Here is a 57671-nt window from a genome sequence, read left to right as displayed (position 1 = left end):
CTTATTGTCGCGGCGCGAACAACGGGCGATGCTCGCATAGTTGCCGCCGGCCGTGAACTCGATTTTATGGATATTGACGCGGCGCCGGCTGAGGATGTCACGACCGTCGATGCCAGTGCGTTTCGAGACGAAAAGCTCTACACAGTGATCGAGATTGAAAGAGACCGCACCGACCTACAGCGTGGTGTGATCGAAGGCGTTGTGCGCGTCGACAATATCACGCCAGCCAAGATTTGAGATTGAAAGTGCCGGCACCGCAGCGCTATCGCCATGCGCGGCTCTGCTGCTTCTCTTTAGACGGTGTCCAATTTGAGCCTGAGTAAGCCAGCATCGCGGTTCTGCACCATCGATGAGGAGCCGGCCTTGACGCATCGTCGACCTCATCTAGCTTGAGTCAAGCAGTCTGATCCTCTGCTTGCGCCCGCCTCAAGCCGGGCGCATTTTTTTATCCACATTGCACCACGTCGGGGAACGCCGGAGACTTTTCGCTCCATTTTTTGCAACAGCAGCGGCGGCTACCGGAAAAGTTCGATGAGTTTGTCTGTCGAAGCGTTGGCAATCTGGAGCGCCTGGATACCCAGTTGCTGCTGGGTCTGCAGTGCTTTCAATCGCGTAGACTCTTCATCCATATCGGCATCGACCAAACGGCCAATCCCCTTGCTGCTGGTGTCTATTCGGTCTTGGACGAATTCTGCAGACATTTTCAAGTTCTTCAATGTCGCGCCAACTGCGGTCATGCCATCGCGAATTTTACTAATCTTCACATCCATTTCATTCAGAACGATGTCGAAGTAGTGCGATAGGGGCTTGGAATTCAGCGCTGGCGTATTGTTGTAGTTGTAGAACCCGTTTCGCAGCACGTATTTATCCGGATGGCGTATCACGCTGTCAGTTCCGGCATCGTACACGTTGCCTAGAATTTCGTAGGTCACAAAATCTATCTTGCCGTCCAGCATACCTTGTTGCTCAGAACCGGGGTCGCCGACATAAACGTCGACTTTGCGGTTGTAGTTGATCAACACTGTGTCCCTAAAATCAACTGTTGTCGTCAAAATTTGCGACCCCGCGAGCCCTGTGACGAACTCGATCGATCCAGTCGGCGGATTCTTTCCATTCAACTCATTTTTCAAAAGATTGACGCCTGCAAAACTCGAAGAGTCTATCGCTAACGCGATATCGTCTAGAAGCGACCTCAAGCGACGGTCAATTTTGCCGAGGTTTGTCGCATCGTAAATCCGGTCATCATCGACATCATGCCACGTCGTACTTGTTTTGGCAGTTCCTTCATTCGCGGCCATCACCATCAGGTTTCGCGCTTCAACCATGTAGTCGTAAACCGTTTGCATTCCAGCATAGGCGGTGTCGAGGATACCCTGACCAAGGCCGATGCTGTCCGCGACGGCGGAAATCGCTCTCGTGTCTGCCCTCATCGTGGTTGCGATCGACCAGTAAGCTGCGTTGTCGCTAGCGGTAGAAATTCGAAGCCCAGTTGAAATTCTGCTCTGAGTGCCGGCCAATGAACTGTTGATCGATCTGAGTGTGTCGAGCGTTGAAATTGCGCCGCGGTTCGTCAAGATTGAAGACATACAATGGCCCGCAAGTTATTGTTTTTCGACCACAATGGGCCTTAAAAATCCTAGCTGAACCTATGAATGCATGGTTAATGACCGGTTAACCATCGGCCCGAAAAGTTGCATCCATCTTGAGCATGCGCTTCACTTACTCCGATGTTGCTCGCGCAGTCCGGAACGGCTCCAGTTCGCGTCCGCCATCTGATAATACAGATGATTTACAGTTCAATCGACAGGCGGCGAGCCTGACAAAGCCTGACCTCGTTTTGTGATCCGCACGGCCCCGCGGGCACTTCAGAAAACTTCAGGTTCTCGTATGCCGCACCTTATAAACCTGATGTCGCGCCTGCGATTTTCGAGCTTGTGGACAGAGCGGCCAGGACCAAGGTCGATATGTGCCGCCGGGGCATATTTAGCCGCCGGCAGGCCTACCAGGCTGGGCCAGCCCGACGGAATTCGTCGCCTTGGTTTTCCCCGACCTCTAGGCGGCAAGCATGTTGGTAAATGTTGGTATCAGGCAGGCGCAATGCCGGCGTGAAAGCTAGCCCGCGATGTTGTTAAATGTTGTGGTTCCCAGCCCCTGTTGAAGAATGTTGAAACTCGCAGGGCAGTTCGCGCCACCGTGGGGCAAACCTCATCCCTGAGGCCTTCTTTGCCGTGCGCCACGGTGGCGCACGTAGGGCGCAGCCTGACATGCCGTACGGCAGAGATGGAAAAGGCCAGCCACACGGGCCGGCCTTCATTACGCGGGCGCCAGTACATCCGTGGTCGCCGACGTGGGGTAGGCGCAACGTATTGCCATATCAGCAGGCGTTCAACAATTATCTGACGGTCGACGCGGGGTAACAAGCAAGATTGTCGCCGTTATTTAAATTACTAACGCCCAATCCCCTTCATATCATGAAAAATAATACCGATTTTCAGTGATTTATGACGTGTCCTTGCCATTAAATTCCCTTAAGAACGCAGGATTCGATTATTTTTTTCGCAATAATCTAAATATTATCTAGTCAATTAAATATAACAAAACTGTTTGAAATTTTTTCCTTGCCATATAGTCTTTGAAAAATAGCATTAGAAAAAAGTAAATTTCCGGGAGGGAGTATTATGGCATCCATTCAGGGCATCTATCTGGCGCTATTCGGGAGGCCAGCGGATCCAGCAGGTTTGGCATTCTTCAACGGTGTTACCAACAACGGATCTGACTTGTCTGCGATATCGGGTCTTGCCGGCACGGCGGAATATCTCAATCGCTTTACTAATTTCGCCAACGATCAGATCGTCAACGCCCTGTTCAAGTCCATGTTCGGGCGGGATGCCGATGAAGCTGGATTGAAGTATTTCGTCGGTGAGTTGGAAGCGGGACGTCTATCGATCGAAAACATCGCTATCAACGTTCTTGACGGTGCGCTCAACGACGACAAGGCGACCGTCGAGAATAAGCTGACGGTCGCCAATCTGTTCACAACCAATCTCGATACTGATGAGGAGCAGGTGATCTATGGCGGCGACGCCGCTGCCGACTACGGTCGCCAGTTTCTCGCACCGATCACCAAGGACATCGCCACCATCCCCGACTTGGCGAATGTCAACGCATACATCGCCGCCATGCCGCAGCAACCCTCTGGCGCGCTGACGGTTCAACAGGTCCTGGATGGCGCCGCAAACGGCGGACATTACATCCTTGCGGATCGGCTCGACAAAATCGTGGCAAATCCTGACGTCATGAAGAATGCCGACAGCTATCAGCTGACGAATGCCACCGGTGGCGTCGGCGCCGTCACGGTGGAAGGCGCAAAGGTTCTGCTCGGGGCCAAGAATGCCACGAATTTCGATTTCAGCCTGGCGGATACGAGCACAGCCATAAAGTCTGCCTCGGCCACCATCATCACCGAAGCCGATACCATTGCCGTCATTGGCGCCAACACGGGGGAAACATTTGATTTCTCGGCCTTCACGAGAGGGGTCATCCTCAATGGCGGTGATGGCGTCGATGTGTTCAGAGGCACAGCATTCAACGATGTGTTCTACGGCAAAGGTGGAACGAACACTTATTATTCAAACGGCGGATCGGATACCTTTCGCCTTAGCGATAGTGGTACCGATACAATTTTCCTGACCGGCTCGGCCACGGGAGGGCTAGGCAAATCGGGACCTATTCATATCTACGGATGGGGCAATAACGACCAATTCGTGATCAGCAACTCCGATTTCTCAACGAATCTCGAAGGAAGTTGGACGGATGATGATCATCTTTTCCGTGGAACGACTTCATACACAAAAAACTCAGCCGGCAAGTTAGAATTCCAGGAAGCCATGCACACTTTTGGACTTGTGGAGTTTATCTCGTATGTGAGTACGGACATCACAAATGGCGCCGACTTCTTGCAGTCATTTCAAGAAGCATGTGGTGGAAATGCTCCAGCGAATACGGGGTTTGAAATGGGTGTGAAGTGGAAGGGCCTGTTTGCATTGAGCGACCCTGAAAACCTCATAGAAACGCGATACCTGTATTATGCGGATACGGGGTCGGATACAGCACTTGAAAACTCAGAAATAAAGCTTGTAGCGGTTATCCATGATACCGGAGAATTTCGCGCTCATAATGATTTCTTGGTTTAAGGCGGGGAGCTTGTATTTTCCCATCTTCATGTTGGCCTTTGCAAGGCTCGGCAGCGTGGATGTGCGCCAATGACGCTCACGGACTGGGGCCACGTTTTTCACGTTGGCCCCTTTCCCTATAGGCCTCCGCCCATATTTAAATCCTCACGCGTAATTTTTCGCGATTTAAGGAGCACTGCATGGCGACGGCGCACTGGTAAGCATTTTGATCACCTTCCTGGTTATCATCCTGGTGCTTTACCTCATTGGAATGTTGCCCGTCGGTATGCGGCGTCCACGCCCCATGGATTTTTCGGTTGCAGCGATCTGACGGCAATATCGGCCGTCAAATGAGCTCACCGAATAGTGCCTGACGAGTTCATTGTTAGGCCTTGACGCGGGCGGCGTAGGCCCATGGCATCAGAGCATCGATGTTTTTGGCGAGGTGGCCGTTCGCGAGGCGGGTGAAGAGGTCGCACAGGTAGGCGTAGGGCTCAACGCCGTTCATTTTACAAGTGCCGATCAGGCTGGCAAACCGGGCCCAATTGCGGCCCCCTTCATCGTGCCCGGCAAAGAGCGCATTGCGGCGGTTCATGGCCGGTCGGCGGATCGCGTTTTCCACGAGGTTGGAGTCGATATCGCCGTGGCCATCGTCCAGGAACAGCCGGAAGCCGTCCTGCCGCGTCAGCATATAGGCCAGGGCTTTTCCAAGGTCAGATTTGCGTGAGATGCGCTTGGCTTGCGCTGACAGCCAGGTGAAGAACGCGTCCACCAGCGGAAGGGACAGGTCCTGTCGAACTGCCCGGCGATGTTCGGGATCTGAGCCTCGGATACTGTCTTCGATGCAATACCGCCCGCCGCGGGGACCGGTGCAGTATGTGCCAGACCTGCAGCTGCAATCATTGCCGGCCGTAGGCTGCATGTCAGATGATCCAGAGCCGAGTCAACCCATGCCGCCCATGGTCGCTTGGCAGTCCTTCTTGCTTTTACTCACCGAGCCGTCACAGCAGATAAAAGTCTTCCCCTGGCAATGATCGATGCCACCCTTCTTTCCGCTGCAGGGCGTGTTTGCGCCGTTGGCAACTGAAACCCAAGCGAGAAAAATCGCGCTTGTAGCTGAAATCCAAATTCTCAAACTCGCCCCCTCCATGTCGCGAAGCCTATCGGAATAGGCGTTTCAAAATCGTATCCGCAACTTCAGAGAGCTTTCGGGACAACAATATGCGCATGGCCTGCGATGGCGACCAGCCGATGCAAATCAACCGTCTTCAAGCTGCGCTTTTTTGGGGTCGCTCCAAAGGGGCGCTTTTTCAGCGCCTATGTGCTATGCTCGCCATCGTATCAACCAGGGCGAATGCAGGATTTCCAAATGGCGAGACCGTCGACGTTTGCCGAGGAAATGACCGGCCTGATCTGCGAACCGCTGGCAGACGGTGAGAGCTTGCGGTCGATCTGTAGCCAGGAAGGCATGCCGTCGAAATCGATAGTGTTTCGGTGGCTTGCTGCCAATGAAGCATTCCGGGACCAATACGCGCGCGCACGCGAGGCCCAGGCAGATAGCTTCGTCGACGAAATCCTCGACATCGCCGACGACGGCCGAAACGACTGGATCGAGAAGCGGAATGCCGCTGGCGAGGTCATTGGCTGGCAGGAGAATGGCGAAGCGATCCGCCGGTCACAGCTTCGCATCGATGCCCGCAAATGGATGGCGTCAAAGATGCAGCCGAAGAAGTATGGGGACAAGCTGGATATCGATCACGGCGGATCGGTGCGATTCGACCGGATTGAGACGGTGATCATCGATCCGAAGCACCCGCGCCCGCCGAGCGCTTCCTAAGCCTTATCAGCCCAACATCTTTCAGCAGGCAAAGGCAATTCACCAAGCCTCGCACCGCGACCGAGAAGGTGGATAAAAGGGTGGATACGTTGCAAAAGAAATCGCTAAAATGGCACCATTTTCAATTGCTTGTGAAAAGAAAATGGTGCTGCCGAGTGGGATTGAACCACCGACCTCACCCTTACCAAGGGTGTGCTCTACCACTGAGCTACGGCAGCAGGCTTGTTTCGCGGCTCGTGAGCACTTCGTTGCAAGCGAGGCGGCTATTGCCACAGCTACGGATGAAGCGCAAGGCGCAAACGTCAAATAATTTTGCGTTTTGGCGGGAAAAGATGCGGTGGCCTTTTGAAAAGCCCGGATTTCCGTTATTCAGGCGGCATGAAAGAGAACAGGAAAAATTTCTCCCCGGTATCTGCCCGGCCCGGCATCGGCGAGATGACGACCACCGCTGATGGCGATGCCGGAGAATCGGGGCCGGAAGCGAAAATGCCGCAAAAAACCGGTGCCGACCTGCGTCGCGAGCGGGCTGCGGCCAAGCTTCGCGAAAATCTGCAGCGGCGAAAGCAGCAGTCCCGGGCGCGTCGCGCGGGTGCCGCGGATGAGGCGACAGGCCTGCCTGCCGCAAAATTGGACGAATCATCGTGATTCCTCACGCCGATTGAATTGTCGCCGCCGGGGATTTCGTCTAAGGACGCCCATCTTCACAAGGCATGGTCACCAGGGAAAGGCGGGCGGGGGCCCGTTGGGTATACTATATGGATCGTATCAGAATTATCGGCGGCAACCCGCTGAACGGCGTCATTCCGATTTCCGGAGCCAAGAATGCGGCCCTGCCGCTGATGATCGCCTCGCTCCTCACCAGTGATACGCTGACGCTCGAAAACGTGCCGCACCTGGCCGACGTCGAGCAGCTGGTCCGCATCCTCGGCAATCACGGCGTCGACATCGCCGTCAACGGCCGCCGCGAGCGCCAGACCGACGGTTATTCGCGCACCATCCATTTCACCTGCCGCACGATTGCCGACACCACGGCGCCGTACGACCTCGTGTCCAAGATGCGGGCGAGCTTCTGGGTCATCGGCCCGCTGCTGGCGCGTGAAGGCAAGGCGCGGGTCTCCCTGCCCGGCGGCTGCGCCATCGGCACCCGTCCCGTCGACCTGTTCATCGAAGGCCTGCAGGCGCTCGGCGCCACCATGGAAATCGACGGCGGCTATATCAATGCGACAGCGCCCAAGGGTGGCCTGATCGGTACGCGCTACACCTTCCCCAAGGTGTCCGTCGGCGCCTCCCATGTGATGATGATGGCGGCAAGCCTTGCCCGCGGCACGACGGTGATCGGCAATGCCGCCCGCGAGCCCGAGGTCGTCGATCTCGCCAACTGCCTCAACGCCATGGGCGCCAAGATCACCGGTGCCGGAACGCAGACGATCACCATCGAGGGCGTCACCTCGCTCTCCGGCGCGCGTCACCGCGTCCTGCCGGATCGCATCGAGACCGGCACCTATGCGATGGCCGTGGCGATGGCCGGCGGCGACGTCGTGCTGGAAGGCACGCGTGCCGACCTGCTCGAAACCGCGCTCGAAACCATTCGCCGCTCCGGCGCCGAGATCACCGATACCGCCGACGGTATCCGCGTTGTGCGCAATGGCGGCGGCATCAAGCCGGTCGATATCGTCACCGATCCCTTCCCGGGCTTCCCGACCGACCTGCAGGCGCAGTTCATGGCGCTGATGACGAAATCCTCCGGCGTTTCGCACATCACCGAAACCATCTTCGAAAACCGTTTCATGCATGTGCAGGAACTGGCCCGGCTCGGCGCCAAGATCTCGCTCTCCGGCCAGACGGCGAAGATCGAGGGCGTGCAGCGCCTGCGCGGCGCGCCGGTCATGGCCACCGACCTGCGTGCGTCCGTGTCGCTGGTCATCGCCGGCCTTGCGGCGGAAGGCGAGACCATGGTGTCGCGTGTCTATCATCTCGACCGCGGCTTCGAGCGCCTTGAGGAAAAACTGACCCGCTGCGGCGCCATCGTCGAACGCGTCAGCGATTAATTTTCCGGCGGTCGTTTCTTCCGCTTTGCTTGCGTGTTGCGGTTTGGGCGCGGGCGCCTTATGTCCTTTGCAGGACAAGGCCCCGCCCCATTGCAAAGGGCGAAACCGGAAAGTGTGCGCATGACCCATCTCAAGCTCCTGGCGCTCGACGAAGAGGACCTGGCGGTGATCTCGGCTCATATGCAGGACGCCGTCTTCAAGGTGGGGGATCTTTCGTTTTCGGCAAGATCCGGCCTTTTCAGCCTGGCCGCCAACCGGTTTGTCTGGGAGGCAGTGGACGAAGCGGCAAAGACGTTCGAACGTCGCCGTAGCCTGCTTGTATTCAAGCGGGTTCGCACCGTACGCTCCACGGGCATCGACCGGCGCAAGGCCGACGACGTTCTTTCGTTGCTCGCCGTCCGCTTTTTGCCGGATGGCGAAGGGCCGGATGGGAAGGTCGAGCTGGCGCTGTCCGGCAAGGCGACGATCGAACTCGATGTCGAATGCGTCGAAGCGCAGCTTGCGGATACCGGCACGGCATGGGAAACCGGTTCATTGCCGAGTCACGAGGGGTGAACCCGGCAGTCTCAGGATGTTATTACAGGGGATGATGTAGACGTGGCACTCTGGCTGGAACAGGCGTCCAAGGATTTCGAAGCGCAATTTGCCGCCTTCCTGACCACCAAGCGCGAAGTATCCGAAGACGTCAACGTGGTGGTCCGCGCCATCATCGATGACGTCAGGGCACGCGGCGATGCCGCTCTTGCCGATTATTCCGCCCGTTTCGACGGCCTTGATTTTGCCGTGACGCCGATGCGCGTCGGCAAGGCGGAGATCGACGCAGCCTTTGGGGCCGTCGATCCGGAGGTCATCGCGGCCCTTGAGCTTGCCGCCATCCGCATCGAGAAACATCACAGCCGCCAGTTGCCCAAAGACGATATCTACGAAGACGATATCGGCGTCGGCCTCGGCTCACGCTGGACCGCCATCGAAGCCGTCGGCCTGTACGTGCCGGGCGGCACGGCCAGCTATCCGAGCTCGGTGCTGATGAACGCGCTGCCGGCCAAGGTGGCGGGCGTGCCACGCATCGTCATGGTCGTGCCGGCGCTGAAGGGCGAGATCAACCCAACGGTTCTGGCTGCCGCCCGAATTGCCGGCGTCGAGGAAATCTATCGCATCGGCGGCGCCCAGGCGGTTGCCGCACTCGCCTACGGCACCGAGACGATCGCGCCGGTGGCGAAGATCGTCGGCCCCGGCAATGCCTATGTCGCCGCCGCCAAGCGCCATGTCTTCGGCACCGTCGGCATCGACATGATCGCCGGCCCCTCCGAAGTGCTCGTCATCGCCGACAAGGACAACGACCCCGAATGGCTGGCCGCCGACCTGCTGGCCCAGGCCGAGCACGATCGCGGCGCCCAGTCCATCCTCATCACCGACGACGCCGCCCTCGGCCATGCCGTCGAAGCCGCCGTCGAACGCCAGATCCGCCGGCTCGGCCGCTCCGAAACCGCCGCCGCCAGTTGGCGCGATTTCGGCGCGGTCATCCTGGTGCCGGATCTCGCCAGCGCCGTTCCGCTGGCCGATCGCATCGCCGCCGAACATCTGGAACTGGCCGTCGACGATCCCGAGCCGCTGCTTGCCGCGATCCGCAATGCCGGGGCGATCTTCGTCGGCCGGCACACGCCCGAGGTCATCGGCGATTATGTCGGCGGCTCCAATCACGTGCTGCCGACGGCGCGCTCGGCGCGGTTTTCCTCCGGCCTGTCGGTGCTCGATTACGTCAAGCGCACCTCGATCCTGCGCCTCGGCGCGGAGCAGCTACGGGCGCTCGGCCCGGCGGCGATCACGCTTGCAAATTCCGAAGGCCTCGACGCCCATGCCCGGTCCGTCGCGATCCGCCTCAATCTCGGGGATTGATCCATGGCGGCGGGCTCGAGCAATTTCCGGCTCTGCGATGTCGTCCTCGACGACACGATCGGCCGCTCGACCCCGGATGTGGAACATGAACGCGCCGTGGCGATTTTCGACCTGATCGAGGAGAACTCCTTCGAACCCGTCGGTCATTCCGGCGGGCCTTACCGGCTCTATCTGTCGCTGGTCGATTCCAAGCTGATGCTGGCCATCAAGTCGGAGGCAGGCGAGGACGTGGCGACGCATATCCTGTCGCTGACGCCCTTCCGGCGCACGATCAAGGACTACTTCATGATCTGCGAAAGCTATTATGAAGCGATCCGCTCGGCGACGCCGAGCCGCATCGAAGCCATCGACATGGGCCGGCGGGGCATTCACAACGAAGGGTCCCAGACCCTGATGGACCGGCTGCAAAACAAGATCCGCCTGGATTTCGATACCGCCCGGCGGCTGTTCACGCTGATCTGCGTTCTCTACTGGCGTGGCTGAGGCGATGGCTGTGGCGCTGGAGGAACCTGCCAAAATACCGAAATCGATCCTCTTCATCTGCGGCATGAACGCCATCCGTTCCCCCATGGCGGAGGCCTTAGCGCGCAGCATGCTGCCGCCGGGCACCTATATCGCCTCGGCCGGCGTTCGTCCGGGCGAGCGCGATCCGTTCGTCGACGTGGTGATGGAGGAGATCGACCTGTCGCTGGGCAAGCGCCTACCGCAGACGCTGGATGAACTGGAGGACGATTTTTTCGACCTGATCATCACGCTGGCGCCGGAAGCGCATCATGCCGCGCTCGAATTGACGCGCTCCAATGCCGTCGAGGTGGTATACTGGCCAACGCTCGATCCCACCGTGGTGGCCGGAACGCGCGAACAAATCCTGTCCGCGTACCGCGAAGTGAGAAATCATCTTGCAGTGCTGATCGAACAGCGTTTATTGAGAAAGAACGGCGTCAAGGCCGAAACAGCCTGAGACAAATCGAGAAAGCGCGATCAACAAGGTTCACAAACCCTTGTCGATTGTGTAGTTTCCGCCAAATTTTTGGAAGTCGCCCCGGCCAGCCCGGCGCCCCTTCTGTAACCCACAGGAAGAAACCTTATACATGCCTAAAGAAGAAGTCCTCGAATTTCCGGGTGTCGTCACGGAATTGCTGCCGAACGCAACCTTCCGCGTCAAGCTGGAAAACGAACACGAAATCATCGCGCACACCGCCGGCCGCATGCGCAAAAACCGCATTCGCGTGCTCGCGGGCGACAAGGTGCTGGTGGAAATGACCCCCTACGACCTGACCAAGGGCCGCATTACCTACCGCTTCAAATGACCTCGCCGCCTGATGGCGGCTGCCTTGTCGGGTGCGCATGGTGTTGAAACACAGATTGATATTGGCCTCCGGCTCGCCGCGCCGCCTTGACCTGCTCAACCAGGCGGGCATCGAACCCGCGCGGCTGATGCCGATGGACCTGGACGAGACGCCGAAGAAGTCCGAGCATCCGCGCTCGCTGGCCCGGCGCCTCTGCGGCGAAAAGGCCGATGCCGCCTTCCGGCAGGTGAAGGGCGACCTCGCCTGGCAGGGCAGCTTCATCCTCGCCGCCGATACCGTCGTTGCCGTCGGCCGCCGCATCCTGCCGAAGGCGGAATATGTCGACGAGGCGTCCTCGGCCCTGCACCTGCTCTCCGGCCGCAGCCACTGGGTCTATACCGGCGTGGGCCTCATCACCCCGGACGGCCGGCTGCGCCAGAAGATCGTCGAGACCAAGGTGCGCTTCAAGCGCCTCTCCGGCCTCGACATCGAAAGTTATCTCGCCTCCGGCCAATGGCGCGGCAAGGCCGGTGCTTACGCCATCCAGGGCCTGGCCGGCTGTTTCGTGCAGAAACTCGTGGGCTCCTACACCAACGTCGTCGGCCTGCCGCTCTACGAGACCACGCTGCTCCTGGCGGGCGAGGGGTTCGACGTGCAGCGCCGCTGGGTCGAGGGCTAGTCATGACCGGCGATCCACACAAGGCCAAGGTAGAGCCGCTGCGCAAGACCATGCCCTGCCCGGAATGCAAGCGTCCCTCGGTGCGTGACCATTACCCCTTCTGCTCCGACCGCTGCCGCACGCTCGACCTTTCGCGCTGGCTGAACGGCTCTTATGCCATTCCTGTTTCCGAGGACGAAACCAAGGCAAATGGTGCCGACGAGGACTGAGGCCTCGCTTCCGGTTTTTCTAACATCTTGAAATGCCGCGGAAACATTGCTTCTGCGGCATCTGCATGGCCGTGTTTTGCAGGTTCCTGTGGGGCATTTTCGACAAAGAAAAATTTCCTGCCAAAAAAGTGTTATTTGGTGCTGGACATGAAAAAATAGGATGCTATAACCCCGCTCGCTTCCGGGGGAAACCAAGCCCCCGCCGGACGAAAATCCGAAAGGCAGTTACTGCCTCGATGCCCGGATAGCTCAGTTGGTAGAGCAGCGGATTGAAAATCCGCGTGTCGGTGGTTCAAATCCGCCTCCGGGCACCATTCTAAGCCCTTAAAATCATTGGATTTCTAAGAATTTCTTTGAACCCGCTTATGTTGGAAATACGCTAGCGCATGTCTAGCACTGTCTGCAAAATCGCTCTTTTCCTTCAACGCCGCTTGATTTGGCTTTCCCAGGCATTTCGAAGGGCAGGATCGCCGAAGCTGAAAAGTGAATATCGGCTAAGAGACTTTCCACCGGTAGTTCAAGGTATCTCGTTGACTATTTTGGCGATAAATCCGTCGAAACAATTCGCAGTGCGCGATGCCGTTCGGTTCATCGAGTGGCGCAAGGATTATCGGGTATCCGGCCCCGGACGGTCGATTGGAGCCCAAGGGTCCGCCTGATAGTTGTCATCGTCTGCGGCCCGATGGGCCGCAGACGATGACGGCTTCGCTCAGTAATAGGGCGACAGGCATTCCGCACGGTAACCCGCCCGCGGCACGTAGGTGTTGTCGGAAGAACGATAGCTGCGATAGCGGGCATAGCACCAATCGTAATGACGCGGATTGATGCCCTCGTAGGAGGTACGCCGCTCGTTCGAAATAGCCCCGCCGATGATGGCACCGGCGCCGAAGGCAGCGAGCGGATACCACCAGCCATCGCTGTGGCGACGATAGCCATGGCGGTAAGACCGGTATCCCCGATGGCCGCCATACCAGCCGTGGCGCCGGTGATGATACTGTACGGCCTCGACGTCACCCGTCAGCGCCGGCTTGATCGGCTGGATCACCGGTGCGGCAAATGCGGTTTCGTAGCCGGTCGTCATAGCCATAAGCGCGGCAAGAGCCGAAATCGCGATCTTCTTCATTGCTACCTCCATGTGTTGAACGAACGCAGGATGCTACTGGGACTATAAACCCAGCATGAACAAACGATTACAATTTGTCCATGCCGGACGCGCCGGCCCTGGCACGGTGCAGACAAGAGACGTTCCTGCCCGGCCTTTTCAATCATGGACGGCTGGAAAATCCGTTCCGGGCCGTTTGCCGGCGATAAATCGGCCCTTGCCGGTTTTTGCCCTTGCGGCGTTTTAGCCGGAAGCCTTACCATCCCTTGCCGCAACCGGGCCTTCCCGGGGCCGGCAAGGCGACGGTTTTCGAAAGTGCGAGCGATTTTGGATGCAATGGATATTTGACGGCCATAACGATGTTTTGCTGCGGCTCTGGCAGACATGGCAATCAGGCGGCGATCCCGTCGCCGAATTCATCGAAGGCACCGCGGCCGGTCACATCGATGGACAGCGTGCGAAGAAAGGTGGCCTGGCCGGCGGCCTCTGCGCCATCTACATCCCCTCCAGCGATCTTGCGCTTGAGGAGCCGGATGGCCATGGCCGATACGAGACGCCGCTGGCCACGCCGCTGGAGCGGGCGCCCTCGGTCGACATCGCCCTGCAGACGACGGCCATCGCGTTGCGATTGGATCGCGCCGATGCATGGCGGATGTGCCGCACCACGGGCGAGATCCGCGCGGCGATGGAAAAGGACCTGTTTGCCGCCGTTCTCCATATGGAAGGCTGCGAGGCGATAGCCGCCGACCTGACGGCGCTCGACGTTCTGTATGCCGCCGGCCTGCGCTCGCTGGGGCCGGTGTGGAGCCGGCACAACATCTTCGGCCATGGCGTTCCCTTCGCCTATCCGAAATCTCCCGACACCGGTCCGGGGCTGACAGCTGCCGGCTTCGATCTCGTTCGCGCCTGCGACGCGCTCGGCATCGCCATCGATCTTGCCCACATCACCGAGCAAGGCTTCTGGGACGTGGCGAAAACCTCCGGCAAGCCGCTGATCGCCAGCCATTCGAATGCCCATGCGCTGACGCCCGTCGCCCGCAACCTCACTGACCGGCAACTCGACGCGATCCGCGAGCGCAACGGGCTCGTGGGCCTGAATTACGCGGTGACGATGCTGCGACAGGACGGCCAGGAAAACGCACGCACGCCGATTTCCGACATGATCCGCCATATCGATTACCTGGTCGACCGGATGGGGATTGATTGCGTCGCGCTCGGTTCGGATTTCGATGGCGCCACCATTCCCGAAGAGATCGCCGACGCCGCCGGCAACCAGAAGCTCATCGATGCGCTGGCATCCGCCGGTTACGGCGCCGATGACCTGCGCAAGCTCGCCCGCGACAACTGGCTGAGGGTTCTCGCCGCCAGCTGGGGGGAGACAACGGCATGACGGCCGCCCTTACCCGGCAAGGCGCGCTCCATCTGCCGCCGCGCGGCCATCCTCCATTGCGATCCCTTGCAGCACCGCTGCCAGGGGCTGGGGTCGCGAGAAGAAATAGCCCTGCCCCAGATCGACGCCGGAGGCCTGCAGTGCCGTGCGGATCTCCGCCGTCTCGATGCCTTCCGCCACCGACTGGATGCCGAGATTGTGGCAGAGATTGGCGACCGAGCGGATGATGTTCATGCTGCGCTCGTCACGATCGCATTTCAGCACGAAACTCTTGTCGATCTTGATCTTGTCGAACTCCAGCCGGTGAACGTGGCTGAGGCTGGAAAAACCGGTGCCGAAATCGTCGAGCGAGATGGAAGCGCCGGCCGAACGCAGCATGCGCACCACCTCCGCCGCGGTGTCGAAATCGCTCAGGAGCGCCGTCTCGGTGATTTCCAGGTCGAGGCGCGACACGTCGATACCGGATTGCCGGATCTGGACGAGAAGCGCCAGGGCCGTCTCGCGATCGCAGATGTCGCGGGCCGACAGATTGAAGGCCAGCCTGAGATGATCCGGCATGAGCTTCATGGCATCGAGCGCCTGGGACAGCAGGATTGCCGTCATGCGGCTGACGATGCCCGTCCGCTCGGCGGCGGGAATGAAATCATTCGGGCTGACCGGACCGAGCCGCGAACTGTTCCAGCGCGCCAGCGCCTCGAAACCCACAAGCCTGCCGCCATCCAGCGTTATCACCGGCTGGAATTCCAGCGACAGTTCACGGCTGAAATCACCGGCCTGCAGCGCAAAGTCGATTGCGTGACGCCGCTTGAGCAGTTGCTGGTGATCGCTGGAGAAAAACTCCACGGCCCCGCCACGCTTGCTCTTCATCTGGTAGAGGGCAAAATCGGCTCGCTCGTAAATCTCCTCCGACGTTCCCGCTCCGTCCTCGGGATAGGCAATGCCACAGGATCCCGAAAGCCTGATCGAACCGCCGGGAATCTCGAAGGGTTCGCGCAGCGTCGTGCAGAAGGCCTGGCCGAGGGCTGCGGCATCCTCCCGGCTCGTGCAGCCGGGCAGGATGAAGCCGAATTCATCACCGCCCAGCCGGGCAACGCTGCCTTCGCCCTGGCTAAGCGCATGGAAGCGTGCAGCGGCTTCCTTCAGCACGAAATCGCCGGCGGCATGGCCGAAGATGTCGTTGACCGGCTTGAAGCCGTCCAGATCGACGAGGCCGACGACGGGCGGACGGTGCGGATCGGAGCCGATCAGGCCGTCGAGCTGCTGGAAGAAGCTGCGGCGGTTGGCAAGACCGGTGAGCTGGTCATGCAGCGCATTGCGGCTGTTGACCTCGTTCAGTTGCTCGGTTTCCTCCTGCTTGCGCTCCAGGGCCGCCGTCAACTCCACCAGACCGGAGAAATTGTCGAAATAGCTCAGGATGACGCTGACGAAGGCAACGGAAAGGAAGGCGACGCTGAGGGCGGTGGCGATGAAGACAGCGTTGCCCGAAAACAGGAAGGTGACGACCATGAACGAAAAGGTGATCGCAGTGGTGATCAGCGCCGCCGACGGCAGATGCATGAGGCAGAAGATGCAAGAAATGCCGGTGACGACGAGGAAATAGGCGATCTGCCCCTGCTGGTAGGCGTCGCCGTACTGATAGAGGCCGACGGCCCAGGAAGCAAAGCCGAGCGTCAGGATGCCGGCAAGCCTCTCCGTCCGCCGCAGGTAACGATAGGCCGCTTCTGGCGTCACCGGAACCCGCCGCCGGGTTTGCCACCACAAAAGTCGGACAATGCACAGGATGGACATCAGGACCGGCAGGTAGGCGGCCAACCAGAGCGGCGCCGTGCCTATGTGGGTCATCGAGACGGCGACGGCATTGATGACCAGCAGCATATACAGGATAGGAACGCGTGTGCTCAGAGCCTCGAACTGCGCCAAAAGAAGCTTCGAATCGTCTCGCCGCGGCATGAATATTGATCGGATGCGCCCCACCCTTCCCTTCTCCCATTTATAATATATTTAAACGCGTAAAAATTTATATTTCCTTATTGAGTTTTTTTACTTTACATAAACTATGTCTCCCTCTGAAAAATCAACGATATTAATACAATCGAATATACGAAGCGCCGATTTCCTTATGCCGCAATCCCTCTCGACGCAAAGCTTCGCTCAAGCTTGACGGCATACACAGGGCTGCCATGAGCGGGGAAATCCGCTTTGAATGCCGTTGTTCCGGCATTGCTCACGGCACGAAACCCGACGCGCGGTGAAGAGAAACGAAAAACAGTCCCATGACGAAACTTTCCATCTGCATACCCGTTGAACCTGGCAATCCCGCACCCGTCCGCCTTGCCACGGAACTGCTTCATAACGCGGCCTCGGACATCGAAATCATCGTGGCGCCCTACGGCGACACCTGCGCCGATGCCGATGAGCTCTATGCCCTGGCGGAGAAGGATGCGCGACTGCGCATCCTGCCGGCTGCGCCGTTGGGCATCTCCGCCGCCAATCTCTGGCTCGGCACGGTGGCGGCCATGGCGGGAGAGTGGGTCACAGTGGTAAGGCCGAACGATATCCTCGACCCGGACGTGGCACTGTTCATCGCCTATGCAGAAGAAGCCGTTCCGGGCCTTGACGCCTATGGCTGGAACTCGTTCCAGATCGATGCCGCGGCACCGCGCCATATCAGCGCGTGCGTGGCGATACCGATCCAGCACCATACGCTGGAAATCAGCAAGGACGACATGCTGGAAACATTCTTCCAGTGGAAGGATTCCAGCAACGTGCCGAAGATGCCCTTCGGCATCTATCACGCGGCGATCAAGCGCTCCCTGCTCGAGACCGTGCTAGCCAATTCCGGCGAGCGAAGCTGGCTCACCGCCTATCCGCAATATGAATGGTCGGCCCGCGTGCTGCTGTATGCGGCAAAACTCGGCTTCTCCTCCCGGCCGCTCTCCGCAAGCGATGTCAGGCCATATCAGCCTGTGGAAGCGCCGTCCGCCGTCGAGGGGTTCCCGTTCAACAGCAGCATCGGCGTCACCGCGGCCATTGCCGAAACCCAGGCGCGCGTCCTCCACGATCTCAATATCGAATGGTCGGGCTTCAACGATAATTTCATTCGCGCCTGCATGCTCGACTGCATGTTCGTGCACGACGAGACGGCGTTCGAGGAGAAGGCCCAGGCCTATTACGCCGCAATCTGCGATCTCGAAGGCGGGCGGCTGGCTCCGTCCTTCCGTCCACCCTACCTGCCTGAGCCCCAAGCCGACCCGCGGCGCGGCCTTCATGGCCGCGTGCTGCTGGTCAACCGCTTCATCGGCAATGCCGTCACCGCAGAAGAATTCTTCAAGTTGGTCCGGACCATGCTCACGCCGGTCCATCTTGTCAAAGACGTGCTGGATGAGTTGCCGGTATCGACCGTGGCGGCAAATATCGCGTTGAGCGGGTCGCACGCGGCATGAAGGTATTGCTGACCGGCGCGGGCGGGTTCATCGGCCGCCACGTTCTCGACGCGCTGGACAAACAAGGCATCGAAACGATCGCCGTCGGTCGCCGCAAGCCCGACGGCTGCCCCGACAGTGCTTTCGAGCGCGCCGATCTGCTTGAAATCGACGATTTCGACGCCTTTGCGACCAAACTCGGCGCCACGCATCTCCTGCACCTCGCCTGGTATGCGGAACACGGCAAATATTGGAATTCGCCACTCAACCTCCGCTGGTGCGAAGCAACGACACGACTGGTCGAAGCCTTCTGCAAGGCAGGTGGGCGGCATGTCGTCATGGCCGGGACCTGCGCGGAATATGACTGGTCGTATGGATATTGCCGCGAAGCCGAAACCCCGATCAACCCCGCTACCCTCTACGGCAGCGCCAAGGACGCGACCAGGCGCCTGGCGATGGCGGTCTGCCGCGAGTATGACGTACCGTGCGCCTGGGGCAGGATTTTTCTAGCTTATGGCGCCGGAGAAGCACCACAAAGGCTTGTGCCGTCGCTGATCGAGATTTTCCAGGACAAGCGCTCAGCCTTTGCTGTCGACCAGGATTGTTTTCGCGATTTTCTCCATGTGGCCGACGTGGCCTCGGCCTTCACGACGCTGCTCCTAAAAGGTGCCAATGGCATCTATAACGTCGGCTCTGGAGAACCCGTCCAGCTGGCAGATGTGGTCCGCTGGATTGCCGATATTCTCGACGGCGATGCGCAACGCGTGCTGAGCTTGAGGCGTGACAAGACGGGGCAGCCACTCCTTCTGCTCGGCGAGAACCTGAAACTGAAAGAGCTTGGTTGGCAACCCGTTATTCCTGTCAAACAAGGACTAAGCAAAATCATCGCAGGGAATATCCATGAGTTGGCAGATATGCCCCGTATGTTCCGTTGATCGGCTGACGCCGGTGTTGTGGCAAACTCATTTCAAGACATTTCGGATTTTTGTCGTGGCCGATCAGCAAGGCCCAGGTCGATTGACCGGCCAGGATATCAAACTCGCCCTCATCCATTGGAGTGAATCATGAAGCTTACCCTCGACACTGATGCAAGAACCGTCACGCTTGAAGAAGCGGGAAACATCAAGACGTTGGACATGTACACGCGGGAAGCCTTCGAGGCGATTTCGCGACAATGGATTCGCATCGGCTGGAACCAGAAGTATCCCTACACCTTCAGCTGGATGGGTCGGCCCGTGATCCAACTGCCGGAAGATATGATCCGAATGCAGGAGGTGATTTTCACGGTCAAACCTGATGTGATCATCGAAACGGGCGTCGCCCATGGTGGTTCGCTGATTTACTACTCCAGCCTGTGCAAGGCCATGGAGAAGGGTCGCATCATCGGCATTGATATAGAGATTCGACCGCACAACCGAGCCGCGATCGAATCTCACAGCCTGTACGACCGCATCCAATTAATCGAAGGCAGTTCAACTGCACCTGAAATTGTGTCACAGGTCAAAGCGCTGGTAAAGCCGGGAGAAACCGTTCTTGTCATCCTCGACTCCAATCACACCTATGCTCATGTCTACGACGAACTTGAGGCCTATGCTGACCTCGTCACGCCCGGTTCCTATATCGTCGCCACGGACGGTGTCATGAAGGATGTGGCCGACGTCCCACGCGGCACGGCGGACTGGACTACCAACAATCCAACATTCGCCGCGCGGGATTTCGCCGAAAAGCATACCGAATTCGTCATCGAACAACCCGCCTGGCCATTCAACGAAAGCGAACTTGCCGAAAATATCACGCATTGGCCGGGTGCTTGGCTCAAGAGGGTGTAAAGGCGCGCCACGGCGAGCCAGATCGACCGCATCGGTTGGACACCAAATGTCAAGAGGCCGCCCACAGCGGCCTTTTTCCGGAGTGGAACAAAAAAACGCCGCGGATGCGACGTCTCGAATCCAATCCGGACCAGAATTGTGGCCCTGAAACGGGCCATGTCCAGCTTATTCGGCGGCCAGATCGTTGACGATGGCAAGATCGTCGTTCGATCGGGATAACCGCTCCACGCTTTCCGGTATCAGCGAAACTAGTCGACCGTCAGCGTCGGAATCGCCGTCACGAATGTCCCACCCCAATCTCTGATATACGAAAGCTGTTCCTTGATTTCTTTCTGCAGGTTCCATGGAAGAATAACGACCCTTTCCGGCTTTTGCGCTTTCAATACGTCTTCGGATACGATGGGAATCCGGCTGCCGGGCAGGAAGGTGCCCTGCTTAGCGGGATTCTTGTCGACGACGAACGACAGGAGATCCGGCTTGACGCCGGCGAAATTCAGCAGCGTGTTGCCCTTCGCCGCCGCGCCGTAGGCTGCGACCTTCAGACCCTGGCGCTGGCAATCGATCAGGAAGGCGAGGAAATCGTTGCGCACGCGCTGCGCCTCGGCCTGGAAGGCGGCATAATAGGAAAGATCCTTCATGCCAGCCGCCGCTTCGCGGTCGAGCAGCGCCTGCACCGCCGGTTGGCGCGGATGGGCGCGCGTATCGGCGCGGCAGGCAAAGACACGGAGGCTCCCGCCATGCCACGGCGTCGTCCCGACATCGAAGACGAAGAGACCGTTCGCCGTAAAGATCCGATCGACGGCGGTCAGCGACAGGTAGGAATAATGCTCGTGATAGGCCGTGTCGAATTGCGCCTCTTCCACCATGTTGAAGAGATGCGGGAATTCGAAGGTCGAAACGCCATCGGGTTTCAGCAGGATCGAAAAGCCACGAACGAAATCGTTGATATCGGGGACATGCGCCAGGACGTTGTTGGCAGCGGTCAAATCGGCTGACCAACCCTTCGCTACAAGGTTTTGCGCGAGCTCGGCGCCAAAGAACGCCTCGACGACCTCGATATCCTTTTCACGAGCGGCTGCAGCCGTGCTCGCGGTCGGTTCCACGCCGAGGCAGGCAATGCCCTTCTCTTTGACATATTGCAGCAAATAACCGTCATTGGAGGCGACCTCCACCACCTTGGAGGCAGGCCCCAGAGCGAAACGCTCAGTCATGGCATCGACATAGGATTTTGCATGCCGCAGCCATGACGAGGAAAACGAACTGAAATAGGCATAATTTTCCGAGAAGAAGGTTTCGCGGGAGGCAAAATCCTCCGTCTGCACCAGAAAACATTCCGTACAAGTGCGGATTACGAGCGGATACCAAAGCTCCGGCTTGCCCAAATCGGCAGCAGCCACATAAGAATTGGAGGGTGGGGCCGTGCCGAGATCGAGGAACGGAGCCATCGTCTCGTTTGCACAGTGACGGCATTTCATGCGGCAACTCCTTGATACTCGGGCGACAGCAAAGGATGGGATCGGTCGCGTACCGACAGGTTGGAGACCGGCAAAGGCCAGTCGATGGCAAGCGCAGGGTCCTGGGCGTGCAGGCCGGCTTCGGCCTCCGCCCTGAACGGTGCCGAATGCGCATAAATCATCCGTACATTGTCCGTCAGCGTCTGGAAGCCATGGGCGAAACCTTGAGGGATGAGAAGCGAACGGGTGTTTTTGGCGGACAGCTCCACCGCAAAATGCTGTAGGAATGTCGGCGATCCCTTACGGAGATCGATGGCGACGTCGAGCACAGAACCGGCGACGCAGGTAACCAGCTTGATTTCGGCAAAGGGCGGCAACTGGAAATGCATGCCACGCACCGTGCCGGCCTGCCTGGTGCCGGTTTCGTTGATTTGGGCGATCGGACCATTCCAGCCGGTAGCGGTCAATTCCTCGGAGCAGAACAGCCGCGTCAGGAAACCGCGATCGTCGCCGAGGCGAACGCGCTCAAGGAGCGCCAGGCCTTCGATAGGCGTCTCATGCCGCAGGAAACGCGTCATGCCGTCACCACTTCACCATGTCTTCCAGGGGGGATTGCCGCCTTCCCAGAGCGTTTCCAGATGGGTCTTGTCGCGCAGCGTATCCATCGGCTGCCAGAAGCCCTCGTGGAAATAGGCTCGCAACTGGCCGTCACCGGCCAGGCTGGCCAGCGGTGCGCTCTCCCAGCTCGTCGCGTCATCGGGGATGCGGTCGATGACCTTCGGCGACAACACGAAGAAGCCGCCGTTGATGAAACCGCCCTCGCCTTCCGGCTTCTCGACGAAACCCTGCACCTCGTCGCCATTCAGCTTCAGCGCGCCAAAACGCGCCGGCGGCCGGACAGCCGTTACGGTCGCCAGCTTGCCATGGTTCTTGTGGAAACGGATGGTGTCGGCGATGTCGACGCTGCAGACACCGTCGCCGTAGGTGAAGCAGAAGGCTTCCTCGTCACGCAGATAGGAGGCGACACGCTTCAGGCGGCCGCCCGTCATCGAATGTTCGCCGGTATCGACCAGCGTCACCCGCCAGTTCTCGGCGTTCTTGCGATGGAACTGCAGCCGGTTTTCAGCCAGGTCGAAGGTGATGTCCGACATGTGCAGGCCGTAATTGGCGAAATATTCCTTGATCACATAACCACGGAAGCCGCAGCAGACGATGAAATCCCTGATGCCGTAACTGTGGTAGATCTTCATGATGTGCCAGAGGATCGGCCGGCCGCCGACCTCGACCATCGGCTTCGGCTTGAGCTGGGTCTCTTCGGACAGGCGCGTACCCAGGCCGCCGGCAAGAATGACGGCCTTCATGAGCGCACCCACGACGATGGCAAAGACAATTCAGCAGGAGAGAGAAAACCCATCCCGCGTTCGAAAAGCATCATGATTCGTAAACCCGGTGAATAAATCCATTCCGGGTTCGAACCTAGCGGCCGAAGCTGTTGTCAAACTGGAGCGCGGCGCAGCCGCACCGAGCCCTTTCGCCCGGTGCAAGGCAAGACAGACCGCCTCAGAAGCGGGCGGAGGCCAGCATCTGGTGCATGCTTTCGATGTCGTAGCTGTTCTTGCGCGCCAGGTGCTCCTCCCAGTCGAGGGCGTTGCGCACGATGCCGTCGAGATCGTCGTGGGACGGCACCCAGCCCAGCGCTTCGCGCGCCAGAGAAGGGTCCGCGACGATGCTTGCCGGGTCGCCGGCGCGGCGCGGCGCATACCGTACGCCGAAACGCCCGCCATGCACCCGCATGACCGCCTGCAGAACCTGCAGGACGGAATAGCCCTGGCCGTAACCGCAATTCGCCGTCAGCGAGACGCCGCCCTGCCGCAGATAGGCGAGTGCGCGCAGATGTGCCTCGACCAGGTCGCTGACATGGATGTAGTCGCGCACGCCGGTGCCGTCGGGCGTATTGTAGTCGGTGCCGTAGACATCTATACTGGCGCGGCGGCCGAGAGCCGCCTCGCAGGCGACCTTGATGAGGTGGGTGGCGCCCACCGTCGATTGCCCGGCCCGGCCTTTCGGATCGGCACCGGCGACGTTGAAATACCGCAGGGCGACATAACTGAAGGCATGCGCCTGCGCCGTGTCGCGCAGCATCATTTCCGACATCAGCTTGGAAACGCCGTAGGGGCTTTCAGGCCGGGGTGTCACGCTTTCCCGGACCGGAACGGCGCTTTCCTGCGTGCCGTAGACGGCGGCGGTCGACGAAAAGACAAAATGCGGGATCCCGGCCTTGACCGCGGCGGCCAGAAGCATGCGTGTCTTGCTGGTGTTGTTTTCGTAATATTCGAGCGGATGCACGATCGATTCCGGCACGACGACGGAACCGGCGAAATGGATGATCGCGTCGATGTCGTTTTCCGCAAACACCTGCTGCAGCAAGGTCTCGTCGCCGGCATCGCCCATGTAGAACCGCGCTTCAGGCGCCACCGCCCAGCGGAAGCCGGTCGAGAGCCGGTCGAGCACCACGACATCCTCGCCCGCATCCAGAAGCGCCCACACCATGTGACTGCCGATATAGCCTGCGCCACCCGTCACCAGCACCGCCATGATTTTTACTTCCCTGTTCGTTTTTATTGGGAAGCATCAAAGCGCGGGTTTCTTTTCAAATTCGTTCGGGATTGCCTGTTTCCGCCGGTTCGGGCCGGTTTGTTTGCTGATGTGGTCAATGGAAGCTTGGGGAATTCGTTCGAATTTTAGCGAATTCCCCAATGCCAGCAAAAACCATGCCGTCAGCGGGCCTGGATATAGGCGGCGAGGCGGACGGCGGCCTCCTGGATATGTGCCGGATCACGCAGGAAGCAGGCGCGCATGAACAGTTCGCCGCCCGGCCCGAAGGCCGTGCCCGGCGCAAGACCGACGCCGGTCTTGTCGACGATGTCGATCGCTGCCGCCCGGCTATCGGTGACGCCGTCGATCTTGAGGAAGGCGTAGAGCGCGCCGTCCGGCTTCAGGGTTTCGACCCGGTTGGTGGCGATCAGCGCATCGCAGAGAATGTCGCGGGCCTTCGTGGCCTTTTCGATATTCGCCCGCACCAGGTCATCGCCCTGGTCGAGGGCGGCAACGGCGCCGCGCTGCATGAACTGGGCGACGCCCGATGTCGAATATTGCACCAGGTTTTCGATCACCTGACCCATTTCCGGCGGTGCGACGATCCAGCCGACGCGCCAGCCGGTCATCGACCAGTTCTTTGAAAACGAATTGACGAAGAGGATCTTGTCGCCGTCCTGCATGACGTCGAGAAACGATGGCGCGCGCGTGCCGATGTAACAATAACGGGCGTAAATCTCGTCGGCGAGGATCCAGATGTCGTGCTTGCGGGCGAGCGCCAGGATGGCGTCGAGGTCCTCGCGGGTGGCCGTCCAGCCTGTCGGGTTCGACGGCGTATTGATGAACATGGCGCGCGTCTTCGGGGTGATGGCCTTCTCCAGGCGATCGAGATCCAGCGACCAGCTGCCATTGGCAAAATCCAGCGTTACCGGCACGGAGCGGGCGCCGGCGATGTCAAGGGCGGCGGCGATATTCGGCCAGGCGGGCGAAAGATAGATCATCTCGTCGCCCGGGGAGGTCAGCGCCTGCACCGACAGCTGGATCGCCTGCATGCCGGAGCCGGTGACGTAAAAATGCTCCATCGGCAGCGATGTGCCGAAATGCCTGTTGTAATAATTGGCCAGCGCCTGGCGCAGCTCGGGAATGCCGCGCTGCCAGGTGTAGAAGGTTTCGCCGGCGAACATCGCATCCGATGCAGCCTGGTTGATGAAGCCGGGCGTCGGCAAGTCGCCTTCGCCGACCCAGAGCGGAATCAGCCCGTCGCGACCGCGGGCATAGTTGACGACTTCGACGATGCCACTTTCAGGGGCTTCGAGCGCGCGCGGGCTCAGGCTGTTCAGAATCGACATAGGTTCTCTCCGATTTCCGGTCTTCATAACCGAGGATCGTCAACAAATCCCATGATATTCCCTGAGCGACGGATCGATTCCGGTGATGAATCGCGCCGGGCCGGCCGGACGACCGGCCCGGTTTCCACTCTTATTTCGTTTTCAGGAGATCGCGGATCTCGGTCAGAAGCTGGATGTCTGCCGGCGGCGGCGCGGCGGCCTCGTCCTTCTTCTCCTGCCGCTCGACCGACGAGCGGATCTTGTTCACGCCCTTGACCATCAGGAAGATGATCCAGGCGAGGATCATGAAATTGATGACGACGGTGATGAAGTTGCCGTAGGCGAAGACGGCGCCCTGCTCGCGGGCGGCGGCCAGCGAGGTAGCCGTGACGGAAGAGCTCAATGGAATGAAATAGTTGGAGAAGTCGAACCCGCCGAAGATGACGCCGACGATCGGCATGACGATGTCGTTGACCAGCGAATTGACGATCAGGCCGAAGGCGCCGCCGATGATGACGCCGACGGCAAGGTCCATGACGTTGCCGCGCGCGATAAATGTCTTGAATTCATTGAGCATTCGATAGGCCCCCTGTTGCAATAGATCCGGAAAGGCGACGATATCGCCTTCCAAACATCCGAACACGCCGATCGAAATACGAAGCGGCCCGGATGTAAATAGGTTTCTTGGACTTAAGGCCTAGAGGCGGGCAATTTTCAAGCGGGCTGCTTTGTCCTATCCTCATTTTCCCGCATGCGGGGACGGAGGGGGGAATGCTGCCAGGCTGGGTCATATTCGCATCGGCGATCGGCTATCTGCTGCTGCTGTTTGCGGTCGCGAGCTACGGCGACCGGGTGAGCCAGGTCAGGGGCGCGCCCAACAAGGGCCGGCCGATCGTCTATGCGCTCAGTCTCGCCATCTACTGCACCTCCTGGACCTATTTCGGCGGCGTCGGCCTCGCGGCCGAACGCGGCCTCGAATTCGCGGCGATCTATATCGGACCGATCCTCGTCTTCACCCTCGGCATGCCGGTGCTCCGGCGCATCACCGAGCTCGCCAAGGCAGAAAAACTGACCTCCGTGGCGGATTTCATCGCTGCCCGCTACGGCAAGAATTCCACCGTCGCCGGTATCGTCGCGCTGATCTGCCTCGTCGGCGCCATCCCCTATATCGCCCTGCAGCTGAAAGCGGTCTCCAATTCCGTCTCGGCGATTGTCAATCCTTCCGACTACGGCATCGGCAGCGGCAACCTCTATTTCATCGACCTGCCGCTGGTCGTCACGCTGGTGCTCGCCTGCTTCGCGGTGATGTTCGGTACGCGCCACACCGACGCCACCGAACACCAGGACGGCCTGATCCTGGCGATCGCGATGGAATCGCTGGTGAAGCTCGTCGCGTTCGGCACGGTCGGCATATCGGTGCTTTTCCTGTTCTTCGACGGACCGTGGGATCTCTGGACCAAGGCCTCGGAAAATGCGCGGGTGATGGCGGCACTCAGCTACGAAACGCCGCTCAGCCGCTGGATCACGCTGACCATTCTCTCGGCCTTCGCCATCATCCTGCTGCCGCGGCAGTTCCACGTCACCGTGGTGGAGAACCGCACCAAGGGCGAACTGAGGCTCGCCGGCACGCTGCTGCCGGTCTATCTCGTCGCCATCAACATCTTCGTGCTGCCGGTCGCCATCGGCGGGATCATGGTGTTCGGCGGCAGCGGCGATGCCGACATCTACGTGCTGTCGCTGCCGCTCGCCAACGCGATGCACACCGTGTCGCTGATCACCTTCATCGGCGGTTTTTCCGCCGCCACCGCCATGGTGATCGTCGAATCGGTGGCATTGGCGATCATGATCTCCAACGACCTGGTGATGCCGATCTTCCTGCGCCGGAATTTTTCCGACGACAGCCGGCGCAAGAACTTCGCCCGCTCGCTGCTCAATATCCGGCGCACAGCGATCTTCGCCGTCATGCTGCTCGGTTACGGCTATTACCGCTCGACTGCGACGACGGGGCTTGCCTCGATCGGCCTGCTCGCTTTCGCCGCCATCGCCCAGATCGCGCCGCCGCTGGTCGGCGGCCTGATCTGGCGGCGCGCCAATGCCCGCGGCGCCATTGCCGGGCTCGTCAGCGGCTTCGTCATCTGGGCCTATCTCCTGTTCATGCCGAGCCTCGGCGGACCGGATTATTCTTATGTCGCACCGGCCGTGCTCGGCTTCATCTTCCCCGGCACGACGCTGTTTACCGATCCGGGCGCCGATCCGCTGGTCAATGCCGTGACGCTCAGTCTGCTGGTCAACTGCACCGCCTTCGTCATCGGCTCGCTGACGCGCAATCCCAAGCCGGTCGAACGCATCCAGTCCGGCATCTTCGTCAAGCGCCATTCCCGCTCGCAATTCGCCACCCGCGGCTGGAAGACCCGCGTCAGCGTCGGCGACCTGAAGGCGGCGATCGCCCGTTATCTCGGCGACGAACGCATGGAGCGGTCCTTCGGCACCTACGCCCGCACCGCCGGCAAGCCGCTGCTGGACGACCAGCCGGCCGACATGGCGCTGATCCATTTTTCCGAGCAGCTGCTCGGCAGCGCCATCGGGTCTTCGTCGGCGCGCCTCGTGCTGTCGCTGATCCTGCAGAAGGCCGAAGACGCCTCCTCCGACACCGCCTGGCTGCTCGACCAGGCCAGCGAAGCGCTGCAATACAACCAGGACATGCTGCAGACGGCGCTGTCCCAGATGGACCAGGGCATCGCCGTCTTCGACAGTTCCAACCGGCTGAGCATCTGGAACCGCCGTTTCCGCAGTCTGCTCGACCTGCCGGAACATGTCGGCCAGGTGGGTTTCCCGCTGGCCGACATCGTCGCCATCCTCTCCGAGCGCGGCGACATTCCGGTGAGCGACCAGCCCCATGTGGTGCGCAACTTCCAGACCTTCGACAAGCCGTTTTCGCTGGTGCTGAGCGGTGGCGAGACGATCATCGAGGTGCGCTCCAATGCCATGCCGGACAAGGGCATCGTCGCCACCTTCACCGACATCACCCAGCGCGTCGCCGCCGACAAGGCGCTGAAACAGGCCAACGAAACGCTGGAGCAGCGCGTTGCCGAACGCACCGGCGAACTGACCCGCGTCAACCATGAACTGGCCGAAGCCCGCGCCAGCGCCGACGAGGCGAATATCGGCAAGACCCGCTTCTTCGCCGCTGCCGGCCACGACATCCTGCAGCCGCTCAATGCCGCCCGCCTCTATTCGTCGTCGCTGGTGGAGCGCATGGGCCATTCGGACAACAGCACGCTGGTGCGCAACATCGATTCGGCGCTGGAATCGGTCGAAACCATCCTCGGCGCCGTTCTCGACATTTCCCGTCTCGACACCGGGGCGATGAAACCGCGGCTTGCCACCGTTTCGCTCAGCGACCTGCTCGGCCGCATCGAAACCGATTTCGCGCCCATCGCACGCGAGAAAAAACTGAAACTCGTGGTCGTGCCGACCTCGCTGCATGTGCGCTCCGACCCCAACCTGCTGCGGCGTCTGATCCAGAACCTGGTGTCCAACGCCATCAAATACACGCTGAGCGGCAAGGTGCTGGTCGGCGCTCGCCGGCAGGGCAACCAGGTGATCATCCAGGTGCTCGATTCGGGCATCGGCATCCCGTCCTCGAAATTCCGCACCATCTTCAAGGAGTTCGCCCGTCTCGACGAGGGCGCGCGCACCGCCGCCGGCCTGGGGCTCGGCCTCTCGATCGTCGATCGCATCTCACGGGTGCTCAGCCATCCCGTCAGCCTGCATTCGATCCCCGGCCGCGGCACGGATTTCCGGGTGCGCATGCCGCTCGACCTGTCCGTTCCCGCCGCAGCACCCGCTTCCGCCCTGCCCGCCGGCGACACGGCGTCGCAAACGCTCAAGGGTTTTCGCGTGCTGTGCATCGACAACGAACCGAAGATCCTCGAAGGCATGCAGCTCTTGATTTCAGGCTGGGGCTGCGAGGTGAAAACGGCCGCCTCGCTGGCGGAGGCGAACGAGCGCCTGACCGGCGACGGCATGCCCGACCTGATCGTTGCCGACTACCATCTCGACAGTGGCGACGGTATCGAGGCGATCCGGGCGTTGCGCGCCTTCTTCAAGGCCGATATCCCGGCTCTGCTGCTGACGGCCGACCGCAGCGTCGAGGTGCGCGCCGAAGCCGAACGCCATACCATCGCCGTGCAGCACAAGCCGGTCAAACCGGCGGCACTGCGCGCCTATCTCACCCAGGTTTCCGGGCTGAAACGCGCCGCAGCCGAATGACCACAAACGCAAACGGCGGAGCCGGCCAAAGCCGTTCCGCCGCTTTTGTTCGTCGTTTTCACCGTATCTTGCGATGCCGGGCGAGCTTACCCGCCGCGGCAAGCCGCCTTATTCGACGCGGGTCTTGGCGTTCTTCTTCTTCGGCTTCTTGGCCAGGGGTGCACCGGCCGTATCGGCCTTCGGCTTGGCCGGCTTCTTGGTCCACGGCTTTTCATCCCGGCGCTCGGAGAAACTCCGTTCGGCGGATGCTTCCCGCGGCTTGCCGCCGAAGGATTTCTTCGGACGCTCCGGGCGGTCGCCGAGCGGCTTGTCGTCGCGACGCTCGGAGAAGCCGCGATCGGCCGACGCTTCGCGTGGCTTGTTGCCGAACGGCTTCTTCGGCCGGTCGGGACGATCGTCGAAATCGCGGGCCTTGGAGGGTTTGCCGAAGGCTTTGCGATGGTCGCCGTCGCCGGCTTCCGGCGGGCCTTTCAGCGCCGTGACGCGAATGCCCTTTTCGATGGTGCGGTTCGGGCCGATCGCCGACAGGAATTTTTCGGCACTTTCCGCCGCCAGTTCCACATGGGTTTCCTGCTGCTGCATGCGGATCGCGCCAATATCGCGCTTGGTCAGGTTGCCGGCGCGGCAAAGCATCGGAATCAGCCAGCGCGGTTCGGCATTCTGCTTGCGGCCGACCGAGAGCGAGAACCACAGGCTTTCGCCGAATTCCTGGCGGCTGCGGCGCGGTTCGTCGCTGCCCTTGAAGCCGTCGTTCGGGTTGTGGCGATCGTCGCGGTTCGTGCGGCGGCCCTGGTCGAGGCTCATCTCGATCAGTTCTTCCGGCGCCGAACGGCCGGTGTGATAGAGGCGCACGAAGGCGGCTGCCACCTGCTCGGCGCCGTGGCGCTCGAGAAGTTCGGCAACGAAGGTCTTTTCGTCCTCGCCCATCGGCTCACTGAGCGACGGATCGGCCAGAAGCCGCTCGCCATCCCGTTGGCTGACCTCGTCGGCAGACGGCGGACGCGCCCATTCGGCGGCGATGCCGGCATTCTGCAGCAGGCGCTCGGCGCGGCGGCGACCGTTCTGCGGCACGATCAGGGCGCTGACGCCCTTGCGGCCGGCACGGCCGGTGCGGCCCGAGCGGTGCAGCAGCGTATCGGGATTGGTCGGCAGGTCGGCATGGATGACCAGTTCGAGGTTCGGCAGGTCGATGCCGCGGGCCGCGACGTCGGTGGCGATGCAGACACGGGCGCGACCGTCGCGCATCGCCTGCAGCGCATGGGTGCGCTCGCTCTGGCTGAGTTCGCCCGACAGCGCCACGACCGAAAAGCCGCGATTGCCGAGCCGCGCCGTCAGATGGTTGACGGCCGCACGCGTCGAGCAGAAGACGATGGCGTTCTTCGCTTCATAGAAGCGCAGGGCATTGATGATGGCGTTTTCGCGGTCCGCCGGCGCCATGACCAGCGCACGATATTCGATATCGACATGCTGTTCGCGGGCTGCCGTGGTTTCGACGCGCACGGCGTTGCGCTGGTAGCTTTCGGCCAGCTTGGCGATAGCCCGCGGCACGGTGGCCGAAAACATCAACGTGCGGCGATCTTCTGGCGAAGCTTCGAGGATGAACTCCAGGTCCTCGCGGAAACCGAGGTCGAGCATCTCGTCGGCCTCGTCGAGCACCACGGCGCGCAGGTCGCTCATGTCGAGCGCATCGCGGCGGATATGGTCGCAGAGACGGCCGGGGGTGCCGACGACGATATGGGCGCCGCGTTCCAGCGCCCGGCGTTCGGTGCGCATGTCCATGCCGCCGACGCAGGACACAACGGTGGCGCCGGCGAATTCATAGAGCCATTCGAGCTCGCGCTTCACCTGCAGCGCCAGTTCGCGCGTCGGCGCGATGACCAGCGCCAGCGGCGTCGCCGCCGGGCCGAACGTTTCGGCATCGCCCAAAAGCGTCGGCGCCAGCGCCAGGCCGAAAGCGACCGTCTTGCCGGAGCCCGTCTGCGCCGATACCAGCGCGTCGGCAACACCGAGCTCGGGGTCGATCACAGCCTTCTGCACCGGCGTCAATTCTTTATAACCGCGTTTGTCCAACGCCTTGGCAATCGCCGGGACGATGCCTTCGATCTCTGTCATGGTTTTTTGATCTTTCGGAATTCTGTTCTTCAGCGCCGACAGGCAGGGAGGCCGGACGGCATCAGCATAACGGCCAGCATATCGCAAGCCATTCATTGCCGCGGCTCATAGCGTGGATGGGCGGAATTGTCGAGCGGCGATTGCAACATCGTCGCCCGTCCATCGGCCGAAGGTTAAGAAACGGCCGCCCGGCGGCCGTTGCACTGCGTCTCAGGAGGCGTCGCCGCGGTTGAGGTCCTGGACGATGTCGGTGAGCATCGGCACGTAATCGTCGCCGTGGCCGGTGCCGACCGCAAGCGCAAAGGTGTTTCTCACCGCCGCGCCGACGGGATTGGCAGCGCCCAGCGAATTGGCCAGGCTTGCAAGGTAACTCATGTCCTTGAAGCCGTTGCGGATCGCGAATTTGTGGGCATTCGGATCGCGCTCCAGGAACCAGCGCGAAAAGGTCTGGTAGAAGCCGCAATCCATGCGGCCGCCGCGGATGACGCCGTCGAAGACCTGCGGCGTGACGCCGGCCTTGGCGCCGAGCATCAGCGCCTCGGAATAAAGGGCGGCATAACCCATGGACAGAAAATTGTTGAGCAGCTTCATCGTGTGGCCGGAGCCGGTCGGGCCGGTGTGGATGACGCGGCCGGCGAAAGCATCGAGCACCGGCCGGATGCGGGCGATGACGGCATCGGCACCGCCGACCATGACGTCGAGCGTGCCGGCCGCCGCATCCGCCGGCGTGCGGCCGAGCGGTGCATCCACCAGGGTGATGGCCTTCTCTGCCAGCGATGTGGCAAGCCGCGTCGTCACCGAGGGATCGGAGGTGGAGCAATCGACGACGACCAGTTCGCGGCCGGCGGCGGCAAGCCCGTCCGGCCCGTCGATCACCGCCTGCACCTGCGGCGAGCCGGTGACGCAGAGGATGACGACATCGGAGACGAGCGCCAGCTCGCGGGCGGTCTTCGCCTCGCTGGCGCCGACGGCAACAAGATCTTCCACCGGCGCGCGGTTGCGATGGCCCATGACGGTGAGCGGCCAGCCCTTGGTGACGATGTTTTTCGCCATGCCGTGGCCCATCAGGCCGACGCCGATAAATCCGATACGTTCCTTTTCCATATGCTCTCTCCGCCCTTGGTGGTTCGCCCGATCACAAGTAGACACTATCAGTTACACGACGCAGGCAGCCGCGGCAGCAGAAAACTGAGCACGGTCGATGCAGCAGGTTGAAAGCACGGTCGCGGCAGAGCAATATCGCCCCGCCCTGGCGGCGCAGACCGAGCGATTATCGTCGGGCCGGCATCGCCGCCGCAAGCGACAGGAGACACCGTGAAACCCGCCGATACACTCTTCACCAACGCCCGGTTCGCCGATGGGACGCTCACCGATTTTTCCGTCGCGGCAGGCCGCATCGTTTCGATCGGACAGTCGGAAACGGCAACCCCTCAGCCGGCGGACGAAACCGTCGATCTCGGCGGGTTGCTGGTCGTGCCCGGTTTCGTCGAAGGCCATATCCATCTCGACACCAGCTTTTACGGCGATGCCTGGAAACCGCACCGGCCCTGCACTGCCGGCTTCGACGTGCATGAGCGCGTCGCCTTCCAGGCGGACAACATGGCCAAGGCGGCGCCGATGGCCGAACGGGCACGCAAGCAGCTCGACCTGTGCATCGGCAACGGCTCGACCTCGATGCGCAGCCACGTCATGGTCGACGGCTCGGTGGGGCTCAAATCGCTGGAGACGATCCTTGCCGTGCGCGAGGAATACCGCAACCGCATCGATATCCAGCTCGTCGCCTTTCCGCAGAGCGGTATTCTCAAAAGCCCCGGCACGCCGGAGCTGATGGACGAGGCGATCGGGCTCGGCGCCGATCTCGTCGGCGGCCTCGATCCGGCCAGCTTCGACCGCGATGTCGAGAAACATCTCGACGTCGTCTTCGGCATCGCCGAAAAGCGCGGCGTCGATGTCGATATCCACCTGCACGATTTCGGCACGCTCGGCATCTTCGAGCTGGAACAGATCGCGGCGCGCACGACGGCGCTCGGCATGGCCGGCCACGTGGCCGTCAGCCACGCCTATTCGCTCGGCGACGTGTCCGTCGACCTTGCCCGCAAGACCGGCGATCTCCTCGCCAGGGCCGGTGTGGCGATCATGACCAACGCACCGGGCGACCACGGCTTCCCGCCGGTGGCGATGCTGCGGCAGGCCGGCGTCACCGTCTTCAGCGGCAGCGACAACATCCGCGATTCCTGGTGGCCCTATGGCGACGGCGACATGCTGAGCCGCGCCTCGATCATCGGCTATCGCTCCGGATTCTACACCGACGAGGAGTTGGTATTGGCCTTCGACGTCGTTACGGAAGGCAGCGCCAAAGCCCTGCGGCTCGAAGGGTACGGGCTTGCGGTCGGCAACAGGGCCGATTTTGTGACGCTGGCCGCCGAGCACGTGCCGGAAGCGGTGGTCGGCGTTCCCAAGGGACGGGCCGTTTACAAGGCCGGGCGGCTTGTCGCTCGCGATGGTGTGGTCGTTCGCTGAGGCGAGTGGCCAATAATCGTTTGCCGGCCAAGGCCGAGAAAACCCTGTCACATCCGCTACGTGATCCTCGGCATTGAGCCGAGGATCACGAGAGATCATTTGGCTGACAGACGGATACCAGCTCAGGCCGCCGCTTTCTTCGCATAAGGATCGAACCGTCCATAGAAGGTCTCGCCCTTCGCCGCCATCTCGCGCAGCAGCGGCGTTGGCTGGAAATGATCGCCATAATCGGCAGCCAGGCGGTCGCAGAGATCCACGAAGGTCTTCACGCCCATGCCGTCGATGTAGGACAGCGTGCCACCGGTGTAGGGTGCAAAACCGAAGCCGAGGATGGAGCCGACATCGGCCTCACGCGGATCGATGACGATTCCCTCTTCCATGGTGCGGGCCGCTTCCAATGCCACGGTGACGAGCAGGCGCTGCTGCAGCACCTTGATATCGAAGTCTTCCGCCTTCTTCTGCGGATAGAGATCCTTCACGCCCGGCCACAAAGCCTTCTTGGCCGGCTTCGGCGGGTAATCGTAAAAACCCTTGGCGTTCTTGCGGCCGCGGCGGTCGAATTCATCGACCATCTTGTTCATCAGAGCCATATGGGCCGGCTTGACGGCGCCCTCGCCGAGATCGGCGATATAGGCCTTCATGATCTTCTGGGCGAGATCGACGGCGATCTCGTCCGTCAGCGACAGCGGGCCGACCGGCATGCCGGCCATCTTGCCGGCATTTTCGATCATCGCCGCCGGCACGCCTTCGGCCAGCATGTCATAAGCTTCGTTCATGTAACGGAAGACGCAGCGATTGACATAGAAGCCACGGGTGTCGTTGACGACGATCGGCGTCTTGCGGATCGCCGCGACATAATCCAGCGCCACGGCGAGCGCCTTGTCGCCGGTTTTCTCGCCGAGGATGACCTCCGTCAGCATCATCTTCTCGACCGGCGAGAAGAAATGCACGCCGATGAACTGCTTCGGGCGCCTGGAATTTTCCGCAAGGCCGGTGATCGGCAGCGTCGAGGTGTTGGACGCGAAGATGGCGTCTTCCGGCAGCACCGCCTCGACGGCCTCGATGACCACCTTCTTGACGTTGCGATCCTCGAACACGGCTTCGACGACCAGTTTTACGTCGTGCAGGCCTTCGTAATCGGCGGCAGGCGTGATCAGCGAGAGCAGCTTTTCGCCCTCCTCCTTGGTCATCCGCCCCTTGCCGACGCTATCGGCCACCAGCTTTTCCGAAACGGCCTTGCCCTTGGCAGCGGCTTCCAGGTCGCGGTCGATCAGGGTCACCGCAATGCCGGCCGCGGCGCTGACATAGGCGATCGAGGCGCCCATGAAGCCGGCGCCGACGACGCCGATCTTCTTCAAGTCCGATTTCTCGATACCGGCCGGACGACGGGCGCCCTTGCCGAGTTCCTGCATCGAGATGAACAGCGAACGGATCATCGAGTAGGCTTCGGTGGTCTGCAGCACCTGGGTGAAATAACGCTGCTCCATCTTGAGCGCCGTATCGAAGGGAAGCTGCAGGCCTTCATAGACACATTTCACGATGGCGAGCGCACCCGGATAGTTGCCGTGCGTCTCGCGACGCAGGATGGCGGAGGCAGCCGGCCAGAGCTGGGCGGCCGCCGGCGTCCAGATGCCGCCGCCGGGAACCTTGAACCCCTTCTCGTCCCAGGGGGCGACGGGCTTAAGGCCATCCTTGATCATCTGTTTGGCGGCCGGGATCAACTGGTCCGGCTCGACCACCTGGTGCACCAGGCCCATGGCCTTGGCGCGGCTCGCCGTCAGGCTGGCACCGGTGGTCATCATCTGCAGCGCGTCCTGCGCATTGGTCAGCCGCGGCACGCGCTGGGTGCCGCCGGCGCCCGGGAAGATACCGACCTTGACCTCGGGAAGCGCGATCTTGACCGACTTGGCATTGGAGGCGACACGGCCGTGGCAGGCGAGCGACAGTTCGAAGGCGCCGCCCATGCAGGTGCCGTTGATCGCCGAGACCCACGGCTTGCCGCAGGTTTCCAGCTTGCGCCACAGCCAGGTCATGCGGCCGGCGACGTCGAACAGTTTTTGGATGGCGTTGTCGGGGTCTTTCTCTTTCTCCTCCAGCATCATGGTGAACATGCCCTTGATCATGGAGAGGTCGGCGCCGCCGGAGAAGGACGATTTGCCGGAGGTGAAGACCGCACCCTTGATGCCGGTATCGCCGACCACCTGGTCGATGATCGCGTCGATTTCGTCCATGACCTCGACGGTGAAGACGTTCATCGACTTGTCGGGCATGTTCCAGGTCACGAGGGCGATGCCATCGGCGTCGGTCTCGACGGTGAAATTCGTGTAAGTCATTGCTCGTCCTCCCTCAAACCCGTTCGATGATCGTCGCCGTGCCCATGCCGGCGCCGATGCAGAGCGTCACCAGCGCGGTGTTCAGGTCGCGGCGCTCCAGTTCGTCGAGCACCGTGCCGAGGATCATCGCACCGGTGGCACCGAGCGGATGACCCATGGCGATGGCACCGCCATTGACGTTGATGCGGTCGGGCTCGATGTCGAAGGCCTGCATGTAGCGCAACACCACGGCGGCGAAGGCTTCGTTGAGTTCGAACAGGTCGATGTCGGAGAGCTTCAGGCCGGAGCGCTTCAGCAGTTTTTCGGTGACATCCACCGGTCCGGTGAGCATCAGTGCCGGATCCGAGCCGATGTTTGCAAAAGCCCTGATCCGCGCCCGCGGCTTGACGCCCATCGTCTCGCCGCCGGCCCTGGAGCCGAGCAGCACGGCGGCGGCGCCGTCGACGATGCCGGAGGAATTGCCGGCATGGTGGATGTAGTTGATGCGCTCGACATCCGGATGCGCCTCGATGGCGACGGCGTCGAAGCCGCCCATTTCGCCGGGCATCTGGAAGGACGGATTGAGGCTCGCCAGCGCCTGCATGTCTGTGCCGGGGCGCATGTGCTCGTCTTTGGCGAGGATCGTCAGGCCGTTCTGGTCCTTGACCGGGATGACCGAATTCTTGAAGTAGCCGCTATCCCAGGCGTGTGCGGCACGGCGCTGGCTCTCGACGGCATAAGCATCGACGTCGTCGCGGGTAAAACCGTATTTGGTGGCGATCAGGTCGGCAGAGACGCCCTGCGGCATGAAATAGGCCGGGAAGTTCACCGAGGGGTCCATGTACCAGGCACCGCCCGACATGCCCATGCCGATGCGCGACATGCTTTCGACACCGCCGGCGACGACGATATCGTCTGCCCCTTGCGCGATCTTGGCGGCGCCGAGATTGACGGCATCGAGGCCCGAGGCGCAGAAGCGGGAGATCTGCATGCCCGGCGCCTGAAAGGAATAACCCGCCTCGAAGGCGGCGGCCTTCGGAATGACCGCGCCGGCCTCATAGACCGGATCGACGCAGCCGAAGATGATGTCGTCGACCCTGGCCGTATCGAGGCCGTTGCGGTCGCGCACCGCTTCCAGCACCCGCGCCGCCAGCCGCGGCGTAGGCACCTCGTGCAACGCGCCATCCTTCTTGCCGCGACCGCGCGGAGTGCGCACATGGTCGTAAATGAAGACTTCGGTCATCGATATTCTCTCCCTGTCGGCGGCATTGCCGCCGTTCAAAATCCACTGCTATTCAAAAAGTGCCGAGAGACGCGCCAGAACCTCCCTGACAATAAATTCCGGGGCTTTTTCCTCAAAGCGCCCTCCTCTCGCTTTCAGGTCCACGGTGCGTATCTGGTGGCAAAGGACAACGCCGGTGGCCTTCGTCCCCGCGCCGGACAGCGACACGGTAAACCCCCGAGAGCGCGCAAATTCCCCGCCCGAACTGATTGGCGCGATCAACTGGACCCCTAGCTGGTTGAAACCGCGAGGCGACACGATCATCACATAACGCGCCTTCGCCTGTTCACGCCCGCGTGTCGGTTCAAGATCGGCAAACCAGATATCTCCGCGATCCATCAGTCGATGATTTCCTTGCCGACCGAAGGAGCATCCATCCATTCACGCTCTTCTTCCGACCACGGTGCCTCGGGATCGCATTGGGCCAGCAACTCCTCCAGGGTGTATTTCGGTCGCACCCGGGGCACGGCGACAATCTTCCCGTCTTCCGCGATTACATCCACCTTGGAATTGGCCTGAAGCCCGAGTTCTTCCAGCACGGGCTTGGGCACCGTCATCATCACGGAGCCGCCGACATTGCGCAGGGTTGACGTCGCCATTTGCTGCCTCCATCAAAAGTTATATTCTTATATAACTTTTTTCCTTCCCGTAAAAGCGCCATGCATCGCCGGCCAGGGTGGCATTCGCCCGGTGATTCCTCCAGAGCCAATCTGGGCTTTTTGCAAGCCCAAACCAACCGGCTCAAAAAGCATCCGCGGCAAGCGCCATCACTGTGTCGGCGCCAGCTTCGATGCGGGTCTTGCGCAGCGCGGTTTCCGGCAGGAGACGCTCCATGAAGAAGCGGCCGGTCAGCAGCTTGTTGCCGTAGAAATCGGCCCTCCCCTTGCCGGCGGCAAGGCCTTCTTCCGCCGCCTTGGCCATCTTCGCCCACATGTAGCCGAGCACGACGAGGCCGAAGAGGTGCATGTAGTCGGTGGAGCCGGCGCCGGCATTGTCGGGCTTGGCCATGGCGTTCTGCATGAACCACATGGTCGAGGCCTGCAGGTCGTTCAGGCCCTTCTTCAGATGCTTGGTGAAGAAGGCGAGCTTTTCGTCAGCGCGGTTTTCCTCGCAGAAATCGCCGATTTCCTTGAACAGCGCCATGACGGCGCGGCCGCCGTTGAGGCCGAGCTTGCGGCCGACGAGGTCGAGTGCCTGGATGCCGTTGGCGCCTTCATAGATCATGGTGATGCGCGCATCGCGGACATACTGGCTCATGCCGTGTTCCTCGATGTAGCCGTGGCCGCCGAAGAGTTGCTGCGCCATGACGGCGTGATCGAACCCCTTGTCGGTCAGGACACCCTTGAGGATGGGGGTGACGAGGCCGAGGGTGTCGTCCGCCGCCTGTTTTTCGGCGGCATCGGCGGCACGGTGGGCGATGTCGGATTTCAGCGCCGTCCACAAAAGGAAGGCACGGCCGGCCTCGTTGAAGGCGCGGATGGTCATCAGCGAACGGCGGACATCGGGATGGACGATGATCGGATCGGCCTTCTTCTCCGGTGCCTTGGCGCCGGAGAGCGAGCGGCCCTGGATGCGCTCGCGGGCATAGCTGGCGGCGTTCTGGTAGGCGATTTCGCCGATCGACAGGCCTTGCAGGCCGACGCCGAGGCGGGCTTCGTTCATCATCACGAACATGGCGTTGAGGCCCTTGTTCTCGGCGCCGATGAGGTAGCCGGTCGCCTCGTCGTGGTTGATGACGCAGGTGGCGTTGCCGTGGATGCCCATCTTGTGCTCGATGGCGCCGCAGGACACGTTGTTGCGCTTGCCCGGCGTACCGTCCTCGTTGACGAGGAATTTCGGCACGATGAACAGCGAGATGCCCTTGGTGCCTTCGGGCGCGCCTTCGATGCGGGCGAGCACCAGATGGACGATGTTGTCCGTCATGTCGTGTTCGCCGGCGGAGATGAAGATTTTCTGGCCGGAAATCCTGTAGCTGCCGTCCGCCTGCGGCACGGCCTTGGTGCGCAGCAGGCCGAGGTCGGTGCCGCAATGCGGCTCGGTGAGGTTCATGGTGCCGGACCAGGTGCCGGCGACCATCTTCGGCAGGTAGGTGCGCTTCTGCTCCTCGGTTCCGTGCACGAGGATGGCGGCGATGGCGCCCTGGGTCAGGCCCGGATACATCATCAGCGACATGTTGGCGGCGGAGTTGTATTCGCCGATCGCCGCATGCAGCGTATAGGGCAGGCCCTGGCCGCCGAACTCCTCCGGCACGGCAAGACCGATCCAGCCGGCCTCGCAATAGGCGTCGTAGGCTTCCTTGAAGCCCTTGGGGGTGGTGACCGAGCCGTCGTCGTGGCGTTTGCAGCCTTCGAGATCGCCGGTGCGGTTGAGGGGCAGGAGCACCTCTTCGGCCATCTTCGCCGCTTCACCGAGGATCGCTTCCAGCATGTCGGGGGTCGCGTCGGCAAAGCCGGGAAGGTTGTTGTAGCGTTCGAGCCCCAACACCTCGTTGAGGACAAAAAGCGTATCGTTCACCGGGGCCTTGTAGACGGGCATCGTTCCTCTTCCTCCACCACTCTCGTCCGGATGCCTGATCCGGACTTTCAAACTGATACAAAATATTGACGTTCGCGTAAACGTAAATTCGTTGAGCCGTTATCTCTCCTCGCGCGCAGAAATTGCTCGGATGCCTGCGCCTGATCCGAAATGGTACAGGCAGAGTGTTAAAAGCTGCTATCGACGGCACATGCCGACGCCGGAACACTTAATTTTGCGTGACGGCGGCAGAACGCCGCAAGAATGACGAATATCGCCGTGCCAGGCGCGCCCGGCCCTTCTTTTTCCGCTGTCGCTTGCCTAGTTTATGCGGCGTGAATCAGATCGACACAGAAGCCTCCGTTACACTTCCCCTGCCCTTCACCCGCTGGTTTGCGGAAAAAGGCTGGCGGCCGCGCGCCCACCAGCTTGAACTTCTTCGCCGCGCCGAGGGCGGCGACAGCACGCTTTTGATCGCCCCCACCGGCGCCGGCAAGACGCTTGCCGGTTTCCTGCCGTCGCTCACCGACCTGACGCGGCGTGGCAAAATTCCGCCCGGCTCCGCCTTTACCGGCATCCACACGCTCTACGTCTCGCCGCTCAAGGCGCTCGCCGTCGATATCGAGCGCAACCTGATGAAGCCGGTCGAGGAGATGGGCCTGCCGGTGACGATCGAGAACCGCACCGGCGACACGCCGGTCGCCAAACGCCAGCGCCAGAAACTCAATCCGCCCGACATCCTGCTGACGACGCCGGAGCAGGTGGCGCTGCTGCTCGCCAACAAGGAGGCGGAACGCTTCTTCAAGGACCTGAAATATGTGATCCTCGACGAGTTGCATTCGCTCGTCACCTCCAAGCGCGGCCATATGCTGTCGCTCGGCCTCGCCCGCCTGCGCCGGCTGGCGCCAAAACTGCAGACGATCGGCCTTTCGGCCACGGTCGCCGAGCCGATGGAACTGCAGCAGTGGCTGGTGGCGCAGCAGCCGGATGAGGACAGGCACGCCGGGCTGGTGTTGGTCGAAGGGGGCGCCAAGCCGAACATTTCCATCCTCAAGACGGAAGAGCGCATCCCCTGGGCCGGGCATTCCGCCAAATACGCCATTCCCGACGTCTACAGGCAGTTGCTCGATCATCAGACGACGCTGCTGTTCGTCAACACCCGCAGCCAGGCGGAGATGCTGTTCCAGGAACTGTGGACCGTCAACGAAGACAATCTGCCGATCGCCCTGCATCACGGTTCGCTCGATGTCGGCCAGCGGCGCAAGGTGGAGGCGGCGATGGCGGCCAACAGGCTGCGCGCCGTGGTCGCCACCTCGACGCTCGATCTCGGAATCGACTGGGGCGATGTCGATCTCGTCATCCATGTCGGCGCGCCGAAGGGAGCTTCGCGGCTCGCCCAGCGCATCGGCCGCGCCAACCACCGCATGGACGAACCGTCCAAGGCGATCCTGGTGCCGGCCAATCGTTTCGAGGTGATGGAGTGCCAGGCGGCGCTCGACGCCAATTACATCGGCGCGCAGGACACGCCGCCGGTCGGCGCCGGCGCGCTCGACGTGCTCGCCCAGCATGTGCTCGGCATGGCCTGCGCCGAACCCTTCGACATGCTGGAGCTCTATGACGAGGTGATCAGCGCCTCACCTTATGCCGACCTTTCCTGGGAGACGTTCGAACGCATCGTCGATTTCGTCGCGACCGGCGGCTATGCGCTGAGGACCTATGAGCGGTATGCCCGCATCCGCAGGACGCCAGAGGGGCGGTGGCGGGTCTCCAATCCGCAGGTGGCGCAGCAATATCGCCTGAACCTCGGCACCATCGTCGAAAGCCCGATGCTGAACCTGAAGATGGTCAAGCGCGGACAGGGCGGACGCATCGGCCGCGGCGGGGCGACGCTCGGCAAGGTGGAGGAATATTTCCTCGAACAGCTCGCCCCCGGCGATACCTTCATCTTCGCCGGCAAGGTTTTGCGTTTCGAGGGCATCCGCGAAAACGAGGCGCTGGCGAGCCAGGCCTTTTCGCTCGATCCGCGCATCCCGGCCTATGCCGGCGGAAAATTTCCGCTGTCCACCTATCTCGCCGACCAGGTGCGCGGCATGCTCGCCGACCCCGACCGCTGGCATAAGCTTCCCGACCAGGTGCGCGACTGGCTGGAGATCCAGAGGGACAAGTCGATGCTGCCGAAGCGCGACGAGCTGCTGATCGAGACCTTTCCCCGCGGCAGCCGCGCCTACATGGTCGCCTATCCTTTCGAAGGGCGGCTGGCGCACCAGACGCTCGGCATGCTGCTCACCCGCCGTCTGGAACGCATGGGCGCCAAACCGCTCGGCTTCGTCGCCACCGATTATTCGCTCGGCATCTGGGGGCTCGAAGACATGGGGCTGATGATCGCCAACGGCCGGCTCAGCCTTGCCGAACTGTTCGACGAGGACATGCTGGGCGACGACCTGGAGGCATGGCTGGCGGAATCCTTCCTGCTCAAGCGCACCTTCCGCAACTGCGCCGTCATCGCCGGCCTCATCGAGCGGCGCCATCCCGGCAAGGAAAAGACCGGCCGGCAGGTGACGGTTTCGGCCGACCTGATCTACGACGTGTTGCGCAGCCACGAGCCCGACCACATCCTACTGCAGGCGACACGGCAGGATGCGGCAAGCGGTCTTTTGGATATTTCCCGACTTGGCGATATGCTGACACGAATCAAGGGCCATATCACCCACCGCGCGCTCGACCATATCTCGCCGCTCGCCGTGCCCGTGATGCTCGAGATCGGCAAGGAGGCCGTGCCCGGCGAAGCGCAGGACGCATTGCTGGCGGAGGCCGCCGACGACCTGATCGCCGAGGCGATGGCCTGAACAGGACTGGAACCGGACTGCCTTGATGAACCGCCTGGCGCTTGCGCGCGACATGCTTTCGACGCCGGCGCCAAGCTGTGCGGACACCACCGTCAACGGCGTCGCCGCCGTCTGCGATCCGCTCGGCGCGCTCTATCTGCCGGACAGCGGTGTCGTCGTCGTCTCCGACCTGCATCTCGAAAAGGGCGCCGCCTTCGCCCGCCGCGGCATGATGCTGCCGCCCTATGACACGCTGGCGACGCTGACGGTGCTCTCCGCCGTGATTTCCCGCTACGATCCGAAGGTCGTCATCTCGCTCGGCGACAATTTTCACGACCGCATCGGCTCGGCGCACATGCCGGCGGAATTCCGCAGCTTGATCACCACCATGGCCTGCGGCCGCGAATGGATCTGGATCAACGGCAACCACGATCCTGACGGCACCGTCGACCTGCCCGGCACCTGCGCCGACGAACTGCATTACGGCGGCCTCGTCTTCCGCCACGAGCCGCGGCAGGGACTTCAGAAAGGCGAGATTGCCGGCCACCTGCACCCCGCCGCCACCGTGCGCCGGCGCGAAAAGGCCATCCGCCGCCCCTGCTTCGCCACGGATGGCGGCCGCCTGCTGATGCCGGCTTTCGGGCTGATGAGCGGCGGCCTCGATCTGCGCCACAAGGCGATGCGCGGCCTGTTCGACAGGACGGCGCTGGTGGCCCACCTGATGGGCCGCGACCGGGTCTATTCCGTCCGCTTCGGCAACCTGCTCGGCTGACGCGGCCGGCATTTTTAGGCCGCCATTCGCGACGCGGCCCAATCTACCGGCAGCGCTCCACTTCGGATCAGTTGTAATGCCGGATCAATCCTTGCGGAACAGGATGCTCGCCGACCAGCCGGTGATGATGGCCATCAGCACGGCAAACAGGCCATAGGCGAAGGGCGTCTCGCGCGCCGCATCGGTGATCGCTTGTTCGATGCCGGTTTTCACCACCCGCAGCGGCAATTGCTGCTCGCCGACGAAAACGCCGCTCTTGAACAGGAATGCCCGCACGGTGTGGACGCCGTTCGGAATGTTGGCCGGCAGCCTCAGCGTGGCGCGAAACAGTGTCGGGCTGACGAAACGCACGCCGCTCGGATCGCGTTCGTAGAGGCCGTGGGTCTGTTTGAGCCGTCGATAGGCATCGCGGAATTCGCCGAGATTGGCGGCGTTGCCGACAAAGCCGACGGCCCTGAGCGGGATGTGGTTGAGCCCGACGCCCCGCTCGTTGAGTTCCTGCTCGACGGCGATGGTATCGACGGCGCGGGTGCTGGAAATCGAGTAGGATTCCGGCACCATCTCGAAGGTCATGGCGCGACGGTTCACCCAGATGCCGAACAGCCGTTCCTTCTTGCGCACCGTGGTATTGTCCTTCGGGCCCTCGAGCGCCACGACGATGTCGTACTGGCCGATGGCCATCAGCAGTTCGTCGGCATAATCGACGGTGCCGAAGATGGTGAGGTCGGCGCCGTGGAAATCCGAAGTGATGGCGATCTCGCTGGTCGACATGCCGATCTGCAGCCGTTCCTTGCTGTCGACCGTTTCCCCGAGCGCCGGCATCTGCGCCATGGCCGGGAAAGCGAAAAGCAGGGCCGCGAGGGCGATTGCGGGAAGGCGCAGCATCAGTTTCCGACGCCTCCGATCGCAATCGAGAAAAGGTCGCTCGGCGTGACGACGAGCGCCACGGCAAGACGCAGGCCCACGGCAAGCACCAGCAGCCCGAGAAGGGCACGCAGCTGCTCGCCGCGCAGTTTCTGGCCGACGCGGACGCCGTATTGCGCGCCGATGACACCCGCCACCATCAGGATGAAGGCAAGCACGATATCGACGGAATAGTTGGTGGTCGCCTGCACCACCGTCGTATAGGCGGTGACGAAGATGATCTGGAACAGCGATGTCCCGACGACGACGTTGGTCGGGATGCGCAGCAGATAGATCATCGCCGGCACCATGATGAAGCCGCCGCCCACACCCATGACCGAGGTGAGGATACCGATCGCAAAGCCGAGGGCGATGATCGGGATGACGCTCAGATAGATCTTCGATTTCTTGAACCGCATCTTCAGCGGCAGCCGGTGGACCCAGCTGTGCTGGCCGGGCTTCTTCAGCGTCACCGTTTCGTTGCGACGGGCGCGACGCATGGCGTTGAGGCTTTCGAGCAGCATCAGACCACCGACCGTGCCCAGGAAAACGACGTAGAGCAACGAGATGAACAGGTCGAGCTGGCCGAGGCTGCGCAGCAGCGAGAAGATCCAGATGCCGACCGTGGCGCCCACCAGACCGCCGATCAGGAGCACCGTGCCGAGCTTCACATCCAGCGTCCCGCGCCGGAAATGGCTGAGCGCGCCGGAGACGGAGGAGGCGACGACCTGGTTTGCGCCGGTGGCGACGGCAACGACCGGCGGGATATTGTAGAAGATCAAAAGCGGCGTGATCAGGAAGCCGCCGCCGACGCCAAACATCCCCGACAGAAAACCCACCGCTGCGCCCATGCCCAGGATAACGAAGATGTTGACCGACAATTCTGCGATCGGCAGATAGATCGACACGGCAGGACCTCAAAAACAGGTATCAACCCGCCGGCAGCCGGCGGGTTATTGGCGGGTGTGCAAGGCTGAAACCCTGACCCTGCGAAGTAAGGCGCAAAATCATTGCCAAATCATGGCCATGCCATTGATTGAGCCGTGATAATCGTCTTGCGCCCCAAAGCTCGGGGTGTCAATTCTCGGAAACGTCCTAAGCTGTCTTTTTTCCGTTTTTGTGACAGGGCGTCATTTGTTTCGGGCAAGCAACTCCTTGACCAGGGCGTCGGTGATTTTGCCGTCCGGTTCCTGGCCGATGGACTTCTGGAAAGCCTTGATGGCGTTGACGGTCTTCTTGCCCATTTCGCCGTCCGGCGTGCCGGCGTCGAAACCGTTGTTGTTGAGGATCGCCTGGATGTTGCGGACCGCCTTCTTCATGTCGACCGAGGCCGTCTTCACGCCCTTGCCGACCCATTCGTCGGGAATGTTGACCGAGTTGGCATCGGCGTTCAGCGGCTGCGGCTTCCAGAGATCGACCTGGGCGCGGGCATTTTCGAGCTGCTCCGGCCGCATGGCGTTCGCCACCTCGTCACGCTTCTGCGCCGCATCCTTGTCGCCGTCCTTGGCGGCGATGGCGAACCACTTGTAGGACTGTTCGAGATCCTGCTTCACGCCGTTGCCGCGGGCATACAGGATCGCCAGGTTGAACTGGCTGTCGGCGACGCCGAGATCGGCGGCCTTGACGAACCAGGACACCGCCGTATCGAAATCCGGCTTGCCCTCGACGCCGGTTGCCAGCAGGACGGCGAGGTTGTGCATGGCACTGGCATTACCCTTGTCGGCAGCCTGCTGGTAATAGGATTTCGCCTTGGCGAGATCGCGTTCGACGCCGGTGCCTTTTTCGAAAAGATTGGCGATGCGGTATTGCGCCGGTGCGAAACCCTTGTCGGCCGCGCGCTGGTACCATTTCGCCGCTTCCGCCAGATCGACGGGCACGCCGCGGCCTTCCGTGTAACGCGCGCCGATTTCGAACAGGGCGGCCGGATCGCCGTTCACGGCCGCGTCGCTCAGCGATTTCGGCGTGATCGCGGCGGGCACGACGATGGCGGTTTCCTGCACCGGCTCGGCATCGGCCGTCGCAGCCGTCGACGGCTCCTCGATGCTGTCGCCGGCGACGGGCAACTCGCCCGTTGCGGCGGCGGTGGCATTCACGAAGGTGTCTTCGGCCGCAGATTGCCCGGCAATTGCCTTCGTATCGCCCGGCAGTGTCTCCGTCGCCGTGGAATCGCTCGGATTTGCATCCGGCGTCTGGGTATCGAAAGCGCTGGCCGAGTTGTCCAGCTTTGCCGTCGCCGGATCGGCGCCGGTGGTGACGGACGGCGTCGTCTCGGTCGTCGCTTCGACGGCGGAGGGAGCCTTTTCGCCCCGAACCAGCGTGTTGACGAGCGGAACGGCCATCAGCGCCAGCAGGATCGCGCCGACAGCCATCAGGATCGGACGACGATGCTGGGAGAATTTCGCGCCGAACCCGGCGCCGACCTTGCCGGCGCTGAACCGCTGCTGGGCCTGGTCGACTTCCTGGGCCGCCGCCTGAGCGGCGCGACGGGCGGCAGCGATGTAGTCGGCGCGATCGACCTCCGCAGTGGCGGCGACACGCTGGCCGTTCTGGCTGGCGCGGACGCGCTCCAGGATCTTCTTGACGTCCGGCGCGCCGGAACCGGGCTCCAGAAGTTCGTTGGCATCGTCGGCAGGGATCATGTCTTCCGGCGCCAGCGGCGGCGTCGGCTCGATCATGGCGCGTTCGGCGACAACCGGCGCAGACTTGCGCCCGAGCAGGCGCTTGCCGAGGCTGACGAGCAGGCTTCCCTTGCTCGGCATCGCCTTTTCGGCAGTGGCGGTTTCGGCCGCGGGGACGATGTCCGCCTCGACCGGTTCCGGCGCCATGGTGCGGATGACCGGCGAGGACTGGCCGTCGGTGCTGGGCTGGATATCACGCGGCGGATAGGCGGTGAGCCCGGTATCGAGACCGTCGAAATCGTCGAGACCGGACTTACCGCCAAAAGGGCGGGCGGGTTCCTCATAAGCGGTTTCGGCGAAAACCGGCTGGGCGGCTTTCGGCATGACCGGCTCGGATCGGCGCTCGAAGGAGCGATCCTCCAGCGAACGGAACCGGTCGTCCATGGTTTCCAGGCGGCCGGCGATCTGCACCAGCGTATCGTGAAGCGCCTCGAAGGTCTGCTGCGTGCGGCTTTCCGAATGGCGGGTGAGATCTTCGAGGTTGCGGAGGTCGTGGGCGAGCGCCGTCAGCGCCGACATGTCGGCGGGAGCAGCCGCACCGCCGGTCATGCCGTTGCGGGAATAGGCCTCGACCACCGCTTCGGCTGCCTGCCGGGCCGCCTCGATGATGTATTCGTCACTGGTCGCCATATAGTCTTCGAGAGCCGCCATCCGGCTTTCGACCTGTGGCGACAGGCTGTCCTGGCGCGGCTCGCTGATCAGCAGCGACAGATGCGCAATCTGCTCTTCGAGCGCCTTTAGGGCGCGATTGTCGGAGGCCGGTGCCGCCGCCGTCTCGTCGAGGCGCGTGGCGATATCGAGCAGCTGGCCTTCGATCCGCCGGAAGGCGTCGTCGTCCAGCGCCGGAGCCGGGGCCGGCTGCGGATGGAACTCCATGTCGTCGATGCGGCGGGCGAGATAATCCAGCCGCTCGGCCAGCACGTCGTTGACCGAGCCCTGGTCGAGCGCATCGATCTTGCGGGAAATGTCGGAGAGATAACCGGTCAGTTCGGCCGTCGCCGGCGCCTTCTGGGAGCGCTCCAGCATCATCGACAGCTGATCGAGTCGTTCTTCCAGCCGCGACGCGGCCTCGACATTGGCGAATTCCTCGATGCGCGTCGTCAGCGCCTCGATGCGCGCACCGAAGGCTGCGGCCGGATCGGGACGGTTCATGGCGGCGTGGCCGATGCCGTCGATCTGGTCGGCCAGGGCATTGAGGCGGCCTTCCAGACGCTGCACCAGCGACGGATCGAAGGTGTTGGGTGAGCGGTTGCCGGCAACGATGGCGCGACTGATCTCGTCCAGGCGCAGGTCGAGCCCGGCGAACTGTTCGGCGATGGCGTGGTCGTTCGGCTGCATCCGGTCGCCGAGCGTCTCTAGCGCCGAGGCGATGGAGATCATCTTGTCCTCGAGGACGCGGATCGCCGGATCGCTGCTCATGTTGCCGAGATGCGACTTGATGTCGTCGAGGCGATAGGCCAGCGACACCAGCTCTTCCTGCAGCGGCACCGGGTCGAGCGCCTGCAGCCGGTCTTCCACGCCATGCCAGCGGGTTTCCATGCGGCGAACGGAATCCTCCCGCGCAAGCCCGTCCATCAGCGTCCGCAGGTCCTCGAATTCGGTGCGCAGGCCGACGATCTCGCGGCTGGGAGCGCCCTGGCTGCCCAACTGGTCGATGCTGTGGGCCAGCCGCGCAAGATCGTCGCGCACGTCGGCGGCAAAATGCTGGTCCTGGGCGCTGGCCTTGATGTTGCGCATTTCGGAACGCAGGGCGCCGACCTCACGCGAGACCCCTTCCGAGATGTCGCGTTTCAACTCCTGCCGCAGGCTGACGAGCGCCTGGGCGATTTCTTTCATCTGGTGATCGGCAGCGCCAGCCTGCGGCGGCGCGGCCATCGGCGGCTGGCGGCGCTGTTCCGGCTGGGCGTAGCTTTCGCGCGTTACGGCGCGGCGCGGCTCCTGCGGGCGCTGTTCCGAGGGGCGGACTTCCTGCCGCGTTTCGATCCCGGCGCGGGCCTGCGGACGATCGCGGCCGGAATCGAGCATGCGCTGGCGCTGGCGGATCTCGGCGAGCGGGTCGGGCCGGGCCTCGCGTTCGGCGACGGGTTCGCGATAACGGGCGGGGGGTTGTTCCGGGCGGGGGCCATAATCGGCCTGTGGCGGGCGTGGCCGGCTATCGGCACGCACCGGCGCTCCCATCAGCCCTTCGATCCGCGCCTCCAATCCCTCGATCGTGCGGCTCAGCGCATCGAGAGACGATGTGTCGCCATGACGGGAATGATTGCGCGATCCGTTCATAATCCTGCTCGCTTCGACGGTTGCGCCCGGTTTTGCCCGGGCCTTATCTGGTTACGCCCCCGACAGCCGCCATAATGGCGCCTCGTCAGGAGGTCGGTCAGTGGCGTCCGTCGACGCGAGACTCACAAATTGCACGGCGCACCACTACGGCGCACAATCCATGAAACGTGGTAAACAAGGCGTTAACCGCCGTAGAATTTTTTTAACGATTGCTGAAAAAGCCGCCGGCCGGCCGGACACTCAGAGGGCGATGTAACGATCGGAGCGGTGGTTGATCGCCACGAAAAGATTGAGCACGACGGCGCCGAGCACCGAATAGAACACCACGCCCGGCGTCGTGACGAAAAAGGCGGCCGCCAGCACGCAGAGATCGATGGCGAGCTGGGTCAGGCCGGCGCGAATGCCGAAACGCTCCTGGAGGTAGATGCCGAGGATGCCGACACCGCCGAGGCTGGCGCGATGGCGATAGAGCGCCAGCAGCCCGAAACCGAGCAGCAGGCCACCGAGAAGCGCTGCCCAGGCCGGATGGATCGAGGAAATCTGCAGGAAGCGCGACTGGACGTCGGCCAGCACCGAGGTCAGGCCGATGGCGAGGAAGGTCTTGATGGTGAAGGCCAGTCCGAGGCGCTTCCACGACAGGTAGAAGAACGGCAGGTTGAGCAGGAAGAAGGCAAGGCCGAAATTCACCCCGAAGGCATAATGCAGCAGGAAGGCGATACCGGCGGTGCTGCCGGTGAGAAGCCCGGCGCCGGCCAGGCAATACAGGCCCAGCGCCGCAATCAGGCTGCCGGAAAAGATGCCCTGGACGTCTTCGAGCGGTGCGTGGCGGGTGGCGCTGCCATTGCGGAAACCAAGGGCATTGATGATCTGCGTCATGACGGCGGTCTCCTGCGGCGGGCACGGTCGTAAAGGCCGGGCGGCGAGGCCCAGCCGGAAAAGGAAAACGAGCCGCCGGATGCCGGCAGCGGTTCACCACGGAAAGCGGATGGCTTCCGATAGGATGAGGGAACGGTTTGAATTCTTGCAGTTTTTGCCGGTTTCGCAAGTGAAATAAGTAAGCAATGCTGACCTATTTTCAACTTCGCAACAAAAGTTCCCTCACGCGCTTTTGCGCGTAAGGAACAGAATGCCGGCGATAGGTTTGCCGCCATCTTTGCGAATGGTGCTGCGGCCGATCTCGACCACGTCGAAGCCATTTCTCTCGCAGAGGCCGCGAAGATGGGCTTCGCTATGGGCATATCGCAGCGAGGGCGCCAGATGAAACCCTTCCGCCGTGCCGGCATCTTCCACCGAGAAGGCAAAGACCGCGCCAGGAGCCGCCAGCAAGGCGACGAGGCCGAAGGTGTTTTCGAGATTGCCGAGATACATCAGCACGTCGGCCGCGGTGACCAGGTCGGCGCGGTGCCGGCCACTATCCGCGAAGAGGCCCGATGCCTCGGCATCGAGCGACAGGTCCGCCTGGGCCAGATGATCGTAGACCTGCTTTTCCGCTGCTTTCGCCAGCATGTTCTGCGACAGGTCGAAACCTTCGAGGCGGTCGACGCGGCCGCGGATCTCCGGGCCGAGCAAGCCGGTGCCGCAACCGAGATCGACGGCGAGGCGGTAATCTTGGCCGGTGGTGGCGATCAGCTCCGCCAGCTTGCGCGGCACGCTGTAATCGAGCTTTTCGACCAGCGAGGTCTCGAAACGGTCGGCATAATCGTCGAAGAGCCGTTCGACATAGCGGCTGGGCGGCTGGTCCGGCGTTGCCGCTTGCCCCAGCAATGCGAGCTTGAGGCCGGCGCCGAAGACATCGGAAGCATCGAACTCCAGCACCCTGCGATAGGCATCGGCGGCACCCTGCGTCTCGCCTGCCTTTTCCCGGTAGGAGGCAAGCCGGAACCAGCCGGCCGCCCAGAGAGGAGCAAGCTCCAGCGCCTGTTCCATCAGTTCCGCCGCGGCCGCGGGTTCGCCGCCCTCGTCGAGCATCTTGGCATAGTCGGCGCGGCGGTCGGCGGTCAGGTCGCCGGACGAAAGCTGGCTGGGCTGCATAGGAGAGATCCCGGGTGCATCTGGCCCGCGCAAGCCGTTTCCGATAGGGTCGCGGTACGGGGCGGGATTCGCCGCATTTGGCGGTCGCCATAAAAAAACTCAAGTTCTATTTCAGAGGGCGGCAGAGACGACGGACATTGCGGGCAGCGATGCGAGCGATTTTGCGGCAGAACAGACAGGAGCGGGCATGTCCGACCAGGTAAACAGGATGCTGGGTGATACGCCGGCGCGCACGGTGCTGAAGCTGATCGTGGTCTCGCTGATCGTCGGCTTCATCATGGCCGTGTTCGGGATCGTGCCGATGGATATCCTCAACGGTATCCGCGACTTCGTCCTCGACCTCTGGCATACCGGCTTTGCCGCGCTCGGCCGGGTCGGCGACTATCTGCTGCTGGGCGCCACCATCGTCATTCCCGCCTTCATCCTGCTGCGCATCCTGAGTTTCCGCCGTTGAGCCGGACGCCCCTGCTTCTTTGCCGCCGCCGTCTCGTCCTGCTTTCCGGCCTGGGCATCCTCTCGGCGCTTGCCGGCTGTTCCACCACGTCGGTGCTCTCCAGCAATGATGACGGCGCCAGCGGCGACGAAACCGCCGACGCGCTGCCGATGGTCAATTCCTTGCGTGCCAGGAAAGGCCTGTCGCCGCTTGCGGTCGACCCCGTGGCGTCGCAGGCCGCCACCGACCAGGCCAAACGCATGGCAAAGGTCGGCAAGATGTCGCATCTCATCGGCTTCAACGACGATTTCGGCAAGCGCATGAAAGATCATGGCGTTGCCCTGCCGGCCGCCGAAAACATCGCCGCCGGCCAGAACGAGACCGCACGTGCCGTACAGGCATGGATCGACTCACCGAAACACCTGCACAACATGCTCGGCGATTTTCGTGGCCTCGGCGTCGCGGTCGCCCGCAACAGCTCTTCCGGAAACCGGCCCTATTGGGCCATGGTGCTGTCGAGCTGAGGCGATTCTGTCCGGCGCAAGCGAGGCAGAACGATGAATTCCCGCACCAAAGGACAGGCCGGCAGCAATCCGCTGGCCTTCGACGTGACACACCGGATGGTTCTGTCGATCGCCATTCCGATGACACTCGGTTTCATGACGACGCCGCTGCTCGGCCTGACCAACACCGCCGTGGTCGGCCATATGGGTGTGGCGGAAGCGCTGGCCGGCCTTGCCATCGGCGCCATGCTCTTCGATCTGATCTTCGGCAGCTTCAATTTTCTACGTGCCTCGACCACCGGCCTGACGGCGCAGGCCTTCGGACGGCGGGATGGGCGCGAGCAGCAGGCGATCTTCTGGCGGGCGCTGATCCTGTCGTTCGGCTGCGGCGCGGCGCTGCTTGCCCTTTCGCCGCTTCTGCTGCGGGCCGGGCTGGCGCTGATGGGGGCGGAAGCAGCCGTGGCCGACGCCACCGCAACCTATTTCTCCATCCGCATTCTCGCCGGGCCGGCAGCGCTCGCCAACTATGCCATCCTCGGCTTCGTTCTCGGACGCGGCCAGGGAGCCCTCGGCCTGCTGCTGCAATCGATCATCAACGGCATCAATATCGCCCTGTCGATCTATCTCGGCCTGCATCTCGGCTGGGGCGTCTCAGGTGTCGCCTGGGGAACGGCGGCGGGCGAGACGGTGGGCATGCTGGCAGGGCTGTTCCTCGTTCTCAGGCGATTTGAGGCCGGCGAGCGGCCGACCTTGGCGGAGATCTTCCAGCGGCAGCGGCTCGCGGCGCTATTTGCCCTCAATCGCGACATCCTGATCCGCACCTTCGTGCTGATCGGTTCCTTCACCTTAATGACACGCATCGGCACCGGTTTCGGCGCGGTGACGCTGGCGGCCAATGCGGTGCTGATGAATTTTTTCCTGCTGGCCAGCTATTATCTCGACGGGCTTGCCAATGCCGCCGAGCAGATCGCCGGACGGGCGATCGGCGCGCATTACCGCCCTGCCTTCGAGCGGGGGCTGAAGCTGGTGCTGCTCTGGTCCTTCGGGCTGGCGGCGGCCGGCGGCCTGTTTTTCCTGCTGGCGGGACCCTGGCTGATCTCGGCCCTCACGACGGCGCCGGACGTGCGGCAGGCAGCGGAAACCTACCTGCCCTGGGCAGCAGTCACCGGGCTGACCGGCGCGCTGGCCTTCCTGATGGACGGCGTCTTCATCGGCGCCACCTGGTCGTCCGACATGCGCAACCGCATGCTGATGTCCTTCCTCGGCTATCTGGCGGCGCTGACCGTCTTCGTCCCGCTTCTCGGCAATCACGGCCTGTGGCTGGCGATGAATGCCTTTTTGCTCTTTCGCGGTCTCTTCCTGGCGATGCTCCTGAAGAAACGGACGGATCAAACCTTCCGGTCCGCCCAGTAATCCAGCCGGCTGTCGCGCAACTCGCGGATCGAGGCGACGCCTTCGCGATCGAGCAGCGGCGAAAGCCCGCGGACGATGCGGGCCGGCAGACCCGGTCCCTCATAGACCATGCAGGAATAGAGCTGCACCAGGTCGGCGCCGGCGCGGATCTTTTCCAGCGCCGTTTCCGCCGAGGAGACGCCGCCGACGCCGATGATCGGCAAGTCCGGGCCGAGGCGCTGACGCATGGCGGCCAGCACGGCCGTCGACTTTTCGAACAACGGCCGGCCGGAAAGCCCACCGGCCTCCTTTGCCTGGGACTGGTCGCTCAGACCTTCGCGTGACAGCGTGGTGTTGGAGACGATCAGGCCGTCGAGCGCATGCGACAGCACTTCGGCGGCGATATCGTCCATACCTTCCGGTGTCAGGTCCGGTGCGATCTTCAGGAAGACGGGAATTTTCCGGCCCGTCCTGGCCGCTTCCGCATCGCGGGCGGAAAGCACGGCGGACAGCAGCTGGTCCAGGCTGTCGCGCGCCTGCAGGTCGCGCAGGCCGGGCGTATTCGGCGAGGAGATGTTGGCCGTAAAATAGCGCGCTACCGAATAGAAGGTGCGGATGCCGGCGACGTAATCGGCGATGCGATCCTCGCTGTCCTTGTTGGCGCCGATATTGACGCCGACGATGCCGGAGATTTTTGCCGCCTGCAGGCGGGCGAGCGCTGCCGCATGGCCTTCATTGTTGAAGCCGAGGCGATTGATCACCGCGCCGTCCCGCTCCAGTCGGAAGATGCGCGGTTTCGGATTGCCGGCCTGCGGCTTCGGCGTCACCGTGCCGATTTCGGTAAAGCCGAAACCGAGGCGCAAAAGCGCGGCCGTCACTTCGGCGTTCTTGTCGTAACCGGCAGCCATGCCGAGCGGATTGGCGAAGGTGAGGCCGGCGACGGTCTGGGACAGCCGCGGATCGGCGGGAAGGCTGCAGGCCGGCAGCAGGCCGGATTTCAGCGCCGTGATCGACAAGCCATGGGCGGCTTCCGGATCGAAAAGAAAAAGACCGCGCTTGCCGAGCAACTTGAAGGCGTCGATCATCGGTCGAGCTCCGGGAAAACATGGAGACCGTCGGCGCCGACGGGCAGCGGCTTTTCCCAAAGCACGGCCGAAAGCGGCAGGTCGCCGTAAAGATGCGGGAAGAGGTCGCCGCCGCGCGATGCCTCGAAGCGCAGAGCCTCGCCCAAAGCATCCGCATCGACCGCCACGAGCAACAGGCCGGTCACGCCGGCGAAATGCAGCCGCGCCGTCTCTTTCGCTTGGGGACCGGTGGAAAAGTGGATATAACCATCCCTAAGGTCGATGGCGGCGCCATGAAAAACACCAGTTTGCCGCGCTTCATGCCACAGGGTTTCCGGCACGATCTTGTAGACGATTGCGGTCATGGCTTACTCCTTTGGCGATGACAGGCATTTGCCGAAACGAGGCGGCTTTGTCCACGCCTGCCGGACGGATTTTACGCTTGAACGCACAATTCTCGGAGGATGACATGATACGATACGGCATGATGCTTCTCCTGGCCGGATTTTCGCCGCTTGCAGCCCCCCTGAGCGCCCAGGCGCAGGAAGAACAGGCCGGACGCTTCCAGCTCGAACGCACGGAGAAGGGCATCGTCCGCCTCGACACGCAATCGGGAACGCTGACGCTCTGCCACGAAAAGGAGGGCAACCTCGTCTGCCGCATGGCCGCCGACGAACGCGCCGCCTATGAAGAAGAACTCGACCGGCTGACGAAACGCGTCGAAGCGCTTGAAAAAGGCACGCAGCCCGGCCAGAGAGACGAAAAACTCCTCGGCCGGTCACTTCCCAGCGATGCAGACATTGACCGGAGCTTCGCAATCATGGAAAAAATGATGAAGCGTTTCATGGGTCTGGCGGAAGAACTGAACCGGGAAAAACAGGGCGACAGGCTCCACCCCCAGAAAACGTGATCCGGCAGGAGGCTGGCCGGAGAGAAAAAGACACCGGCGAGCGAGGGAGACAAGCTCTTGGGAGGAGCCCCCGACATGCAATCCCTGACGATCATCATCGCGGACGACCATCCGCTGTTTCGCGGCGCGCTTCGCCAGGCGGTGGCCAGCATCGACGGCGAGCAGAAGATCGTCGAGGCCGGCGATTTCGACGCGGCCCACCGGGCCGCCGAAAGCCATGCGGATGCCGACCTGATGCTGCTCGACCTCGCCATGCCCGGCGTCAGCGGCTTTTCCGGGCTGATGGCGCTGCGGGCCGAGTTCGCCCACCTGCCGATCGTCATCATTTCGGCCACCGACGATGCGGTGACCATCCGCCGGGCCCTGGAACTCGGCGCTTCCGGCTTCATCTCGAAATCCTCCGGCATCGAGGAGATCCGCGACGCCATCCAGGTGGTGCTGCGCGGCGATATCTCGACGCCGAGCTTCTACCAGGGCGGACAGGAACACGACCCTGATGTCGCCGACCTCATCAACCGCCTGAGAACGCTGACGCCGCAGCAGAGCCGCGTGCTGGGCATGCTGGCGGAAGGGCTGCTCAACAAGCAGATCGCCTACGAGCTCGGCGTTTCCGAAGCGACGATCAAGGCGCATGTCTCGGCCATCCTGCTCAAGCTCAATGTCGACAGCCGTACCCAGGCGGTGATCCAGCTCGGCAAGATCAACGTGGCGATGGTCGCCTGACGTGACAAGTCGGAAAACAGGATTTTATTCCTCTTTCTCTTTACTCCCGGCCCGGGCTTGGTTAAAGTCTGATAACGGACAGCGCCGGCGGCCTTTGTCCGCCTGGGAACCCGACCATGTTTTCACATGACACCATTTGGAGCGCCATCGACCGGCTCGCCGAACGGCATCAGTTGACCCCTTCGGGGTTGGCCCGCCGTGCCGGGCTCGATCCGACCTCCTTCAACAAGTCGAAGCGGCTGAGCGCCGACGGCCGGCTGCGCTGGCCGTCGACGGAATCGATCGCCAAGGTCCTGGAGGCGACGGGGGCGACGATCGACCAGTTCATGAGCTACATGCAGCCGATGCAGGCCGGCGGTTCCCTGCCGGAAGGCGCCTTTCCGCCGCAGAGCGGCACCATACCGCTGCTCGGCTTCGCCCAGGCCGGCACCGGCGGCTTTTTCGACGACGGCGGCTTTCCCGCCGGCCAGGGCTGGGATGTCGTCGAATTTCCCGCCTCCCCCGACCGCCGCCCCGGCGTCTATGCGCTCGAAGTCCAGGGCGACAGCATGCTGCCGCTCTACCGGGACGGCGACGTGCTGATCGTCGAGCCCGGCGCGCAGGTGCGACGCGGCGACCGTGTGGTGGTCAAGACGCGCGAAGGCGAAGTGATGGCCAAGGTGCTGATGCGCCAGACGGCGCGGTCGATCGACCTCGTGTCGCTCAATCCCGACCATGCCAACCGCAGTTTCGACCTGATTGACGTCGAGTGGATCGCGCGGATCATCTGGGCCAGCCAGTAGGATTATTTTCCGTGAAAGCTTTTCTGACGACCACGTTGACGGGGTTTGCCGGCATTCTGATCTGGGGTTTCCTGCTGGTAAACGGCGCGCAGCGCATCGGCACCAGCCCAGACATT

The 57671-nt window shown here is 62.1% G+C and carries 50 protein-coding genes, 2 tRNA genes and 1 pseudogene (2 of these 53 running past the window's edge); 28 read left to right on the top strand and 25 right to left on the bottom strand.

Annotation, left to right across the window (positions count from 1 at the left end):
- Positions 1-237 carry the 3' portion of a hypothetical protein gene (locus tag DEM27_RS00580; RefSeq protein WP_109456252.1) on the top strand. The gene continues 210 nt to the left of window position 1, outside the view, so the window shows 237 of its 447 coding nt (coding positions 211-447); its start codon lies beyond the left edge, outside the window; it ends in the stop codon at positions 235-237.
- Positions 238-515: 278 nt separating this feature from the next.
- Here DEM27_RS00580 and DEM27_RS00575 read toward each other — a convergent pair whose 3' ends face one another.
- Positions 516-1574: a flagellin N-terminal helical domain-containing protein gene (locus DEM27_RS00575; protein WP_165823312.1), complete on the bottom strand. Its 1059-nt coding sequence runs from the start codon at positions 1572-1574 to the stop codon at positions 516-518.
- A gap of 1104 nt (positions 1575-2678) precedes the next feature.
- Between DEM27_RS00575 and DEM27_RS00570 the strand changes: the two genes are divergently transcribed.
- The gene (locus DEM27_RS00570; RefSeq protein WP_109456250.1) at positions 2679-4193 is read left to right on the top strand and encodes a DUF4214 domain-containing protein; all 1515 of its coding nucleotides are present in this window, start codon (positions 2679-2681) and stop codon (positions 4191-4193) included.
- Between the two features lie 364 nt (positions 4194-4557).
- Here the strand turns inward: DEM27_RS00570 and DEM27_RS00565 are convergent.
- A pseudogene (locus DEM27_RS00565) lies at positions 4558-5022 on the bottom strand (IS66 family transposase); the annotation flags it as partial.
- Positions 5023-5541: 519 nt separating this feature from the next.
- Here DEM27_RS00565 and DEM27_RS00560 point away from each other — a divergent pair.
- Positions 5542-6009, top strand: coding sequence for a terminase small subunit-like protein (locus DEM27_RS00560; RefSeq protein WP_245445635.1), 468 nt, complete (start codon positions 5542-5544; stop codon positions 6007-6009).
- A gap of 143 nt (positions 6010-6152) precedes the next feature.
- On the opposite strand, the gene DEM27_RS00555 is transcribed toward DEM27_RS00560, so the two are convergent.
- Positions 6153-6227, bottom strand: a tRNA-Thr gene (locus tag DEM27_RS00555).
- Between the two features lie 127 nt (positions 6228-6354).
- Between DEM27_RS00555 and DEM27_RS00550 the strand changes: the two genes are divergently transcribed.
- The 10 genes from DEM27_RS00550 to DEM27_RS00505 all read left to right on the top strand — a co-directional run bounded on the left by DEM27_RS00550 (position 6355) and on the right by DEM27_RS00505 (position 12444).
- Positions 6355-6654, top strand: a complete 300-nt coding sequence (locus tag DEM27_RS00550; protein WP_109456249.1) for a hypothetical protein — start codon at positions 6355-6357, stop codon at positions 6652-6654.
- Between the two features lie 110 nt (positions 6655-6764).
- Positions 6765-8057, top strand: coding sequence for a UDP-N-acetylglucosamine 1-carboxyvinyltransferase (murA, locus tag DEM27_RS00545; RefSeq protein WP_109456248.1), 1293 nt, complete (start codon positions 6765-6767; stop codon positions 8055-8057).
- A 120-nt stretch (positions 8058-8177) separates the two neighbouring features.
- The gene (locus tag DEM27_RS00540) at positions 8178-8612 is read left to right on the top strand and encodes a DUF2948 family protein (protein ID WP_109456247.1); all 435 of its coding nucleotides are present in this window, start codon (positions 8178-8180) and stop codon (positions 8610-8612) included.
- Positions 8613-8654: 42 nt separating this feature from the next.
- On the top strand, positions 8655-9953 hold the full coding sequence (hisD, locus tag DEM27_RS00535; protein ID WP_109456246.1) for a histidinol dehydrogenase: 1299 nt from the start codon (positions 8655-8657) through the stop codon (positions 9951-9953).
- Between the two features lie 3 nt (positions 9954-9956).
- On the top strand, positions 9957-10436 hold the full coding sequence (locus DEM27_RS00530; protein ID WP_109456245.1) for a UPF0262 family protein: 480 nt from the start codon (positions 9957-9959) through the stop codon (positions 10434-10436).
- Positions 10437-10440: 4 nt separating this feature from the next.
- Positions 10441-10914 (top strand): arsenate-mycothiol transferase ArsC, encoded by a 474-nt coding sequence (locus DEM27_RS00525; RefSeq protein WP_109456244.1) that lies wholly within the window; start codon positions 10441-10443, stop codon positions 10912-10914.
- Positions 10915-11044: 130 nt separating this feature from the next.
- Entirely contained in the window at positions 11045-11263 is a 219-nt protein-coding gene (gene infA / locus DEM27_RS00520) for a translation initiation factor IF-1 (RefSeq protein WP_004117876.1), read from the top strand.
- Between the two features lie 37 nt (positions 11264-11300).
- The gene (locus tag DEM27_RS00515) at positions 11301-11921 is read left to right on the top strand and encodes a Maf-like protein (protein WP_109456243.1); all 621 of its coding nucleotides are present in this window, start codon (positions 11301-11303) and stop codon (positions 11919-11921) included.
- A gap of 2 nt (positions 11922-11923) precedes the next feature.
- A complete protein-coding gene (yacG, locus tag DEM27_RS00510; protein ID WP_109456242.1) occupies positions 11924-12130 on the top strand; it encodes a DNA gyrase inhibitor YacG in 207 nt (68 codons plus the stop codon).
- Between the two features lie 238 nt (positions 12131-12368).
- Positions 12369-12444, top strand: a tRNA-Phe gene (locus DEM27_RS00505).
- Positions 12445-12839: 395 nt separating this feature from the next.
- Here DEM27_RS00505 and DEM27_RS00500 read toward each other — a convergent pair.
- On the bottom strand, positions 12840-13253 hold the full coding sequence (locus DEM27_RS00500; protein WP_109456241.1) for a BA14K family protein: 414 nt from the start codon (positions 13251-13253) through the stop codon (positions 12840-12842).
- Between the two features lie 310 nt (positions 13254-13563).
- Here DEM27_RS00500 and DEM27_RS00495 point away from each other — a divergent pair, with 310 nt between their 5' ends.
- The gene (locus tag DEM27_RS00495; RefSeq protein ID WP_109456240.1) at positions 13564-14622 is read left to right on the top strand and encodes a dipeptidase; all 1059 of its coding nucleotides are present in this window, start codon (positions 13564-13566) and stop codon (positions 14620-14622) included.
- Positions 14623-14631: 9 nt separating this feature from the next.
- On the opposite strand, the gene DEM27_RS00490 is transcribed toward DEM27_RS00495, so the two are convergent.
- Positions 14632-16572, bottom strand: coding sequence for a putative bifunctional diguanylate cyclase/phosphodiesterase (locus tag DEM27_RS00490; RefSeq protein WP_109456239.1), 1941 nt, complete (start codon positions 16570-16572; stop codon positions 14632-14634).
- Between the two features lie 323 nt (positions 16573-16895).
- Here DEM27_RS00490 and DEM27_RS00485 point away from each other — a divergent pair, with 323 nt between their 5' ends.
- From DEM27_RS00485 to DEM27_RS00475, 3 genes are all read left to right on the top strand, one after another.
- Entirely contained in the window at positions 16896-18065 is a 1170-nt protein-coding gene (locus DEM27_RS00485) for a hypothetical protein (protein ID WP_109456238.1), read from the top strand.
- Positions 18062-18979, top strand: coding sequence for an NAD-dependent epimerase/dehydratase family protein (locus tag DEM27_RS00480; protein ID WP_109456237.1), 918 nt, complete (start codon positions 18062-18064; stop codon positions 18977-18979). Before DEM27_RS00485 ends, DEM27_RS00480 begins: the two co-directional genes overlap by 4 nt.
- 129 nt (positions 18980-19108) lie before the next feature.
- Entirely contained in the window at positions 19109-19873 is a 765-nt protein-coding gene (locus DEM27_RS00475; protein WP_109456236.1) for a cephalosporin hydroxylase family protein, read from the top strand.
- 248 nt (positions 19874-20121) lie between these two features.
- Here the strand turns inward: DEM27_RS00475 and DEM27_RS00470 are convergent, their stop codons facing one another.
- The 6 genes from DEM27_RS00470 to mscL all read right to left on the bottom strand — a co-directional run bounded on the left by DEM27_RS00470 (position 20122) and on the right by mscL (position 25827).
- Positions 20122-21348: a class I SAM-dependent methyltransferase gene (locus tag DEM27_RS00470; protein ID WP_109456235.1), complete on the bottom strand. Its 1227-nt coding sequence runs from the start codon at positions 21346-21348 to the stop codon at positions 20122-20124.
- Complete coding sequence (locus DEM27_RS00465) at positions 21345-21905, bottom strand: dTDP-4-dehydrorhamnose 3,5-epimerase family protein (RefSeq protein WP_109456234.1); 561 nt, start codon at positions 21903-21905, stop codon at positions 21345-21347. Before DEM27_RS00465 ends, DEM27_RS00470 begins: the two co-directional genes overlap by 4 nt.
- 12 nt (positions 21906-21917) lie before the next feature.
- Complete coding sequence (rfbF, locus tag DEM27_RS00460) at positions 21918-22688, bottom strand: glucose-1-phosphate cytidylyltransferase (RefSeq protein ID WP_109456233.1); 771 nt, start codon at positions 22686-22688, stop codon at positions 21918-21920.
- A 199-nt stretch (positions 22689-22887) separates the two neighbouring features.
- Positions 22888-23922: a UDP-glucose 4-epimerase GalE gene (galE, locus tag DEM27_RS00455; RefSeq protein WP_109456232.1), complete on the bottom strand. Its 1035-nt coding sequence runs from the start codon at positions 23920-23922 to the stop codon at positions 22888-22890.
- Between the two features lie 182 nt (positions 23923-24104).
- Entirely contained in the window at positions 24105-25271 is a 1167-nt protein-coding gene (locus DEM27_RS00450; RefSeq protein ID WP_109456231.1) for a pyridoxal phosphate-dependent aminotransferase, read from the bottom strand.
- A 130-nt stretch (positions 25272-25401) separates the two neighbouring features.
- Complete coding sequence (mscL, locus tag DEM27_RS00445) at positions 25402-25827, bottom strand: large conductance mechanosensitive channel protein MscL (RefSeq protein WP_109456230.1); 426 nt, start codon at positions 25825-25827, stop codon at positions 25402-25404.
- A 194-nt stretch (positions 25828-26021) separates the two neighbouring features.
- On the opposite strand from mscL, the gene DEM27_RS00440 reads away from it, so the two are divergent.
- Positions 26022-29522, top strand: coding sequence for a PAS domain-containing hybrid sensor histidine kinase/response regulator (locus tag DEM27_RS00440; RefSeq protein ID WP_109456229.1), 3501 nt, complete (start codon positions 26022-26024; stop codon positions 29520-29522).
- A 108-nt stretch (positions 29523-29630) separates the two neighbouring features.
- Here DEM27_RS00440 and DEM27_RS00435 read toward each other — a convergent pair whose 3' ends face one another.
- Together DEM27_RS00435 and DEM27_RS00430 are read right to left on the bottom strand one after the other, a co-directional pair.
- Complete coding sequence (locus DEM27_RS00435; RefSeq protein WP_109456883.1) at positions 29631-31634, bottom strand: DEAD/DEAH box helicase; 2004 nt, start codon at positions 31632-31634, stop codon at positions 29631-29633.
- A gap of 210 nt (positions 31635-31844) precedes the next feature.
- A complete protein-coding gene (locus tag DEM27_RS00430) occupies positions 31845-32738 on the bottom strand; it encodes an NAD(P)-dependent oxidoreductase (RefSeq protein ID WP_109456228.1) in 894 nt (297 codons plus the stop codon).
- A 210-nt stretch (positions 32739-32948) separates the two neighbouring features.
- Here DEM27_RS00430 and DEM27_RS00425 point away from each other — a divergent pair, with 210 nt between their 5' ends.
- Positions 32949-34154, top strand: a complete 1206-nt coding sequence (locus DEM27_RS00425; protein ID WP_109456227.1) for an amidohydrolase family protein — start codon at positions 32949-32951, stop codon at positions 34152-34154.
- Positions 34155-34276: 122 nt separating this feature from the next.
- Here the strand turns inward: DEM27_RS00425 and DEM27_RS00420 are convergent, their stop codons facing one another.
- The 5 genes from DEM27_RS00420 to DEM27_RS00400 form a co-directional block, all read right to left on the bottom strand.
- Positions 34277-36487 (bottom strand): 3-hydroxyacyl-CoA dehydrogenase NAD-binding domain-containing protein, encoded by a 2211-nt coding sequence (locus tag DEM27_RS00420; RefSeq protein ID WP_109456226.1) that lies wholly within the window; start codon positions 36485-36487, stop codon positions 34277-34279.
- A 13-nt stretch (positions 36488-36500) separates the two neighbouring features.
- Positions 36501-37709 carry an acetyl-CoA C-acetyltransferase gene (locus DEM27_RS00415; RefSeq protein ID WP_109456225.1) on the bottom strand — a complete coding sequence of 403 codons (1209 nt, stop codon included), beginning with the start codon at positions 37707-37709 and terminating at the stop codon, positions 36501-36503.
- A gap of 48 nt (positions 37710-37757) precedes the next feature.
- Entirely contained in the window at positions 37758-38087 is a 330-nt protein-coding gene (locus DEM27_RS00410) for a type II toxin-antitoxin system PemK/MazF family toxin (RefSeq protein ID WP_109456224.1), read from the bottom strand.
- Positions 38087-38347 carry an AbrB/MazE/SpoVT family DNA-binding domain-containing protein gene (locus DEM27_RS00405; protein WP_109456223.1) on the bottom strand — a complete coding sequence of 87 codons (261 nt, stop codon included), beginning with the start codon at positions 38345-38347 and terminating at the stop codon, positions 38087-38089. Before DEM27_RS00405 ends, DEM27_RS00410 begins: the two co-directional genes overlap by 1 nt.
- 142 nt (positions 38348-38489) lie before the next feature.
- A complete protein-coding gene (locus DEM27_RS00400; protein WP_109456222.1) occupies positions 38490-40283 on the bottom strand; it encodes an acyl-CoA dehydrogenase C-terminal domain-containing protein in 1794 nt (597 codons plus the stop codon).
- Positions 40284-40597: 314 nt separating this feature from the next.
- Between DEM27_RS00400 and DEM27_RS00395 the strand changes: the two genes are divergently transcribed.
- Positions 40598-43108, top strand: coding sequence for a ligase-associated DNA damage response DEXH box helicase (locus DEM27_RS00395; protein ID WP_109456882.1), 2511 nt, complete (start codon positions 40598-40600; stop codon positions 43106-43108).
- 25 nt (positions 43109-43133) lie between these two features.
- Positions 43134-43859, top strand: coding sequence for a ligase-associated DNA damage response endonuclease PdeM (gene pdeM, locus DEM27_RS00390; protein WP_109456221.1), 726 nt, complete (start codon positions 43134-43136; stop codon positions 43857-43859).
- An 84-nt stretch (positions 43860-43943) separates the two neighbouring features.
- Here pdeM and DEM27_RS00385 read toward each other — a convergent pair whose 3' ends face one another.
- From DEM27_RS00385 to DEM27_RS00365, 5 genes are all read right to left on the bottom strand, one after another.
- Entirely contained in the window at positions 43944-44747 is an 804-nt protein-coding gene (locus DEM27_RS00385) for a TIGR02186 family protein (protein WP_420028796.1), read from the bottom strand.
- A complete protein-coding gene (locus tag DEM27_RS00380) occupies positions 44744-45670 on the bottom strand; it encodes a sulfite exporter TauE/SafE family protein (protein ID WP_109456219.1) in 927 nt (308 codons plus the stop codon). The genes DEM27_RS00385 and DEM27_RS00380 overlap by 4 nt, the downstream gene beginning before the upstream one ends.
- A 222-nt stretch (positions 45671-45892) precedes the next feature.
- The gene (locus DEM27_RS00375) at positions 45893-49717 is read right to left on the bottom strand and encodes an SEL1-like repeat protein (protein ID WP_109456218.1); all 3825 of its coding nucleotides are present in this window, start codon (positions 49715-49717) and stop codon (positions 45893-45895) included.
- A 240-nt stretch (positions 49718-49957) separates the two neighbouring features.
- Complete coding sequence (locus DEM27_RS00370; RefSeq protein WP_109456217.1) at positions 49958-50593, bottom strand: YitT family protein; 636 nt, start codon at positions 50591-50593, stop codon at positions 49958-49960.
- 222 nt (positions 50594-50815) lie between these two features.
- Positions 50816-51748, bottom strand: coding sequence for a class I SAM-dependent DNA methyltransferase (locus DEM27_RS00365; RefSeq protein ID WP_109456216.1), 933 nt, complete (start codon positions 51746-51748; stop codon positions 50816-50818).
- A 187-nt stretch (positions 51749-51935) separates the two neighbouring features.
- Here DEM27_RS00365 and DEM27_RS00360 point away from each other — a divergent pair, with 187 nt between their 5' ends.
- Genes DEM27_RS00360 through DEM27_RS00350 form a run of 3 tightly spaced genes read left to right on the top strand, consistent with a single transcriptional unit; the run spans position 51936 to position 54097 of the window.
- Positions 51936-52202, top strand: a complete 267-nt coding sequence (locus tag DEM27_RS00360; RefSeq protein WP_109456215.1) for a DUF6460 domain-containing protein — start codon at positions 51936-51938, stop codon at positions 52200-52202.
- A complete protein-coding gene (locus tag DEM27_RS00355) occupies positions 52199-52705 on the top strand; it encodes a CAP domain-containing protein (protein ID WP_109456214.1) in 507 nt (168 codons plus the stop codon). Before DEM27_RS00360 ends, DEM27_RS00355 begins: the two co-directional genes overlap by 4 nt.
- Before the next feature lie 33 nt (positions 52706-52738).
- Positions 52739-54097 carry an MATE family efflux transporter gene (locus DEM27_RS00350; RefSeq protein ID WP_109456213.1) on the top strand — a complete coding sequence of 453 codons (1359 nt, stop codon included), beginning with the start codon at positions 52739-52741 and terminating at the stop codon, positions 54095-54097.
- Here the strand turns inward: DEM27_RS00350 and DEM27_RS00345 are convergent.
- The gene (locus DEM27_RS00345) at positions 54073-55161 is read right to left on the bottom strand and encodes a quinone-dependent dihydroorotate dehydrogenase (protein ID WP_109456212.1); all 1089 of its coding nucleotides are present in this window, start codon (positions 55159-55161) and stop codon (positions 54073-54075) included. The two genes, DEM27_RS00350 and DEM27_RS00345, sit on opposite strands and share 25 nt — an antisense overlap.
- Positions 55158-55505, bottom strand: a complete 348-nt coding sequence (locus DEM27_RS00340; protein WP_109456211.1) for a DUF952 domain-containing protein — start codon at positions 55503-55505, stop codon at positions 55158-55160. Before DEM27_RS00340 ends, DEM27_RS00345 begins: the two co-directional genes overlap by 4 nt.
- A gap of 119 nt (positions 55506-55624) precedes the next feature.
- Between DEM27_RS00340 and DEM27_RS00335 the strand changes: the two genes are divergently transcribed.
- The 4 genes from DEM27_RS00335 to DEM27_RS00320 all read left to right on the top strand — a co-directional run.
- Positions 55625-56050, top strand: coding sequence for a hypothetical protein (locus tag DEM27_RS00335; RefSeq protein ID WP_109456881.1), 426 nt, complete (start codon positions 55625-55627; stop codon positions 56048-56050).
- Between the two features lie 75 nt (positions 56051-56125).
- Complete coding sequence (locus tag DEM27_RS00330; protein ID WP_109456210.1) at positions 56126-56773, top strand: response regulator transcription factor; 648 nt, start codon at positions 56126-56128, stop codon at positions 56771-56773.
- A gap of 116 nt (positions 56774-56889) precedes the next feature.
- Positions 56890-57555 carry a S24 family peptidase gene (locus tag DEM27_RS00325; RefSeq protein ID WP_109456209.1) on the top strand — a complete coding sequence of 222 codons (666 nt, stop codon included), beginning with the start codon at positions 56890-56892 and terminating at the stop codon, positions 57553-57555.
- Positions 57556-57566: 11 nt separating this feature from the next.
- A protein-coding gene (locus tag DEM27_RS00320; protein ID WP_128755409.1) for a thermonuclease family protein crosses the window boundary here: on the top strand, positions 57567-57671 show its 5' portion. The gene runs 741 nt beyond the window's last position; 105 of the gene's 846 nt are visible here — the first part of the coding sequence; it begins with the start codon at positions 57567-57569; the stop codon falls past the right edge of the window.

It is taken from the genome of Rhizobium album, from assembly GCF_003122325.1.
In the GTDB taxonomy this organism is placed as follows: Bacteria; Pseudomonadota; Alphaproteobacteria; order Rhizobiales; family Rhizobiaceae; genus Metarhizobium; species Metarhizobium album.
This window is presented reverse-complemented; position numbering and strand designations above follow the sequence as displayed.

Bases quoted from the DNA above. Each gene is read 5' to 3' on its own strand.
- DEM27_RS00370 (WP_109456217.1), bottom strand. From the start codon at position 50,593: ATGACGCAGATCATCAATGCCCTTGGTTTCCGCAATGGCAGCGCCACC.
- DEM27_RS00415 (WP_109456225.1), bottom strand. From the start codon at position 37,709: ATGACCGAAGTCTTCATTTACGACCATGTGCGCACTCCGCGCGGTCGC.
- DEM27_RS00375 (WP_109456218.1), bottom strand. From the start codon at position 49,717: ATGAACGGATCGCGCAATCATTCCCGTCATGGCGACACATCGTCTCTC.
- DEM27_RS00435 (WP_109456883.1), bottom strand. From the start codon at position 31,634: ATGACAGAGATCGAAGGCATCGTCCCGGCGATTGCCAAGGCGTTGGAC.
- DEM27_RS00495 (WP_109456240.1), top strand. From the start codon at position 13,564: ATGCAATGGATATTTGACGGCCATAACGATGTTTTGCTGCGGCTCTGG.
- DEM27_RS00330 (WP_109456210.1), top strand. From the start codon at position 56,126: ATGCAATCCCTGACGATCATCATCGCGGACGACCATCCGCTGTTTCGC.
- DEM27_RS00325 (WP_109456209.1), top strand. From the start codon at position 56,890: ATGTTTTCACATGACACCATTTGGAGCGCCATCGACCGGCTCGCCGAA.
- infA (WP_004117876.1), top strand. From the start codon at position 11,045: ATGCCTAAAGAAGAAGTCCTCGAATTTCCGGGTGTCGTCACGGAATTG.
- DEM27_RS00475 (WP_109456236.1), top strand. From the start codon at position 19,109: ATGAAGCTTACCCTCGACACTGATGCAAGAACCGTCACGCTTGAAGAA.
- DEM27_RS00525 (WP_109456244.1), top strand. From the start codon at position 10,441: ATGGCTGTGGCGCTGGAGGAACCTGCCAAAATACCGAAATCGATCCTC.
- DEM27_RS00420 (WP_109456226.1), bottom strand. From the start codon at position 36,487: ATGACTTACACGAATTTCACCGTCGAGACCGACGCCGATGGCATCGCC.
- DEM27_RS00335 (WP_109456881.1), top strand. From the start codon at position 55,625: ATGATGCTTCTCCTGGCCGGATTTTCGCCGCTTGCAGCCCCCCTGAGC.
- DEM27_RS00515 (WP_109456243.1), top strand. From the start codon at position 11,301: ATGGTGTTGAAACACAGATTGATATTGGCCTCCGGCTCGCCGCGCCGC.
- galE (WP_109456232.1), bottom strand. From the start codon at position 23,922: ATGGCGGTGCTGGTGACGGGTGGCGCAGGCTATATCGGCAGTCACATG.
- DEM27_RS00340 (WP_109456211.1), bottom strand. From the start codon at position 55,505: ATGACCGCAATCGTCTACAAGATCGTGCCGGAAACCCTGTGGCATGAA.
- DEM27_RS00360 (WP_109456215.1), top strand. From the start codon at position 51,936: ATGTCCGACCAGGTAAACAGGATGCTGGGTGATACGCCGGCGCGCACG.
- DEM27_RS00345 (WP_109456212.1), bottom strand. From the start codon at position 55,161: ATGATCGACGCCTTCAAGTTGCTCGGCAAGCGCGGTCTTTTTCTTTTC.
- DEM27_RS00540 (WP_109456247.1), top strand. From the start codon at position 8,178: ATGACCCATCTCAAGCTCCTGGCGCTCGACGAAGAGGACCTGGCGGTG.
- DEM27_RS00560 (WP_245445635.1), top strand. From the start codon at position 5,542: ATGGCGAGACCGTCGACGTTTGCCGAGGAAATGACCGGCCTGATCTGC.
- DEM27_RS00485 (WP_109456238.1), top strand. From the start codon at position 16,896: ATGACGAAACTTTCCATCTGCATACCCGTTGAACCTGGCAATCCCGCA.
- DEM27_RS00400 (WP_109456222.1), bottom strand. From the start codon at position 40,283: ATGCCCGTCTACAAGGCCCCGGTGAACGATACGCTTTTTGTCCTCAAC.
- DEM27_RS00490 (WP_109456239.1), bottom strand. From the start codon at position 16,572: ATGCCGCGGCGAGACGATTCGAAGCTTCTTTTGGCGCAGTTCGAGGCT.
- rfbF (WP_109456233.1), bottom strand. From the start codon at position 22,688: ATGAAGGCCGTCATTCTTGCCGGCGGCCTGGGTACGCGCCTGTCCGAA.
- DEM27_RS00530 (WP_109456245.1), top strand. From the start codon at position 9,957: ATGGCGGCGGGCTCGAGCAATTTCCGGCTCTGCGATGTCGTCCTCGAC.
- DEM27_RS00570 (WP_109456250.1), top strand. From the start codon at position 2,679: ATGGCATCCATTCAGGGCATCTATCTGGCGCTATTCGGGAGGCCAGCG.
- DEM27_RS00405 (WP_109456223.1), bottom strand. From the start codon at position 38,347: ATGGCGACGTCAACCCTGCGCAATGTCGGCGGCTCCGTGATGATGACG.
- DEM27_RS00410 (WP_109456224.1), bottom strand. From the start codon at position 38,087: ATGGATCGCGGAGATATCTGGTTTGCCGATCTTGAACCGACACGCGGG.
- mscL (WP_109456230.1), bottom strand. From the start codon at position 25,827: ATGCTCAATGAATTCAAGACATTTATCGCGCGCGGCAACGTCATGGAC.
- DEM27_RS00480 (WP_109456237.1), top strand. From the start codon at position 18,062: ATGAAGGTATTGCTGACCGGCGCGGGCGGGTTCATCGGCCGCCACGTT.
- DEM27_RS00450 (WP_109456231.1), bottom strand. From the start codon at position 25,271: ATGTCGATTCTGAACAGCCTGAGCCCGCGCGCGCTCGAAGCCCCTGAA.
- DEM27_RS00430 (WP_109456228.1), bottom strand. From the start codon at position 32,738: ATGGAAAAGGAACGTATCGGATTTATCGGCGTCGGCCTGATGGGCCAC.
- DEM27_RS00440 (WP_109456229.1), top strand. From the start codon at position 26,022: ATGCTGCCAGGCTGGGTCATATTCGCATCGGCGATCGGCTATCTGCTG.
- DEM27_RS00465 (WP_109456234.1), bottom strand. From the start codon at position 21,905: ATGACGCGTTTCCTGCGGCATGAGACGCCTATCGAAGGCCTGGCGCTC.
- pdeM (WP_109456221.1), top strand. From the start codon at position 43,134: ATGAACCGCCTGGCGCTTGCGCGCGACATGCTTTCGACGCCGGCGCCA.
- DEM27_RS00500 (WP_109456241.1), bottom strand. From the start codon at position 13,253: ATGAAGAAGATCGCGATTTCGGCTCTTGCCGCGCTTATGGCTATGACG.
- DEM27_RS00470 (WP_109456235.1), bottom strand. From the start codon at position 21,348: ATGAAATGCCGTCACTGTGCAAACGAGACGATGGCTCCGTTCCTCGAT.
- yacG (WP_109456242.1), top strand. From the start codon at position 11,924: ATGACCGGCGATCCACACAAGGCCAAGGTAGAGCCGCTGCGCAAGACC.
- DEM27_RS00365 (WP_109456216.1), bottom strand. From the start codon at position 51,748: ATGCAGCCCAGCCAGCTTTCGTCCGGCGACCTGACCGCCGACCGCCGC.
- murA (WP_109456248.1), top strand. From the start codon at position 6,765: ATGGATCGTATCAGAATTATCGGCGGCAACCCGCTGAACGGCGTCATT.
- DEM27_RS00350 (WP_109456213.1), top strand. From the start codon at position 52,739: ATGAATTCCCGCACCAAAGGACAGGCCGGCAGCAATCCGCTGGCCTTC.